This is a genomic window from Sporosarcina sp. Y1004 (assembly GCF_057669665.1).
Window position 1 is genome coordinate 1 of record NZ_JBYHFQ010000003.1, and the last position, 57,671, is coordinate 57,671.

52 protein-coding genes (1 of these 52 running past the window's edge) are annotated in these 57,671 nt (G+C 41.1%); 6 read left to right on the forward strand and 46 right to left on the reverse strand.

From position 1 onward, the window contains the following. Positions 1 to 148: 148 nt before the first annotated feature. From gnd to AC25Y6_RS02940, 12 genes are all read right to left on the reverse strand, one after another. Positions 149 to 1,555, reverse strand: a complete 1,407-nt coding sequence (gene gnd / locus AC25Y6_RS02885) for a decarboxylating NADP(+)-dependent phosphogluconate dehydrogenase (protein WP_488142006.1) — start codon at positions 1,553 to 1,555, stop codon at positions 149 to 151. Positions 1,556 to 1,569: 14 nt separating this feature from the next. After that, positions 1,570 to 3,120 carry a gluconokinase gene (gntK, locus tag AC25Y6_RS02890; protein ID WP_488142007.1) on the reverse strand — a complete coding sequence of 517 codons (1,551 nt, stop codon included), beginning with the start codon at positions 3,118 to 3,120 and terminating at the stop codon, positions 1,570 to 1,572. Beyond that, on the reverse strand, positions 3,117 to 3,845 hold the full coding sequence (locus AC25Y6_RS02895; protein WP_488142008.1) for a GntR family transcriptional regulator: 729 nt from the start codon (positions 3,843 to 3,845) through the stop codon (positions 3,117 to 3,119). Before AC25Y6_RS02895 ends, gntK begins: the two co-directional genes overlap by 4 nt. A gap of 275 nt (positions 3,846 to 4,120) precedes the next feature. Then, the gene (locus AC25Y6_RS02900) at positions 4,121 to 5,473 is read right to left on the reverse strand and encodes a gluconate:H+ symporter (protein ID WP_488142009.1); all 1,353 of its coding nucleotides are present in this window, start codon (positions 5,471 to 5,473) and stop codon (positions 4,121 to 4,123) included. 161 nt (positions 5,474 to 5,634) lie between these two features. Beyond that, complete coding sequence (locus tag AC25Y6_RS02905) at positions 5,635 to 6,636, reverse strand: LacI family DNA-binding transcriptional regulator (RefSeq protein ID WP_488142010.1); 1,002 nt, start codon at positions 6,634 to 6,636, stop codon at positions 5,635 to 5,637. A gap of 32 nt (positions 6,637 to 6,668) precedes the next feature. Then, complete coding sequence (locus tag AC25Y6_RS02910; RefSeq protein ID WP_488142011.1) at positions 6,669 to 7,505, reverse strand: SDR family oxidoreductase; 837 nt, start codon at positions 7,503 to 7,505, stop codon at positions 6,669 to 6,671. Beyond that, complete coding sequence (gene uxuA, locus AC25Y6_RS02915; RefSeq protein WP_488142012.1) at positions 7,502 to 8,578, reverse strand: mannonate dehydratase; 1,077 nt, start codon at positions 8,576 to 8,578, stop codon at positions 7,502 to 7,504. The genes AC25Y6_RS02910 and uxuA overlap by 4 nt, the downstream gene beginning before the upstream one ends. A 13-nt stretch (positions 8,579 to 8,591) precedes the next feature. Continuing rightward, on the reverse strand, positions 8,592 to 9,212 hold the full coding sequence (locus AC25Y6_RS02920; protein WP_482100542.1) for a bifunctional 2-keto-4-hydroxyglutarate aldolase/2-keto-3-deoxy-6-phosphogluconate aldolase: 621 nt from the start codon (positions 9,210 to 9,212) through the stop codon (positions 8,592 to 8,594). 16 nt (positions 9,213 to 9,228) lie between these two features. Beyond that, on the reverse strand, positions 9,229 to 10,248 hold the full coding sequence (locus AC25Y6_RS02925; RefSeq protein WP_488142013.1) for a zinc-binding alcohol dehydrogenase family protein: 1,020 nt from the start codon (positions 10,246 to 10,248) through the stop codon (positions 9,229 to 9,231). Positions 10,249 to 10,258: 10 nt separating this feature from the next. Then, complete coding sequence (locus AC25Y6_RS02930; protein WP_488142014.1) at positions 10,259 to 11,215, reverse strand: sugar kinase; 957 nt, start codon at positions 11,213 to 11,215, stop codon at positions 10,259 to 10,261. Positions 11,216 to 13,009: 1,794 nt separating this feature from the next. After that, the gene (locus tag AC25Y6_RS02935; RefSeq protein WP_488142015.1) at positions 13,010 to 14,449 is read right to left on the reverse strand and encodes an MFS transporter; all 1,440 of its coding nucleotides are present in this window, start codon (positions 14,447 to 14,449) and stop codon (positions 13,010 to 13,012) included. Positions 14,450 to 14,695: 246 nt separating this feature from the next. Continuing rightward, positions 14,696 to 14,800, reverse strand: a complete 105-nt coding sequence (locus AC25Y6_RS02940; RefSeq protein ID WP_482100538.1) for a creatininase family protein — start codon at positions 14,798 to 14,800, stop codon at positions 14,696 to 14,698. A gap of 864 nt (positions 14,801 to 15,664) precedes the next feature. Between AC25Y6_RS02940 and AC25Y6_RS02945 the strand changes: the two genes are divergently transcribed. Then, positions 15,665 to 17,314, forward strand: a complete 1,650-nt coding sequence (locus AC25Y6_RS02945) for a PucR family transcriptional regulator (RefSeq protein ID WP_488142016.1) — start codon at positions 15,665 to 15,667, stop codon at positions 17,312 to 17,314. Between the two features lie 65 nt (positions 17,315 to 17,379). Here the strand turns inward: AC25Y6_RS02945 and AC25Y6_RS02950 are convergent, their stop codons facing one another. The 5 genes from AC25Y6_RS02950 to AC25Y6_RS02970 form a co-directional block, all read right to left on the reverse strand. After that, positions 17,380 to 17,793 (reverse strand): cupin domain-containing protein, encoded by a 414-nt coding sequence (locus AC25Y6_RS02950; RefSeq protein ID WP_488142017.1) that lies wholly within the window; start codon positions 17,791 to 17,793, stop codon positions 17,380 to 17,382. A 207-nt stretch (positions 17,794 to 18,000) separates the two neighbouring features. Further along, a complete protein-coding gene (gene solA, locus AC25Y6_RS02955) occupies positions 18,001 to 19,182 on the reverse strand; it encodes an N-methyl-L-tryptophan oxidase (RefSeq protein WP_488142018.1) in 1,182 nt (393 codons plus the stop codon). A 797-nt stretch (positions 19,183 to 19,979) separates the two neighbouring features. Further along, positions 19,980 to 21,266 carry a cation:dicarboxylate symporter family transporter gene (locus AC25Y6_RS02960; protein WP_488142019.1) on the reverse strand — a complete coding sequence of 429 codons (1,287 nt, stop codon included), beginning with the start codon at positions 21,264 to 21,266 and terminating at the stop codon, positions 19,980 to 19,982. Between the two features lie 374 nt (positions 21,267 to 21,640). Further along, a complete protein-coding gene (locus AC25Y6_RS02965) occupies positions 21,641 to 22,531 on the reverse strand; it encodes a response regulator (protein ID WP_488142020.1) in 891 nt (296 codons plus the stop codon). 11 nt (positions 22,532 to 22,542) lie between these two features. Then, complete coding sequence (locus tag AC25Y6_RS02970) at positions 22,543 to 23,808, reverse strand: sensor histidine kinase (protein WP_488142021.1); 1,266 nt, start codon at positions 23,806 to 23,808, stop codon at positions 22,543 to 22,545. Positions 23,809 to 24,015: 207 nt separating this feature from the next. On the opposite strand from AC25Y6_RS02970, the gene AC25Y6_RS02975 reads away from it, so the two are divergent. Beyond that, a complete protein-coding gene (locus tag AC25Y6_RS02975) occupies positions 24,016 to 24,288 on the forward strand; it encodes an alpha/beta-type small acid-soluble spore protein (protein ID WP_488142022.1) in 273 nt (90 codons plus the stop codon). Positions 24,289 to 24,436: 148 nt separating this feature from the next. On the opposite strand, the gene AC25Y6_RS02980 is transcribed toward AC25Y6_RS02975, so the two are convergent. Both AC25Y6_RS02980 and AC25Y6_RS02985 read right to left on the reverse strand, forming a co-directional pair. Beyond that, positions 24,437 to 24,688: a DUF3886 domain-containing protein gene (locus tag AC25Y6_RS02980; RefSeq protein WP_482100528.1), complete on the reverse strand. Its 252-nt coding sequence runs from the start codon at positions 24,686 to 24,688 to the stop codon at positions 24,437 to 24,439. 19 nt (positions 24,689 to 24,707) lie between these two features. Then, complete coding sequence (locus AC25Y6_RS02985) at positions 24,708 to 25,892, reverse strand: acetyl-CoA C-acetyltransferase (RefSeq protein WP_482100527.1); 1,185 nt, start codon at positions 25,890 to 25,892, stop codon at positions 24,708 to 24,710. Between the two features lie 77 nt (positions 25,893 to 25,969). Between AC25Y6_RS02985 and AC25Y6_RS02990 the strand changes: the two genes are divergently transcribed. Both AC25Y6_RS02990 and AC25Y6_RS02995 read left to right on the forward strand, forming a co-directional pair. After that, a complete protein-coding gene (locus AC25Y6_RS02990; protein WP_488142023.1) occupies positions 25,970 to 26,872 on the forward strand; it encodes a hydroxymethylglutaryl-CoA lyase in 903 nt (300 codons plus the stop codon). Positions 26,873 to 26,887: 15 nt separating this feature from the next. Then, positions 26,888 to 27,814: an alpha/beta hydrolase gene (locus AC25Y6_RS02995; protein ID WP_482103984.1), complete on the forward strand. Its 927-nt coding sequence runs from the start codon at positions 26,888 to 26,890 to the stop codon at positions 27,812 to 27,814. A gap of 162 nt (positions 27,815 to 27,976) precedes the next feature. On the opposite strand, the gene AC25Y6_RS03000 is transcribed toward AC25Y6_RS02995, so the two are convergent. The 6 genes from AC25Y6_RS03000 to yneA all read right to left on the reverse strand — a co-directional run bounded on the left by AC25Y6_RS03000 (position 27,977) and on the right by yneA (position 32,392). Next, a complete protein-coding gene (locus AC25Y6_RS03000) occupies positions 27,977 to 28,231 on the reverse strand; it encodes a YneF family protein (protein WP_482100524.1) in 255 nt (84 codons plus the stop codon). Positions 28,232 to 28,413: 182 nt separating this feature from the next. Further along, positions 28,414 to 28,863: a sporulation inhibitor of replication protein SirA gene (gene sirA, locus AC25Y6_RS03005; protein ID WP_482103983.1), complete on the reverse strand. Its 450-nt coding sequence runs from the start codon at positions 28,861 to 28,863 to the stop codon at positions 28,414 to 28,416. A gap of 179 nt (positions 28,864 to 29,042) precedes the next feature. Next, positions 29,043 to 31,049, reverse strand: coding sequence for a transketolase (gene tkt / locus AC25Y6_RS03010; RefSeq protein ID WP_488142024.1), 2,007 nt, complete (start codon positions 31,047 to 31,049; stop codon positions 29,043 to 29,045). Positions 31,050 to 31,124: 75 nt separating this feature from the next. After that, complete coding sequence (locus AC25Y6_RS03015) at positions 31,125 to 31,358, reverse strand: DUF896 domain-containing protein (RefSeq protein WP_482100521.1); 234 nt, start codon at positions 31,356 to 31,358, stop codon at positions 31,125 to 31,127. Positions 31,359 to 31,422: 64 nt separating this feature from the next. After that, a complete protein-coding gene (locus tag AC25Y6_RS03020; protein WP_488142110.1) occupies positions 31,423 to 32,085 on the reverse strand; it encodes a YneB family resolvase-like protein in 663 nt (220 codons plus the stop codon). Then, complete coding sequence (gene yneA, locus AC25Y6_RS03025) at positions 32,078 to 32,392, reverse strand: cell division suppressor protein YneA (protein WP_482100519.1); 315 nt, start codon at positions 32,390 to 32,392, stop codon at positions 32,078 to 32,080. Before yneA ends, AC25Y6_RS03020 begins: the two co-directional genes overlap by 8 nt. Before the next feature lie 202 nt (positions 32,393 to 32,594). Here yneA and lexA point away from each other — a divergent pair, with 202 nt between their 5' ends. Further along, positions 32,595 to 33,215, forward strand: a complete 621-nt coding sequence (gene lexA, locus AC25Y6_RS03030; protein ID WP_482100518.1) for a transcriptional repressor LexA — start codon at positions 32,595 to 32,597, stop codon at positions 33,213 to 33,215. A gap of 106 nt (positions 33,216 to 33,321) precedes the next feature. Here the strand turns inward: lexA and AC25Y6_RS03035 are convergent, their stop codons facing one another. Next, a complete protein-coding gene (locus AC25Y6_RS03035) occupies positions 33,322 to 34,584 on the reverse strand; it encodes a methionine gamma-lyase family protein (RefSeq protein WP_488142025.1) in 1,263 nt (420 codons plus the stop codon). Between the two features lie 141 nt (positions 34,585 to 34,725). Between AC25Y6_RS03035 and AC25Y6_RS03040 the strand changes: the two genes are divergently transcribed. After that, on the forward strand, positions 34,726 to 35,325 hold the full coding sequence (locus AC25Y6_RS03040) for a trimeric intracellular cation channel family protein (RefSeq protein ID WP_482103981.1): 600 nt from the start codon (positions 34,726 to 34,728) through the stop codon (positions 35,323 to 35,325). Positions 35,326 to 35,365: 40 nt separating this feature from the next. On the opposite strand, the gene hfq is transcribed toward AC25Y6_RS03040, so the two are convergent. The 20 genes from hfq to yfmF all read right to left on the reverse strand — a co-directional run. Beyond that, positions 35,366 to 35,593 carry an RNA chaperone Hfq gene (gene hfq / locus AC25Y6_RS03045; protein ID WP_482100516.1) on the reverse strand — a complete coding sequence of 76 codons (228 nt, stop codon included), beginning with the start codon at positions 35,591 to 35,593 and terminating at the stop codon, positions 35,366 to 35,368. 33 nt (positions 35,594 to 35,626) lie between these two features. Continuing rightward, entirely contained in the window at positions 35,627 to 36,586 is a 960-nt protein-coding gene (miaA, locus tag AC25Y6_RS03050) for a tRNA (adenosine(37)-N6)-dimethylallyltransferase MiaA (RefSeq protein ID WP_482103980.1), read from the reverse strand. After that, positions 36,579 to 37,505, reverse strand: coding sequence for an alpha/beta fold hydrolase (locus tag AC25Y6_RS03055; protein WP_488142026.1), 927 nt, complete (start codon positions 37,503 to 37,505; stop codon positions 36,579 to 36,581). The genes miaA and AC25Y6_RS03055 overlap by 8 nt, the downstream gene beginning before the upstream one ends. 418 nt (positions 37,506 to 37,923) lie before the next feature. Then, positions 37,924 to 39,417 (reverse strand): glycerol kinase GlpK, encoded by a 1,494-nt coding sequence (glpK, locus tag AC25Y6_RS03060; protein WP_488142027.1) that lies wholly within the window; start codon positions 39,415 to 39,417, stop codon positions 37,924 to 37,926. A 25-nt stretch (positions 39,418 to 39,442) separates the two neighbouring features. After that, on the reverse strand, positions 39,443 to 41,257 hold the full coding sequence (gene mutL, locus AC25Y6_RS03065; protein WP_488142111.1) for a DNA mismatch repair endonuclease MutL: 1,815 nt from the start codon (positions 41,255 to 41,257) through the stop codon (positions 39,443 to 39,445). Positions 41,258 to 41,262: 5 nt separating this feature from the next. Continuing rightward, the gene (gene mutS, locus AC25Y6_RS03070; RefSeq protein WP_482103977.1) at positions 41,263 to 43,827 is read right to left on the reverse strand and encodes a DNA mismatch repair protein MutS; all 2,565 of its coding nucleotides are present in this window, start codon (positions 43,825 to 43,827) and stop codon (positions 41,263 to 41,265) included. Positions 43,828 to 43,995: 168 nt separating this feature from the next. After that, the gene (cotE, locus tag AC25Y6_RS03075) at positions 43,996 to 44,550 is read right to left on the reverse strand and encodes an outer spore coat protein CotE (RefSeq protein WP_482100511.1); all 555 of its coding nucleotides are present in this window, start codon (positions 44,548 to 44,550) and stop codon (positions 43,996 to 43,998) included. Between the two features lie 123 nt (positions 44,551 to 44,673). Beyond that, positions 44,674 to 45,105 carry a YlbF/YmcA family competence regulator gene (locus AC25Y6_RS03080; protein WP_482100510.1) on the reverse strand — a complete coding sequence of 144 codons (432 nt, stop codon included), beginning with the start codon at positions 45,103 to 45,105 and terminating at the stop codon, positions 44,674 to 44,676. Beyond that, positions 45,105 to 46,646 (reverse strand): tRNA (N6-isopentenyl adenosine(37)-C2)-methylthiotransferase MiaB, encoded by a 1,542-nt coding sequence (gene miaB, locus AC25Y6_RS03085; protein WP_488142028.1) that lies wholly within the window; start codon positions 46,644 to 46,646, stop codon positions 45,105 to 45,107. Before miaB ends, AC25Y6_RS03080 begins: the two co-directional genes overlap by 1 nt. 193 nt (positions 46,647 to 46,839) lie before the next feature. Next, positions 46,840 to 47,112 carry a stage V sporulation protein S gene (locus AC25Y6_RS03090; protein WP_067211081.1) on the reverse strand — a complete coding sequence of 91 codons (273 nt, stop codon included), beginning with the start codon at positions 47,110 to 47,112 and terminating at the stop codon, positions 46,840 to 46,842. An 86-nt stretch (positions 47,113 to 47,198) separates the two neighbouring features. After that, entirely contained in the window at positions 47,199 to 47,996 is a 798-nt protein-coding gene (locus AC25Y6_RS03095) for a TIGR00282 family metallophosphoesterase (RefSeq protein WP_482100508.1), read from the reverse strand. A 64-nt stretch (positions 47,997 to 48,060) separates the two neighbouring features. After that, positions 48,061 to 49,620 (reverse strand): ribonuclease Y, encoded by a 1,560-nt coding sequence (gene rny, locus AC25Y6_RS03100; RefSeq protein WP_482100507.1) that lies wholly within the window; start codon positions 49,618 to 49,620, stop codon positions 48,061 to 48,063. A gap of 339 nt (positions 49,621 to 49,959) precedes the next feature. Then, positions 49,960 to 51,021: a recombinase RecA gene (gene recA, locus AC25Y6_RS03105; protein ID WP_488142029.1), complete on the reverse strand. Its 1,062-nt coding sequence runs from the start codon at positions 51,019 to 51,021 to the stop codon at positions 49,960 to 49,962. Between the two features lie 175 nt (positions 51,022 to 51,196). After that, complete coding sequence (locus AC25Y6_RS03110) at positions 51,197 to 52,450, reverse strand: competence/damage-inducible protein A (protein WP_488142030.1); 1,254 nt, start codon at positions 52,448 to 52,450, stop codon at positions 51,197 to 51,199. Between the two features lie 14 nt (positions 52,451 to 52,464). Then, on the reverse strand, positions 52,465 to 53,043 hold the full coding sequence (pgsA, locus tag AC25Y6_RS03115) for a CDP-diacylglycerol--glycerol-3-phosphate 3-phosphatidyltransferase (protein WP_488139316.1): 579 nt from the start codon (positions 53,041 to 53,043) through the stop codon (positions 52,465 to 52,467). 49 nt (positions 53,044 to 53,092) lie between these two features. Then, a complete protein-coding gene (locus tag AC25Y6_RS03120; protein WP_482103971.1) occupies positions 53,093 to 53,959 on the reverse strand; it encodes a helix-turn-helix domain-containing protein in 867 nt (288 codons plus the stop codon). Positions 53,960 to 53,975: 16 nt separating this feature from the next. Continuing rightward, on the reverse strand, positions 53,976 to 54,773 hold the full coding sequence (locus tag AC25Y6_RS03125; protein ID WP_482100502.1) for a DUF3388 domain-containing protein: 798 nt from the start codon (positions 54,771 to 54,773) through the stop codon (positions 53,976 to 53,978). A gap of 366 nt (positions 54,774 to 55,139) precedes the next feature. Then, positions 55,140 to 55,874, reverse strand: coding sequence for an elongation factor P 5-aminopentanone reductase (gene ymfI, locus AC25Y6_RS03130; RefSeq protein WP_482103970.1), 735 nt, complete (start codon positions 55,872 to 55,874; stop codon positions 55,140 to 55,142). Then, positions 55,871 to 57,169, reverse strand: coding sequence for an EF-P 5-aminopentanol modification-associated protein YfmH (yfmH, locus tag AC25Y6_RS03135; protein WP_488142031.1), 1,299 nt, complete (start codon positions 57,167 to 57,169; stop codon positions 55,871 to 55,873). Before yfmH ends, ymfI begins: the two co-directional genes overlap by 4 nt. 1 nt (position 57,170) lies before the next feature. Further along, on the reverse strand, positions 57,171 to 57,671 hold the 3' portion of the coding sequence (gene yfmF / locus AC25Y6_RS03140) for an EF-P 5-aminopentanol modification-associated protein YfmF (RefSeq protein WP_488142032.1). 774 nt of this gene lie beyond the right edge of the window; the window shows 501 of its 1,275 coding nt (coding positions 775-1,275); the start codon falls outside the window, past its right edge; its stop codon occupies positions 57,171 to 57,173.

Below are 57,671 nucleotides of genomic sequence, written 5' to 3' on the forward strand. Positions count from 1 at the left end.
GTTAATCCAGGCTCATGGCCAGAGGCATCCCCAAAGCGCCAAGCGATCTATAATCCATACTCTGAATTACAACTCACTCTCAATAATGTGCACCTAGAGCGGCTCAGCAGACTCTACAGGGTTTTTTATTCAACATATAGAGTACCCATCATTTCCACTTCGTATGAAATGCCCCTTTTTCATCAATACGCTCATACGTGTGTGCACCAAAATAATCACGTTGCGCTTGAAGTAAGTTCGCATTTGATTGACCCGTTCGATAGCTGTCATAATACGTAAGCGAAGCACTTAGTGATGGGAACGACATTCCTGACATGACGCTCTCCGCTAAAACTTTCCTCAAACCTGTTTGATATTCTTTCGTTTTTTTCACAAAGTATGGGGCAACCAATAAATTAGCAATTCCCGCCTGTGCATCCTCATAAGCTTCGCTGATTGTGTTTAAAAATTCAGCGCGTATAATACAGCCGCCGCGGAAAATTAGAGCGATGTCTTTTAATGGCAAATTCCAATCATTCAGTTCTGAAGTCTTTTTGTATTGCGTAAACCCTTGCGCATACGCACAAATTTTCCCCATATACAAAGCTTGGCGTACATTTTCAACCCACACTTCTTTATCCAACTCTTCATTTCCTTGTGCTGGGCCTGCTAACGCACTTTCGGCATACACTCGTTCCTCTTTTGAATGGGATAGATAGCGCGCGAATAGCGATTCCGTAATAATTGATACGGGAATCCCATTATCGATTGCTTGTATACTCGTCCACTTTCCTGTCCCATTTTGGCCTGTTTTATCAAGAATCATGTCGACAAGCGGCAATCCTGTTTTGGCATCTTTTTTCCTTAGTATATCTGCAGTGATTTCAATTAAATAACTTTTTAATTCTCCTTGATTCCACGTTTCGAAAATGTCTGCGATTTCATCTAACGGAAGCTGTAGTCGTCTTCTTAAAAACGTATATGCCTCAGCAATGAGTTGCATATCCGCATACTCAATCCCGTTGTGCACCATTTTCACAAAATGGCCTGCCCCTTTTGGACCGATGTAAACGCAGCAAGGGTCCCCTTCCACTTGGGCAGCAATTTTGGTTAGAATCGGTGCCACTTTTTCATATACTTCTTCGATGCCACCAGGCATAAGTGATGGACCTTTTAAAGCCCCTTCTTCCCCGCCGGAAACACCGATTCCTAAATAGTCGATTCCAATGGCCTTTAATTCATCAAATCTGCGTGCTGTGTCCATATAATTTGAATTGCCGCCGTCCATGATGATATCGCCTGAATCTAACAGTGGAATCAGTGAAGAAATGACTGTATCGACCACTTTACCCGCTGTCACCATTAGAAAGATTTTTCGTGGCGATTGTAGAGATTGTACAAAATGCTGAAGCTCATAATAGGGATGAATTTGTTCGTTTTCACTTTTTTGTATAAGTTGATCTGTTAAATCCCTAGTGTAATTATAAACCGCTACATCTTCACCTTTGCTTGCCATGTTTAACGCGATACTGCTGCCCATCACGCCAAGACCCATAACGCCAATTGTATGATTCATCAATTTTCGACTCCTTATTTATCAAGTTTCGGTAAGTTTCTTTGATAATTCGCGATACTTTCATATTCATTTCCTAAAACCCTAGAGACATTAATGAATATCGGTAAAAGCTTCACGTATTCTTCTACAGCAGATTCTACTGGTGTGTGACGATTTGTACTGCCTATCATGTCAGATACAACGTCAAATGAATCGATTTTACCTGTTGCAAATAATCCTAAGATACAAGCGCCCAGACATGAGCTTTCATAACTTTCTGGAACAATCACTTCCATGTCAAATATATCTGCCATCATTTGGCGCCATGTAGCTGATCTTGCGAAGCCTCCTGTAGCTTGAATTTTCGTTACAGGTTCGTCCATAACTTCTAGTAAGGCTAAAAATACGGTGTATAGATTGTATAAAACGCCTTCGAGAGCTGCACGTATCATATGCTCTTTCTTATGCGACATCGTTAGTCCAAAAAATGAGCCTCGCACATCTGGATTCCATAAGGGTGCACGTTCGCCAGCTAGATAAGGATGAAATAACAACCCATCCGATCCTGGTCTGACTCGTTCGGCAATCTTGGTTAACACTTCGTACGGATCAATGCCAAGCCTTTTTGCGGTTTCTACTTCTGATGCTGCAAATTCATCTCTAATCCAACGAAGAATCATTCCGCCATTGTTGACTGGCCCACCAATTACCCAGTGTTTTTCCGTAAGCGCATAACAGAATATCCGACCTTTGTCGTCTGTTTGAGGCCGATCAATAACTGTTCGGATCGCGCCGCTCGTACCGATTGTCACTGCGACTTCTCCCTTACCGATTGCATTCACACCTATATTGGAGAGCACTCCATCACTTGCGCCAATGACGAAAGGGGTTTGTGGATTAATGCCCATTTTTCTTGCTATTTCATAATTACAGTTGTTAAAAATCTCAGTAGTCGGGACTAGTTTAGATAACTGCTCCCGCGTGACACCCGCGATTTCCAATGCTTCTTCGTCCCAATCGAGTGCGAGAAGATTCATCATACCCATAGCAGAAGCTAATGAATGATCCACAACATAGCGATTAAAGAACTTTTTAAAGATGTATTCCTTTATGCCAATGTACTTTTTAGCTTTAACCGCAATTTCTGGACGATCATGTACAATCCAAGCAATTTTACTTAACGGGGACATTGGATGAATCGGTGTGCCCGTCCGTTTGTAAACTTCATGACCATTTAGTTCTTCTTTTATTTTCCGTGTCCACGCTTCACTTCGATTATCCGCCCAAGTGATACATTGCGTCAGTGGTTGATCATTTTGATCCATCGCAATCACGCTATGCATCGCGCTGCTGAATGAAATGAACAATAATTTTTCCGGAGGGATGTGGGAATGTTTCATTATAGTTGAGATTGCCTTCAACACGGCTTGATAGATTTCTTCCGGATCTTGTTCTGCTGTCGAGATATCTGGCGTGTGGAGTGGATAACCGATATTCTCTGTTTGGATGATGTCACCTTTTTCGGTGAATAAAACCGCTTTCGTACTTGTCGTACCTATATCTATACCTAACATATAATTCGTCATTTTCTTTGCTCCCTTCCTTTGGTGAGCAATTGTTGCGACATCCAAAGGTCTTCTACTTCGTTTTGAACATTATCGAAGTTTTGATGCAATGCTTGAATCATGATAGCTCTGTCTTTTGTATGTATGGCTTCTATATAAAGCGCATGATTTGTTAAAATACGTGAAAAATCATCGTCTTTTTCGCTTAATCGCGCCCGCATCGATAAAAGAATTAAGCTTTCCATCACAGGTTTCGTATTATTCCAAATCAGCTGGATATAGGAATGGTTGATTGAACGAATAATCGTTTCATGGAAGAGTACATCTTGATAGGAGAACTCATCCGCATCTTTGTATTTAATGGCAACTTCCATCATTTCGAGTATTTTACTTAAGTCACTTACCAATTCACTTGTGTCTATTTGTGCTATCCGTTCATAAACGAACGTTTCTATGAGCAAACGAACATCATAAAATTCCTTAATGTCTCGCTCTGACAAACCAACTACAACCGCACCCATTCTTTCCAATCGTATAATGTTTTCAGAAGCCAATATCTTTAGGGCTTCGCGGATTGGAGATCGACTTACTTCAAATTCTAATGCCAACTTGTTTTCTGATAAAACGGTCCCCTTTTCAATTATGCCCGAAATAATCCGCATGCGAAGTTCACATGCTAAACGGACGCCTGTAGAAGCGCTCGTATTCCATTTTACAGGGTATAGAGTCTCTTGGGATTCACTCATCATTTCACTTCCTTGCTAGAAATTCCACATACTTGTATACAAGTATGATAGTATACATATAAGGATATGTAAACGTCTTTGCCTTATTTTAAAACAATATACTCTAAGTACTTTTTAGAGCTATTTTTATAAAGCTGTTTCAATAATTGTTGTCATTAACTCCGTACCCGTATACAGAGACAGAAATTCATCCTCATAAAAAACTGCCCGCATAAGTCGAAGTATTTCCAACTCACGGGGCAGTCCTTTATGAACTTAAAATATTTGATTATCAGTTAAACAAATAGGCTTAGAAGTAAAACGAAACCAAGTCCAGTTACTGAGATAACCGTTTCTAGCACTGTCCATGTTGCAAATGTCTCCTTCATCGTTAAACCAAATGACTCTTTAACAATCCAGAAACCAGTATCGTTAACGTGTGAGGCGATGATACTACCCGCACCTGTTGCTAATACCATTAGTTCCAAATTGACATCCGTGCCCGCCATCATTGGAATAACAAGTCCAGCTGTGGTTAGTGCCGCAACTGTTGCTGATCCTTGTGCAATTCTAATAACTGCAGCGATAAGCCAAGCTAATACTAGCGGTGAAATTGCACTACCTTCAAAGAGGACCGCGACATAATCACCAACGCCTCCATTGATCAAGACTTGCTTAAGTGCTCCACCGGCACCAAGAATCAGTAACATCATACCGATTGCCCGAACCGCAGTTTCTGCAGATTCCATAAGATCTTTCATTGGAATTTTCCGTGCGATACCCATTGTGTAGATTGCCAGTAATACTGACAGCAACATAACTGTAGTCGGAGATCCAATCATAGTCACTAGATCAAAAAACACGTTTGCAGTTCCACTTTCATCTTGTACTAATTTAACGATTGTTGAAAATGCCATTAAAATAACTGGGAATAGCGCTGTGAATGCACTGATTCCAAATCCTGGTGTATCTTCTAGTTTAAATTGTTTTGTTTCACCGATTGAAGCGATACTACCGCTTGTACTATCTTTACTAAAAGCATTTGGTACAAACTTCTTCGCGAATTTTGTAAATATCGGACCTGCAATTATGACGATTGGAATTGCAATGATAAAACCATAAAGCAAGACCAATCCTACGTTTGCTCCGAACTCATTGGAAATAACTGTAGGACCTGGATGTGGCGGTAAAAATGCATGTGTTGCTGAAAGTGCTGCCGCCATGGGAAGACCTAAGTATAGAAATGGTACATTTATTTGTTTTGAAATTTGATAAACGATAGGTATTAATAGCACAAGGCCAACTTCAAAGAACAACGCAATTCCTAGGATGAAGGAAGCGGTAACAACAGCCCATTGAATATACTTCAATCCGAATTTATCAATCAATGTCATTGCAATACGTTGAGCACCGCCTGAATCGGCGATAAGTTTACCGAGGATTGCCCCTAACCCGAAGACTAACGCAATACTACCTAACGTTCCCCCCATACCACTTTCAATTGATTTTACAATCTCATTGATTGGCATACCTAATGCTAAAGCAATTAGGAATGAAACAACTACCAATGAAATAAATGTATTTACATTAAATTTCATGATTAAAATGAGTAAAACTATAATCCCTAATGCGACAATTAATAATGGCATAATTTTCTCCCTCTGATAAGTATAGAATTTTTCCAAACAATGTTTGTACTATTCTATAGTTGATCTCTTTTATTGGTTGATATAGCTATCTGTGCTTTTAATTATGATTCCATGAAGTAAACCGATTTATCTACCTAAGTTAATACTTCTTGCAAATTAAATCAACTAGATCCTCTTGCCATTAACGTTGGTTGTAACCGATGGATCTCCGGTTCCCCTTGTTCTTTTTCATTTATTTGCTCCATGAGTAATTTGACAGCCAGATTAGCCATTTCAATCATCGGTTGTGAAATGGTTGTGATTGAAGGCGTGTAAAAACTGGCAAATGGTACGTCATCTATCCCGATAACAGCTACATCTTGTGGAATTTTTAAATGATGCTGTTTTATGAATTTCAATACTTCCATGAGTACGAAATCATTTCCTGCTAATATTGCCTCAGGTGGTGCTTCAAGCTCGAACAATTCTTCGAGTGCTGAAGAAATTGCATCCGAGTCAGCAGTCTTCACATAATCTGTGTTAATATTCAATTGATGATGCGCTAGCGCACTTTTATATCCTTGAATACGTTCAATCCGAGGACTTATATTTCTAATAATTGACGTAGTGACAATGGCGATTTTGTCGTAACCGCTTTCAACGAATTGACTTACAGCCAATTCCGCCGCTTTTTCATTATCGAGCAAAACAGTTTCAATCCCTAAATCAGGGATTGTTCTGTCCATAAAAACAAGTGGAAAACCGGACTTTTTCATCCTCTTATACAAGTCGATATTTCCGCCTGTTGGAAATATAATAATTCCATCCACTTGCTTTGCCAAAAGCATATCGATATATTCTTTTTCCTTATCTGGTTCATCATCCGCATTACAGACGATGATATGAAAACCATTTTCATAGAACTTGTTTTCAATCGCACGGATAATATGAGTTGAGAACGAGTGAAGAATATTAGCGACAATGACCCCCACAGTAAATGTAGATTTCTGTGTTAGACTGCGCGCGACACTGTTCGGGCGATAATCCAATTCTTCGACTGCGACTTCTATTCGTTCTCTTGTAAGCTCACTCATATACTCATAGCGTTTATTTAAAAATTGAGAAACTGTACTTTTAGATACCCCTGCTAATTTTGCTACATCTGCTATTGTAATATTCTTCAATTTATCCAACTCCATTTTCTAACTACACACCATTATACACCGGAGTAGGCCATGAAGCCTCCATCTATTTGAATTGTTGTGCCTGTAACAAAACCGGAACACGATTCATCAACCAGAAACAGTAATGCGCCAAGCAAATCTTCAGGTTTACCGAATCGTTTCATCGGTGTAGCTGCAATAATTTTACTTGAACGTGCAGTATGGCTACCGTCTTCATTGAGTAGCAAGTCACGATTCTGGGTTGTTAGGAAAAAACCAGGTGCAATCGCGTTTACTCTCAATCCAGTTTCCGCAAAGTGGACAGACAGCCACATCGTAAAGTTATTAATGGATGCTTTTGCTGCACTGTACGCTGGCACTTTCGTCAACGGGGTATATGAACTCATTGATGACAGATTGACGATTGAAGGTGTTTCTGATTTCAATAGTTCTTTTCCGAATACTTGTGTTGCTAGGAACGTACCCGTGAAATTTGTAGCAAATACATTCGTAAAGCCTGACTCATCCAAGTCGAAAAAAGATTGTCCTTCCGAATGTTCATCATAGCTCTCCGGATCGGTTACAGCATCGGGATGATTGCCACCCGCTCCGTTAATGAGAATGTCAATACGACCAAAATGTTCCACGATTTTCGATTTTGCCTGTTCCAGAGACGTTCTGTCTAATACATCCGCTTCCACTGCAAGCGCTATGCCACCAGCTTGTTGAATGCTGTCAACGACTTCCTGTCCTGTTTCGACATTGCGATTCAAAATCGCCACTTTAACGCCTTGGCGCGCTAATTCACGCGCCATTTCTGAACATAAAACTCCACTTCCACCTGTAATAACGGCTACCCGTCCATTGAGTAAGTCATGAATTGGAATCATGATTCACCATTCGCTGTTTTCGTTTCATATGCGTCCCATAATCCGAGCAAATACATGATGCCTAAAGCACGGTCATACAACCCGTAACCCGGTCGGCAAACTTCTCCCCAAATATGGCGGCCATGATCCGGTCTGACGTATCCGTCGTAGTTTTGCTTATGCAACTCTTCTACAACACCTTTGACGTCAATTGATCCATCTTGCGTATAATGAGATGTTTCTACGAAATCACCGTTGTCATAAATTTTCACATTACGGATATGCGAGAATGGAGCACGTGATGCGTATTTTTTCGCGACTTGAACCATATCGTTCTCCGGATTTGCGCCCATTGAGCCCGTACACATTGTAAATGCGTTTGACTCGGAGTCAGAAATGGCAATCAGTCTTTCGTAACTTTCTGGACCTGTCATAATGCGTGGCAGACCGAAAATCGACCAAGGTGGATCATCCGGGTGAATCGCCATTTTTATGCCGCAAGCTTCTGCAACGGGTAAGATTTCTTTTAAGAAAATCTCAAGATTTCCCCATAGTTGCTCTTCGTCCACTTGTTTGTAAGCTTCGAAAAGTTCATTAATCTTATCTAATTTCTCCGGTTCCCATCCAGGAAGCGTCAAATCGGAAGCTTCACTTACAGTACGGATCAATTCTTTCGGATCAAGCCCGTCCACTTTTGCTTTTTCATAGAATAACGCAGTAGATCCATCTTCTAATGGATGGAACATTTCCGTACGCGTCCAGTCAAATATAGGCATGAAGTTATAACAGATGACTTTAACGCCAAATTCTGAAAGATTGCGGATCGTCTCTTTATAGTTTTCAATGTATTTATCGCGATCTTCATTGCCAATTTTGATGGCTTCATGGACGTTTACACTTTCAACGACGTCCGCGTGAAAACCGAATGATTTAATATAATCGACTTCTTCTTTTATGTCTTCTTTTTTCCAAACTTCTCCAGCAGGCACTTGGTGCAACGCCCATACGATACCTTTTGTTCCAGGGATCTGTCTGATGTGATCGAGTGTGACCGTGTCATTGTCTCTTCCGTACCAACGAAATGTGATATTCATCATGCCACTCCTTTTATTGTGCAATTTTGTTTATATATTCTTTACTCAGTTCCACTACTGCTTCGTACCCGCCCGATTTGTATGCTTTGTTCAAATCGCTGCCAATCCCCACAGCTACTGCGCCTGCTGCAAGCCAATCATTCATATTATCCAGACCGATGCCACCTGTTGGCATAATCTTCACTTGCGGCAATGGTCCGTTCACCGATTTGATAAATGAAGGGTCAAAGCCGTTTGCTGGGAATAGTTTCAATACATCACAACCAGATTCAAGCGCTTTTACCATTTCACGGATTGTCATACAACCTGGGAAATACGGAATGCCGTAGCGGTTGCAAATGCGTGCAACATCCTCATTAAAGTGAGGACTGACGACAAACTTTGCACCGGCTAAAATGGCATGACGCGCAGTTTCAGGGTCTAACACTGTTCCTGCCCCTAAAAGCATGTCTTCATGCTGCAATTCCTCAAACACTTTTTGAACATTGGGCGTCGTATACGTCAATTCGATTGCCCGAATTCCGCCTTCAGCAGCCGCTTTTGACAACTGGATGGCTTCCTCAGCATCACTCCCGCGAATGACTGCTACGACCTTAGATGCCGCTATTTGTGCATGCGTCTCAAACTTTGACATGATTGTATAGCCTCCCTTAATCGAATACAATAACAGCTTTGCGAACTTTGTCTGGATTATTCTCAACAAAAGTAAATGCTTCTTGCACATCTTTAAGTGCAAAAGTATGTGTGATCAATCCGTCATGACGAAGTTTTCCTGCGTTTAAAAATTCAACAACTTTTGGCATTTGATTCGTTTGCAATCTAGATCCAACAATTGTGATTTCTTTTTTCGTAATTAATAATTGCGGAATTTGAGCTGGTCTTTCATCGAAACCAAGCACAACAACCGTTCCAGCAGGAGAAACAACTTCAATCCCCAGTTGAAATGTCATTGGTAGACAAACTGCATCGATGACGACGTTCGCCCCTTCGCCTTTTGTCCACTCTTTTACGCGTTCTTTCACATCTTCCGATCCTACTTGAACCGTAACATCCGCTCCACTTTCCCGCGCAAATGCCAGACGTTCCTCGCTCAAGTCCGACATCATAACAGATGCACCTTGTAGTTTGGCGAATTTCAGTATACATATACCAATCGGTCCCGCTCCTTGGATCAGAACCGTATCTCCTGGCCCCACTTGACCTCTCCAAGTTGCTTGAGCACCAATTGTGTATGGTTCTGCCATTACAGCTTCGTTCCAATCTAGCGTCGAATCGACTGCGTGGAGTTGCTTTTCAGGAAGAACGAAATACTCTCTCATTCCACCGTCTTCATGGACTCCGAACACCGACAACTGTTCACATACATTCGGACGCCCTTTACGACATGCGTAACATTCGCCGCAGTAGCTAATCGGTTCTACGACTATATGGTCCCCTACTTTGAGTGTTGTTACATCTGTTCCTATTTCCACCACTTCGCCCGTCACTTCATGGCCAACAACACGCGGCAATGTCGCAAGCGGATTCGTTCCGTGGTAAATATGCATATCCGATCCACAAATTCCGACGCGCTTCGTTTTCACCAGTACATCCGTTGCAGAAACGATTTTAGGTTGTTCGACTTCATTGATGACAAGGTCATGCGCTTTTCTGACTTGAACAGCTTTCATCTTGTTCACCTTACCTTTCGATACCTTTTTCTTGTCTGATGAATGGCAATAGCTCTTCCAAGTAAGGAAGTCCTTCATTGTCTCCGGATACTGTCGTAACAAGAGCCCCGACGCCATTTGCAAGTTCCAATCTTTCTTCTGGAGAGAACCCATTCAAATACGCATAAATATAACCTGCATCGTACCCGTCACCTGCACCTACTGTGTCCACAGGATTGACTTTAAATGCAGCCTTTTCATACCAAGTACCCTCTGTAAGAATTCTTGAACCGTTTGCACCGTCTTTTATCACAAATTGACTTATTTTAAAACGCTCTGCACAAGCGACCAGCGCTTCATCAGAAGATTCTCCAATAATCAATTCAATTTCATCAAGCCCAGTCAGTAGAATATCAACATACGGCAATACTTTCAATAATGTCGCTCTCGCCTCTTCAATAGTCCACATTTTCAACCGTAGATTCGGGTCGAATGACACCGGAATCCCAATTTCTTTTGCAGTTTTAAGCACTTGTATTACTATTTCGAAGTTTTTTGGATCTATCGATAAAAACACGCCCGTAAGATGGACCACATCAATACCTTCAAACATGTCTTTCGTAATATCTTCTGGTTTCATCGTCAGTATTGGTGACTGATGGCGGTAATAAAACGTCTTCCCTGAACCGTCTTCTTGGATTTCTTTAAAGTTCAACGAAGTAGGATACCCTTCCACCAGCTCGACATTAGACACATCGACACCTTCACCGCGTACAAAATTATAAATGACTCGTCCAAACTCGTCTTTCCCTAAACGGCTCACCCATTTTGATTTCAGGCCAAGGCGAGCACATCCAATTGCAAAATTCAATTCCGCCCCGCCTACTTTGCGAGAAAAATTTGATACAAATCGTAAAGGGCCTGTGTCGGCCGGATTCATTGTAATAAGACCATCACCAAGTGTCAAAACACTAAATTTTGAAGTCACGTAATTCCTCCTCTTCTACCATTTCTGGTAGTTATCATCCATACAATTAACTCTATAAATCGGTTTAGTAAAACGGTTTAGTAAATTATACAATGAAAAGGCTTTCACATTCAAGTATTAGTATTTAGTATTCGACTAAAAATTAAACATTCTTCTTTTACTATAGCTTGCGCGTCCTTTTAGGATCTGACATTAGGTCAATTTCGGATGAATACGCCCTTAGTGATTACCAAAGTTAACCAGCAGATAAATGGAACACACAAGGTGCTACATGTAGATTCGTTTTCGGATTGCTTTAGATTGAACAACTTCTATACCATTATCGAGTTTTTTTAATTAGTAGGGATGTGTCACTTTCTTATAGAGTAAAGCAGAGAATGCAGTATACGACGTACTAGAGTGCCCGAAATTTCATCTTCGGGCACTTATACTCTTTATAAAGAGTAATCTATACTTTTCTTTCAAAGCATCTGCATTTTTCACTTGGATATTGTAGGAACGCGACAGGCGATTAATCACAACAAGCTAACCGAAAAAGGTATTGCTAGAAGTGACGGAGTCACTTCTAGCAACACTTGCCCCACGGTTAAGGTGTAGTGATTAATTCGCCGAAAGCGGTTCGGAAATAATCATGTGAAAAATGGCGATTCTCAAACTTTTCTCGCCAACATTTAGTATACTAACATCTACTTCTTGCACTCTAAAATACTTTTTAAAGTTTTTTTAAAAAAAGAGGTTTAACTTAAATGTAGCCGGGTATAATTAGATTACAAGGCAGAACTTCCGGAGGATGAACCCGGTAGACGAGTAACCTACAGGTGATTCTAACGATGAACTGCACAGCCTTGGCGGGAAATTTGCTTTACTGGCGATGTTTCACTTTTTCAGAACCGAGTATGTGGGTTCCAAGTTAATGTGTTGACCAAGCAGTAAGCGTTATGTTTTTTGTTTAAAGTGCAATTAGATACTGACTTCAATAAAACAGATCGCTTACCGAACATCTTGCGACTGCATGGCCGAATGGCTAATTGAGTCAGACCCGTCAAACTGCACGGACGAGTTTTGCGTACTAATCGTCAGTAATAACAGTTTGTGTAATTAAAAAACTATCAAATTTTCCGAGTGCACCCCTTTTTATTAGGGAATGGAAAAAGCATGAACCTCTTAGTTTGAGGGTCATGCTTTTTCTTTGTAGGGACAAACAATAATCTACGAAATGATTGGTAAGACGCCGCTTTGTTGGTCCTTCTTTATAAGTAAAAGTGGTAATTCACATAATGTACTAGTGCCGCCGAATAATATTTAATCTTCCAAGTTTGCAACAGTAATAATTTCCATTACCTGCGTAACAAGCAATTAATGATTTTTTAAACTCACACGATAGTTTGTACCTAACACTAATTTATAAAATAATCTTTAGCTATTGGGCTAATAATGGCAAAATCCCCTCCATTTTGTATAGGCTTCTGCATGAGAATCGACCGGCTTGTAACGAGTATTGAATACTTAACCTGTTGCTTTACAAGAATGCCTCCTGCTTTCATACATATCTGAAGTCCTTTTGAATTTAAAGCGCTTTTAAATCTGAGTTCAACAATTCCTAACCGCTTTAATCCTCCCATTTAATTTTGTTAATTCTTTCTTAACTAAGTTATATGCAAACTCAATAACGGTATAGAACAACGGGACCTATCACTTAAGTTTATATGAGCGTTTCGCATTATCATTTGTGCCCCAATTCCATGTAGGATAAAATAGTCGATACCTATTTAATGCCGTTATTTTTTTAATTGATCAGGTTTCGCTTTTAAGAACGAGCAATTTTTCATCTTCACCATTCACAACTGAAAGCTCGGTTATCATTTTCCCCTCATTATCCGGAATTGTTAGCATGATGAAGATTAATGACGGGATAGCAAAAGCTATGTTTACCATGATCCCTGCAGATGCTGCCAATTCCATGTTACCGGTTGCTACGATTGCACCATAAACAGCTGTTGAAATCGCTATACCAAATGAAAAGCCAAGTGAGCTAGACATTTTATAAATACCTGAAGCAACGCCAACTTTATCCCCTGGAGTATTTACCACAGCGGTATCCATAGAAGGAGTTGCGTATAAACCAAGTCCAATACCTGAAAGCATGAAACCAAGGAAAACTGTGATTATATAAGCTGAGTCAGGTAAGAATGTTAACGCTGTTAAACTAATTCCAAGGGGAGTTATGATTGAAGCTGCAATCATTGGTTTTCTAGCCCCTATTTTTTGCATCATTTTCTCACCTACACGAATCATTATGAGCACAGCAACTAAGTTACCAATCGTTAATAAACCTGTTTGAAATGCTGTAAACCCTCTTGCCAATTGCACATACGTATTTGCAACCACAACTGTTCCACCGATCGCGCTTTGTAAAAAATTTGAGGTTACTGCTCCGGTATATGCTTTTGATTTGAATAAGGAAAATTCAATGAATTTACTCTTTTTCTTCATTTCAACTAGAAAGAATATAACGGTTCCAATTATAGTTACACTTATTAAAGCAATCGTAAGCGGACTCGTCCAACCAAACTCATGTCCACGTGTAATTGTTAAATTTAGTGCCAGCATAATGAAAATAAAGATGAGAAGGCCAGCAAAATCAAATTTTGAATGGCTTTTTTGTTCAGCTTTACTTTCTGGTATGTCTTTTAATAGGTACATCGCAATTAATGAGATAACAATGGATAGGACAAAAATATATCTCCACCCCAGATACGTAGCAATGGCACCACCTACTAAAGCACAAGCACTGGCTCCACCCCATGAACCGAATGACCAATAACTAAGCGCACGTTGCCTGTCTTCCCCATCAAAATATGATTTAACTAAAGCAATGGTTGCAGGCATAATACATGCTGCAGAAATACCCTGAATGATACGCCCAACGATTAAAAGTGGAGCATTTTGTGCTAGAACAAGGCATAAAGAGCCAATAATACTTAAAAGCAATCCTAAAAAAGTCAGTTTCTTACGCCCTGTTCTATCTGAAATTCCACCAGCAGCAACAATAAACATACCTGAAAATAAGGAAGTTATACTAATAGCGATATTTAGAGTTCCGAGTGATATACCTAAGTCTGCTTGAATTGCGGGAATTATATTTACCATTGACGAAGCAAACAACCAAAATGTGAGGACGGCCAATACGATTCCAATAATCATTTTATTTGAACCTTTCTTCCCTACCTCCATTGTAAACCTCCTATAATTTCGTCTTAGTCCTTATTTCCATACTTATCCGCGAAGATACCCTAAATTGTTTCTTCAGAAATAAAGCGCTTTCAACGACTTACTATGGAGAAATATTTAAATTCCATGTTTACCCACAATTTTCTTTATCCAGGTTTATCTTTTAAGGTTCACGACCTGCCTAATTCGTCAACGTTCTTACTGAAACGAGTTCACAATGCAAACTAATGATAGTTGAAATGGGTAAGCCTAGGAATCACCAAGTGGTAAATGCGGTCCGTGTTGTTCCGTTGACCCTACAGGTAAAATAAGTATTCTTTCCTTGGTACTAGCTTCGTATTCTATCCACGTCATTTGCTGTTCCTCTCCTATCCATAAGTTACTATTTGATGAAGACACCGCTTGGAGTGCTCACCTTAACTTGGCGGAACCTATCATGTCGGTATACTTCAAACCAATCCCTAGAAAATCCTCTACAGTACTATCCACCGCTTTCATTTCTAATTGCAGAATCCACTGAACTCCCTTCTTAACGGTATTGCAACCGCTCACAATACCTTTCCCAATTTATTTTCTACTTCTTAGAAACCTGGCTATATACGTTAAATACTCTGTATAAAAAAACTTAAGAAAATCCCATCTTTCTAGACTCGGTATAATGGGATTAGCACTTAACCATTCACAGACCAAAAGGATGCACATTTACTAACAGGATTAAATAAAGTTGATCGACCTATTCGGAAGAATCGGGTAATTTCACTTTGATTACAATTTCAGAATTTTCTGATTTATGGACCGCTTATTTATTAAGATACAGCTCGCTACCTCTTTTGACAATTGGAAGGTTGAGCTAATCTTTATTGGTAACAAAATACTTTTATATGCCCGATGCACAACAGAAAAAAGCACTATTTTAAAGCCTCAATACTCCGTCCCAAAAAGGTACCTTTGCAAGATCGCTTACGTAATTCATCAACAATAAATGTATCTAAATCGCATTATTCAACATAATACTGCGCCGGAATCTAATTACGCACTATTGACTCCTGATAGAGGGCCTCATTTATTAATGGTAAGTTAACACGCCGCTTTGTTAGACTCTTCTTCTAAGTGATAGTGGTGATTTACATAATGTACTAGTAACGCAAAATAATATTTAATCTTCTAAGTTTGCAATAGTGGTAATTTTCAGTACAATCATACTAAGGGGGAGAGTAAATGATCACCGTACAAGAATCATTAGGTTTGCCCGAATTACAAAAGATAATCGTCAGGTCCGGGCAAAGTGGGTTGGCTCGAAAAATTAGTTGGGCTCATGTAATTGATCATAATGATGTGGCACATTTTCTTGAAGGCCAAGAGCTTTTATTGTCATGTGGACAAGTGTGGCCAAAAGATAGAGAATTAGAAGAAAAATTTCTTAATTCATTACTAAGGCATCAAATCTCCGGTATTATACTTGCGACTGGCCGCTATTTAACACATTGTCCTCCTGCCCTATTAGAATTCGGAGAACAATACTCTATTCCCATTATGGAAGCACCATTTCAGGTACCTTTCGTACGGGTAACCCGTGCAATCCATCAGGAAATCATGGAACGCCAGTATAAAACTAGTGAATTAGTCCATCAGGTTCCTATAACTCTCTCGGAATTAATGCAAGTTGCAAAGGACAGTAAAGAAGTTTGCAAAATTCTAGCCTCCTTTCTCAAATGTACTGTTGTATTTACCGATGAAACAGATGAGGCATTGATAGTGGCGGGTCTAGAAAATGAACAACTAAACAAATTCACACCTAAAATGAAAGGTTTTACTAAACAATTAAAAAACGAGCATCCATATGGTGATAGAGCTATTAGCGTAACTGAACGAAATATAGAGGCGATTCAATTACAGACCGTCTCCCCTTATGTACTGGCGGTTCCTGTATTTATAGAAGGTAATGAATATGGAACGCTTTGGCTTCTAAACAATGACAATATCTTAGATGAGTATCACACACTTGCACTGGAACATTCAGCCCACATACTCATCAATCTTTACAGGCTTCAGCAAGAAGAAAACGTCAAACGTTGGCAATTGCAATCTGAGTTACTAGGATTACTCATCGAAAATTTGGAAACAGCTAGTCTTGTCATTGATAGGAAAATGCATGAAATAGGTCTAAAACAAACGGGACAATGGGTCGCTGGACTTATCCTTTCAGGCAATGATAAGTTAGCCGAACAAACTCTTTTGGAATTAGGATTAATTCGAGGGGTCTGTAACAATTGGTTCAAGAAACAAGAAGACATTAGTGGTTTCTGTGAAATATACAACAATCAAGTAGTGTTGTTGTTTTCTTCAGGCTTGGAGAATGCCGAATTAGACAAGCGTTTAGCAATTTTAAGTCAACAGATTGTGAAAATCAATGATCAACTTAGCCCTGTTATTCTAATAGGCGATGCGCAAACGGAACTGATATCCTACGAGTTAAGTTACAAGAGTGCACAAACCCTAGCTGCAATCGTTCAATTTAAAACGAATTCAGGCCATATTTTCTTTACCTCACATTTTCGTCGCGAGATTTTGCTCTATGGAAATATGAGCCCCGCCGAAGCACACAATCTTCTCAACAAATTGTTACCAGAGGCGTTGCGTTTTGAAAAAGATGAAGTCCTTTATGAAACGTTAACTTGTTTAGCATTGCATAGCTTTAACCGTGAAACAGTTGCAAAAACACTACACATTCATCGTAATACATTGCGCTATCGAATTAAAAAAATTGAAGAACTCCTTCAAGACAGTTTATCTTCACGCGATTGTCAATTCTGGATCCAAACAGCTCTAAATATCGAGCCACTTTCTAGACAATATAAATCCACCTAATTTCCAGTTAATTAAAACGTGCCTACACGTATTGCGCAGGCACGTTTTCTATTGGATTCTTTTACTTACAAATAACTAGGGGTAGCTACTACATTTTTGAAATATACAGCTTCTCCATCGCTTTCTCCATCGAAAATAACCGTCGTATTCGGAGAAAATACCAATACATCTCCAACTTCTCCCACATACCTATTCCCCTCTATATCACGAACAATCATTGTTCCACTCGTTACAACTTTTATTTCAATGAAATCAAAGTCTGCAGAATAGTCTTCCGAAGGTTGTAGTGCAAAGTAACCCATTGTCAATTCAGCCTTTTCAGTTGTAAGTGGAACATCAACAATTTGCCCTTTCAGATTCGGAGTTCCACGTAGCTCGCTCAATTCATTAAGTTTATATGTCCCCGCTTTTATTAATTGAATACCAGGCTTAGCACACAATAGTTTCACTTCATTTTTCGTTACTGTTTTTCTAGACATTCTATTACCCCCTAATTTTTTTTGAAAAGTAACATGCATGAAAATAATACGGTACTATTCTTTTTTCCCGCCAATGAAACTCTGTTGGTATGAAAATTCAGTTAACAGCTGATATAAAAATATAAAAGGCGGCATAGCTGTTCATTTATCAAAGCCAACGGACGAGTTCTACTTGTATCACTCTTGCTGTAATCGCTTACCGTGTCCCTATTTTACCGCTGTTTCCAACATAGGTTTTAAAGCCGGGCGATCGATTGAAAAAATGGATATATCATGCTCTGTTTCACCAGATACCGCCAACTGACTTAACACTTCTCCCACAACACTAGCAAATTTAAATCCATGTCCCGCAAAACCCGCTGCAATCGAAATATGTGGATGCTCCGGATGCTTATCGATGATAAAGTGTCCATCTGGCGTTCTGGAATACATACAAATTGCGCCTCTCTTAAGCTTTCCTGCTGCCTGTGGCATGAACTTTTCCAAGAATTCACGAATATGTCCTTCGTCATTCTCATCGGAGCCAAATTCACGATTCATCGTATCTGGATCAATTTTATCAATAAATTCATGTCTTCCAGCCTTTACGCCACATCCCCCGAAAGTTGGAAATCCATAATAGATTGCCTTTGATGTTTCAGTTGGAACTTCAACCATAAAGGTAGGAAATGCATTCGTATTATAAAGCGATTCTTCGGCTTCAAACCATGCTACTGGCTGACGCGTAGGCGTAATTGGTAGATTTAGGTTTAGGCTTTTGGCTATTTTCCCACTCCAAGCACCACCGCTAAGAATTAACTTGTCCGCAGTAAATGTTCCCTTATTTGTAATTACTTTGACGGAGTCGTTAAAAACTTCGATATCTTCAACAGGATTGTTTACTGAGAACTCGGCACCGTGATGTTCTGCCAGCTCCCGATAGGCTCTTATACAATTTTCACTGTATAAAAATCCCGAGTTATGTTCATGGAATGCAATATAGTCCTCAGGGACAGTTAGCCCCGGCCAACGTTCATTCATTTCTTTGCCCGTTAGGAGATCGATTTCCAGGTTATATTCTTTCCCACTGGCAATCGCTTCATCAATAAATGCAGATTCACCTTTAGGACCAAAACCGATTGAACCTACTCGTGAAAATATTTTGTGATGGGTAATCTTCTCAAGTTCATCCCATAGCTCCTGAGATCTAAGTGCAAGAGGGACATACTCTCTTCCCTCACCGTATGCATGGCGAATGATTCGTGTATCACCGTGGTGGCTACCCTGTGCATGGGGCGGGTCATGTGAATCTATCAGTAGAGTACTAACGCCTTGTTTCGCTAAAAAATAGCCTGCGGCCATTCCCATTGAACCTGCGCCTACAATAATTACTTCATAATTCTTCACCATAATAATACTCCTCTCAATATAAAATAGGTTTTGACATTCCTCATCGCAACCTCCATTGAAAAAATCCCTTTTACTAGGAGTGGACTAACTTTAAAATAGCCATTCAATCATGTAAAAGACATTTGTTTTTAGGTGTATAAACAGAACATTAGTGACATACCAAGGGCAGTCGAAACCATAATTCTGGCAGCGAAGCTGTCGGGCTTATGTCGAATGCATCCCCAAAATACAGAAGTGTTATTTAGGAAATCTTACTTGCTACCTAACCGCAACTTTATTATTAAGCCAAGAACACCCGTGACTTCAGTCGTGGGAGGTTCATTTCCAACTGCAATTGTTTTTCAATGACTAGTTTTGATAATTTCCTTGTTACTAACCATACCCATTTCCTCCTTTAAAAATATGGCTTTAAAGAACAAATTCCCCTATCAATCTTAGTGAAATTACAACATGGGATTGTGTAAGTTAAACATGATTTGATAGAATTCTGGTTACTGTCATAACTATGATGGAACGCATGCACATCAAATAACTTAATACTCTTCCACAAGTTCTAGGTTTGTGTTAAATCCCAATCGCCAAACCGTCGGAATAGTCAATCATTTGATTAGTCTTAGCATATATCAATTTATTGCAAGTAACAATTGGATACTAATGCTCAAGTTTCCTAGTAAGAACTAGAATTCATTGTGCATGAAGTACAAGTCATGAAGAAATAGGGAACAAAAAAACATGATCCGAGTAGGACCATGCTTTTTTTTGTAATAAACGACTTTCCTATTTTAATTTCTTATACCTTATACGCTCACGCTAGTTTTGCGAATAGTAGCCAGATATTTTATCTCTTTACTAGCATCGAATCGACCTTCCCACTTAGACATAACAACGACTGCCAATGCGTTACCGACTACATTGACAACTGTTCTTGCCATGTCTAGAATCCGATCGATTCCTGCGATGAAGGCAAGTCCTTCAAGTGGAATTCCTACAGTACCGAGTGTCGCAAGTAGAACTACGAAAGAAACGCCAGGTACACCCGCAATTCCTTTAGAGGTAACCATTAATACGATCATTAATGTAATTTGTTGCATAATGCTTAAATCGATTCCATACATTTGCGCAATGAAGATCGCTGCAAGCGCTTGGTAGAGTGTGGATCCATCCAAGTTAAATGAATAACCCGTTGGAATGACGAAGGACACAATGTCTTTCGGACACCCGAATTTCTCCATTTTCTCCATGACTTTCGGCAATACCGTTTCTGAACTAGACGTGGAGTACGCCAACAATAATTCATCTTTCAGTACTTTCATAAGACTGAAAACACTCGTCCCACACATCTTCGCAATTGCGCCTAGAACCACCACTATAAAGAACGCCATTACTGCGTACACTAACACGAGTAATTTCCCAAGTGGAATTAAAGACTCTAACCCGAATTTCGAAACCGTTACCCCGATTAAGGCAAACACACCAAATGGAGCAAATTTCATAATGAGATTCGTAACCCAGAACATTGCATCTGCGGTCCCTTGGAAGAAAGAAAGTATCGGTTCTCCTCTTTTACCAATTGCTGCGACACCTAAACCAAATAACACTGAGAAGAAAATAATGGCAAGCATGTCGCCCTCAGCCATCGATTGGATAATATTACTTGGAACAATGTTTACAATAATGTCCATTATACCATTATTCTCTACTTCTTCAGTTGTCTGTACGTATTGCGAAATATCCCCTTTTTCCATTGTGGACATATCCAAACCTACGCCTGGTTTAAATAGATTTGCCGCTAGTAAACCAACGATAATCGCAACTGTTGTAACAATTTCAAAGTAAAGAAGTGTTTTTCCACCTAGTTTACCTAATTTTTTTAAATCCCCGGTTCCCGCAACTCCAACGATTAACGTAGAAACAATAATCGGAACTACGATCATTTTAATCATCCGGATAAACATATCTCCAATGGGCTGCAAATACGTTTCAACTGCAGGGTTTCCAAAGAAAATCGCCCCGATAGTAATCCCAAGGATCAATCCAAGGAGTATTTGATACGCCAATGTGAATTTAAATTTAAATCTTTTCATAGGATCCACCTCTTTTCCATTGATGAAAATGCTTACTTATAAGTAAGCATATGAGGGAGTTACAGAATCCGACAAAAACCGACATTTAATTTTAATATTTCATTTTACCAATGCCGAAATGGAAAAATCCTCCTACTTGATGTAAAGCCATTGAAACAACTATGATGAAAAAAAACAACTTCCCGCCAATTTGGTAGAAGTTGTTTTATCCATCTAATAGACTATAGACATTTTCCGACGGATTACCAAGGAATAACAAGCGCAGATGGGAGCCATCCACAATTTGCCGAAGAGCCTACCCTGGTGATTCCTCAGCACTAACGTTAGTTATGGACTTTTTCAGTGGCCTATTTTGATGTACGGAGTTTTGTTAGTCAGGATTGATTGTGCTTTTCAGCCGTATCGAGATACATCACTTGAAGGAATTTTTTTATATTTATTTTGACTTTCGTCAATTCATTGCTGTTTTCATCAATCTCTTTCATTCGCCGCCGTATTTCCTCAAATTCAAAGTAACGCGACGCATAGTACTCAAACTTTGGATTCATGTAATCGATTAAGCCAAGTGTTGCAATGTTCGTGACTGCAGTAAGTATCGTTCTGCGGATCCGCTGCTCAATTGACTTACTTTCTTTCTTTATTTCTATATCATCCGTTTTATGTAAACTCGCTACCGTCTCATATAGGTCTTTCAAGGGTGGAAACTGAGTATCCGTCTGTTTACGATCCATTAAATGCTCCATCATTAAGACCATATCCTCACTACCTGGCTCACCGATAATGCCTAAATCATTTAACAACGCTAATACGATTTCTTTTATATTTTTCCTCTTAGGTTGAGCAATCGGCGTACCGATATGAGCTAACGATTCTCGGATGGACAGTAAAGACTTTCTTAGACGAGATGTTTCCGATAATTTTTTCAGGATACTCAGTACTTCAACGCGATTGATAGGCTTATGTATAAAGAACTCTACACCTTTTTCGTATGCTTCACCAACCATTTCTTTATTCACAATTTGCGAAATCATAATGAATTGGCCCTGAAACCCTTGCTTTCTTATTTGTTCCATCGTTTCGATTCCGTCTAATTCAGGCATTAGTAGGTCTATTAAGATGAAATCGGGATTTGTTGAATTTATAAGGGGGAGTGATTTTACTCCACTTTCTGCCTCACCAATTACGCTTCCCAGTTCGCCTTCCGTAATTATTTTCGCCAACATTTTCCGACTGGCTGTATCATCATCTACAATAAAATAACGCAACTCGATTCAACCTACTTTCTAATATTCTTCGTTGGAATTCGGAATCGAAAAACCGTTTCTTTAGCCGAAGATTCAACGCGAATCTGACCTTCAAGTGTTTGAATAATATGTTGCACATGAGGCAATCCTATACCCGTTGCTGCGACACCATGATTATTAAATTTCGTCGTATAGCCCGCCTCAAAAATGATGGGCAAATCCGCTTCTAGAATTTCATTTCCAGTGTCTTTTAGTATGAAACAGGTATCGTCAATGTCCTCAAATATCGTTAATTCGATTTCACCGCGTTGGTCAATTGATTCTACTGCATTTGCGGTGAGGTTATTCAAAAGAGCAAGCAATGGGATTTGTTGATTTGTTTCAAAGTCAACAGTGAGTGATTGATGAAAAACGACTTTTTTCTTTAGCAGCATACTGTATTTTTCATTTGCAGTAACGACCAAGTTTAGCACTTCGGAAAGATAGATGACATCATTTCTTTTTTCCGTAGAAATTCTTGAAATCCCGGAAAGAATCCGCTGAGCATCCTTTTTCACTTCGTGTATTTCTTGCGTAATTAGCAATGCTTGCACACTTAAATCTTGAAGATTTCCCTTCTTCAATTTCCGATATAACTCATGGCTTGCCGCCGTAATTTGTTCGATATGATCTAATGACTTTTGCAGATAAAGACTTTCTGCATAAAGGTCTGCCCCCACTTCAAGCATTTCTGACATCTGTTTCTTTTGTTCCGAAACCGTAATCATGCTATAAAGTCCAACCACAAAAAAGCTTCGAAATAAAGCCATCCCTCCTACCAAAGCCCACTCTTGACCACCTAAGTCAACATGTATCGCTAATAAATAGCGCATTAAATGCTCCGCACTATTTCCAATGAATTCGAATAGGAAAGCCCATGCCCCTAAAAGCAATGGAGTTGCTTTGTATGATTCTATTTTAATAATGCTGAATCCAAGCGCAAATATAAAATAATACAAGAAGGAAGGAAAGTGAATTTGTAAACTTGTCATAAAAGAAACTGACTCATTCGTCAAATCGCCAATTAGTCGAAAACAAACGACTGTCATCCCCGTGATGAACCCCGTTCGAATCATAGGCACAATAGGACGAATGAGAAGTAGTAAAAAGAACGCTATACTGCCTAACCCGAAACGAAAATGCTCCCCGTTGAAAGGGGTTACTTTTATTTCACTGAAAATCGTGGTCAATAAAGCGATTAAAACGTAAGAAACGCTATTAACCCCGATAATTTTTTTAAGTTTAGTTATTGAAGACATTAATTTCTCCTTACCGACATGATTAAGCAACATATGCCCTGTCCAACTGTTTATTAATAATTATTATCGACCTATTCAATGAAAAATGGAAGGAAAGAATAGTTGGCTATTCGCGAAAATGCCTGCAGTATTCGAATTTTGACGTTTTTTTCATTATCTAGTTGTGATTTTCCCATTCTGGGAACACTACAATTAGGAGGAGATAAAATGGCAAGCAAAAATAAAATTTTAGTTCCTAGTGCAAGAGATGCGTTGGATCGACTAAAAGCAGATGTCATGAAAGCACAAGGCTACGACATCGATACGTCTGAGCCTAATAACGTGAAATATGAAATAGCAAATGAACTAGGGATTCCATTGTCGAAAGGCTATAACGGAAAATTAACATCTGAAGAGGCAGGAAAAATTGGCGGCCCAATTGGCGGCAATATGGTAAAAGAAATGGTGAGGATGGCGCAAGAACAAATGTTGAAGAAATGAATCTAACGCTTGTCCCAGGCTACGTGGGACAAGCGTTTTTTTGTTTGACACTTCAGCATTTTGGTTGGACTCTCTACCGCGTTCGTTGGACTACTCGGAAACCAGGCACATAGAAAAGCACCGACCAAATTGCGGCCGGTGCTTGTTATTAGGACTTCAAACCATCCTCTTCGTACTCTTTCAGAAGTTCTCCAAAGCTTTTGTTCTTCTCACGTTCTATCCGTTCGATGCGCAATTGCTCTTGGCGTTCTTCTTCTTTTGTTTCTTCAGTAGCTAACAAAGCCTTTTTTGCCGCTTTTAACTTTTCAAGAATGTCATCATCAAGTGCATCGGAAAATACCGATCCTTCATTGTTTCTCTTTTTTGGCTGTGGTACAGCTTGTTTACGTTTTTTAGCCATTTGTTTCACCTGCCTTCGTTCACCCGCGTTTAACGATTGTTGCGACGCCTTGTCCTCCGCCTATGCACAATGTAGCAAGACCGGTTTGCACATCACGACGTTTCATCTCGTGCAGAAGTGACACGAGGATACGCGCTCCACTCGCTCCGATTGGATGGCCAAGTGCGATTGCGCCGCCATTGACATTCAGTTTGGACTCTTCAAATTCAAGTTCTCTTCCAACTGCAATCGCTTGAGCCGCGAAAGCTTCATTCGCTTCAATTAAATCGATTTGGGATAGTTCCATATCTGCTTTATTGAGTGCTTTTTTAACTGCCTCGACTGGTCCCAGACCCATAACTGACGGATCAACACCTGCATTGCCATTCGCTACAATTGTTGCTAGCGGCGTCAAGCCAAGCTCGTCAGCTTTCTCTTTCGACATGATAACGAATGCTGCTGCACCATCGTTAATGCCTGATGCATTTCCTGCTGTTACACTACCATCTTTTTTGAATGCCGGGCGAAGTTTACCTAGCTTGTCAGCAGTCGTGCCTGCTTTGACGTATTCATCTTGATTGAAAATAATAGGGTCGCCTTTACGTTGTGGAATTTCAATCGCAACGATTTCTTCTGAGAAAGTCCCAGCTTCGATAGCGGCTGCCGCTTTTTGTTGTGATTTTGCTGAAAATTCATCTTGCTCTTCACGTGTAATCGAATAACGTTCACAGATGTTTTCCGCCGTCACACCCATATGGTAATCGTTGAATGCACACCATAGTCCATCTGAAATCATACTATCAATAATTTTCTGGTCACCCATTTTAAAGCCTTCACGACCGTTTTTCATTAAGAATGGCGCTTGGCTCATATTTTCCATGCCGCCTGCAACAATAATGTCTGCATCCCCTGCAATGATTGCCTGGCGAGCAAGATGAACAGCTTTTAACCCAGAACCGCATACTTTGTTAATTGTCAGAGCAGAAACCGCTTCTGGAAGTCCCGCTTTCATAGCAGCTTGCCGAGCTGGATTTTGTCCTAGCCCAGCTTGTAATACATTCCCCATGATTACTTCGTCAACACTGTCCGACGCCACTCCAGCACGTTTTAACGCCTCTTTTATGACCGTTGCCCCAAGATCTGTTGCTGGTACATCTTTCAACGAGCCAAGGAACGACCCGATTGCTGAACGAACTGCACTGACTATTACGACTTCTTTTGACATTTCTTTTTCCCCCAATTCTCTTTTTATGTTGCCTGTATATGCATCCCTTCATTACAATATACTAAAGGAGGGATGCTATGTTTAGTTTACCAAACATTTCTACAATAATCGAGGTTGGACCTCGCGATGGGTTACAAAATGAAAAAAAGTATGTCAATGACAATGACAAACTAGCATTTATTGAAGCTTTACAAGCGGCAGGTATTCAAGAAATGGAGCTGACTTCGTTTGTTTCACCGAAATGGGTGCCGCAAATGGCGGATGCACAAAAAATTGTTGAAAAGTCGAAGAAAGTCGGAAGACAATTCGTTCTTGCGCCAAATGACAAAGGTGCCGAGCTTGCGATTGAAGCAGGTGCTACTAGTATTGCCGTGTTCGTTGGGGTGAGCAATACTTTTAACATGAAAAACATTAACCGTTCTACGGATGAAAGCATCGAAGCACTCCAGCCCGTCTTTGAGAAATTAAAAAAAGATGGCATTTTTATCAGGGCTTGTATTTCAACCGCGTTTTATTGTCCGTATGAAGGGAAGATAGAGTTAGAGGATGTTGTTGCACTTTGCAAACGTTTTGTAGCGATGGGTGCGGATGAATTGAGTGTCGCGGATACTATCGGCAAAGCCAATCCCCGTGAAAGTTACCTATTGTTCAAGACATTGAAAGAGGTATTTCCAGACGTGTTGTTGACAGCTCATTTCCATGACACACGCAAAATGGCGATTGCCAATATTTTTGCTGCGCTGCAAGCAGGTATTGATCGGTTTGATACTTCTGCAGGTGGCCTAGGCGGCTGTCCATTCGCTCCAGGTGCAACAGGCAATGTAGCGACTGAAGATGTAGTGAATATGTTACATTCTCTAGGTATCGAAACGGGTATCGATGTAAAAAGGGTTTGTGAAGCAGTCCGAGTGATTGCGCCGCATGTGTCACGGCCAATTGACACAGGTATGTACAGATTGTTCGAAAACGGGCAATTGTAGAAGGAGTTGAGTGGTTTGAAACGGCGCGTTCTTTATCTCTCCGGTGTGATTTCCAGTGTTTTTACGGCTTTACTGACCATTTTCGGGGTTGTCGCAACGAATAAGCTAATGTTTTTAAAGTTGAAGGATTCCGATGTTATTTTGGAACGTGAAATCATTGCGAAACGATTTGATGAGAGATGGTATGAAACAGTACGTAAAGATAATATGTGGATTGAATCACCGAATGGGTATTTATTGAGAGCGATCTTTTTGAAGCCACTTGAAACAGCAAAAACGGTGATTATTTGCCACGGTGTTACTGAAAATAAAATTAATTCGATGAAGTATGCCCGTCTTTTTGAACGACTGGGTTACAATTCGGTCATATTCGATCATCGACGTCATGGAGATTCAGGGGGAAAAACGACGAGTTTCGGTTATTATGAAAAGATTGATTTACAAGCGATTGTTCATGCCGTACGTGAGCGGATTGGTAAAAGGGCCTTGCTCGGTATCCATGGCGAATCGATGGGAGCCGCTACGACATTATTGTATGCGGGTACGTATGAGGACGAAACAGATTTCCATATTGTCGATTGTCCATTTTCGGATTTCTCCGAACAAATTCTCCATATTTTACGAAAAAGTACACCTATCCGATCGACGATGGCTTTGCGGGTTGCAAATATTTTTCTCAAAATGCGTGACGGCTATACACTAAACCTGGTATCTCCTCGTGAAGTCGTGAAAAACATTACCAAACCCGTACTTTTCATTCACAGTATGGAAGATGATTTCATCCTTCCCTATATGACGCAGGAATTGTACGAGGCAAAACCTGGCGACAAAATGCTGAAATTGTTTCAAAATGGCATGCACGCCAAGTCGTTCAATGATAATCCAGTTCAATACGAAAAAACAGTGCAAGAGTTTCTAAGCCGTTTCGGTTTTTCGGATTAAAAAGAGAAAGTTCATTCGTCTAAGGATTCCGCTGGAACAGCACATGAATTTAGCCTAATCCCGTGGAATACACTTCATTGCTTAAGAAAAGGAGGCGATTCGTTCAAATTTGAACGAATTGCCTCCTTTTAGTTAACATACAGTCTATGGATAAGTACGTTTTTATTTTTTTGTTTCTTTCTTAACTTTTTTGTCTTTCTTGTCACTTACTTTGTTCATTTGAATCATCATTTGATTAATTTTTTTCTGGGAAGGTTTTTGTCCCATTTGCATCATCATCATACGTAACATGTCTTCATTAATTGGCGGGTTGTCTTTCAAATATTTCATCATATATTGACGTGCAATGAAAAATCCAAGGGCCAAACCTGCTAATAGCGCGACGATGATCAAAACAATCCACCATACAGTAGTCATCCGCTATACCTCCTCTATCTCTATTATTCGAGTTTACTCTACCATCAAGGATTATACAACAAAGCCGCAGTGAATAGCAATGGACCTAGCTATTAGATTTTATTTTTCTCGTTTTTCAGGCAAAAAAAAAAGGCCCCTAAGTGAATATTTAGGCAGCCCCATTGGTATGTATGCCTACTCTTTCATAGGTATACATTTTCTTCATATGGACGAAATTCAGTTGTTTTAATTGGTTTAAGCCATCCCCACTCCCCATGCCCGTCCATGACTGCAAAGAAACGGTCGTCTGCACCCGACAAGGCTACAAATAAGTCCAAATCCAACATGCGCGATCCGTCACAAAGAACATTAAGTGAGTAAGTGGACAAGGAAATTAGTATGGAGCCTTTGACGGGGTGTGTCAGTTTATATTCCCCATCTCGCGTTTCAATCGATGAGAAACCTTTACCAAGGTTCGCGATAATTGCTTCATCAATCATTTCCGCTTCAAGTCTGTCACATAAGTAATGAACCTCCGGCATAGACTCAATCTCTTGCTCATCTTCTTTTAAAAGATCATATAATAACCGTTCGCGTCCAATGACGAATGGCTGGTACATCTCCTTTACCTTATAAATTCCGTATGCTCTCAAAAATGCCACCCCCTACTAATAGATTACATCGATTGAGTCAAGAAAAGTGTCACATTGCGGAACGGAACGACACTATTACTGTCGGAAAATATGGATAACTGAATCTTTCGTCAATTGACAAAAAAAAGCTGTACTGTCAGCCTGGTTTTTTCCAGACAAACAGTACAGCTTCATTTAAATTAGTTACTGATTAACATTTTAACTCTAGCTATTACATTCTCTTCAGTAAATCCAAATTCTTTGATGACAGTATCTCCCGGTGCACTTGCGCCAAATGTATCAATAGCGATGATTGCCCCTTCGTCACCAACATATTTATGCCAGCCAAGTGAAACGCCCATCTCAATACCGAGGCGTTTTTTAACATCCTTAGGCAATACGCTTTGTTTGTATGCATCTTCTTGTTTCTCAAACAGATCCCATGAAGGCATAGAAACTACCGCTACGTCTATTCCATCAGACAACAATTGCGCTTGTGCAGAAACTGCAAGACTCACTTCTGAACCAGTTGCAATTAAAATCGCATCTGCTTTGTCTTTGGTTGCTGGTGAAACGATATATGCACCCTTTTTAACGCCTTCCATCGCTAGTTCAGCCGATTTTGGAAGGACAGTCAAGTTTTGACGGGACAACACAAGTGCTGTTGGCGTATTTTTTGACGATACGGCAATGTTCCAAGCAGCTGCTGTTTCATTCGCATCTGCCGGACGGATAACAGAGAGTCCAGGCATTGCACGAAGGGAAGCCAAATGCTCGACCGGTTCATGCGTCGGACCATCTTCACCAACCGCTACGCTATCGTGTGTGAATACATATGTGACTGGTACACCCATCAGTGATGATAATCTAATTGCTGGACGCACGTAGTCACTGAACACGAAGAAAGTACCTCCGAATACTTGTAACCCGCCATGTAAAGCCATTCCGTTAAGCGCTGTACCCATTGCGAATTCACGAACACCAAACCATACATTACGTCCGCCATAATTAGATGGAAGGAAATCGCCTGCACCTTTAATTGTCGTTTTGTTCGAACCTGCTAGGTCTGCACTTCCGCCAAAGAACGAAGGAAGCTGTTTGGCAATTGCATTTATTGCTTCACCAGAAGCAGAACGTGTTGCGTGTGAAGAACCGGCTTCATAGGCGGGCAAAGATTTCTCGAAGCCTTCCGGTAATTTACGGTCAATTGCATCTTTCAATTGCTTCGCGAGATCTGAATGCTTTGCTTCGTAATCTGTAAATAGTTTGTTCCATTCCTGTTCTTTTTGCGCGCCTAATTTCTCTGCCGCCTCTTGGAATGTTTCATAGACACCTTCAGGAACATGGAAGTCTTCTTCAAATGTCCATTTGTAATATTCTTTTGTTAATTTCATTTCATCTTCGCCTAGTGGCATACCATGTGCATCTGATTTTCCGGATCTGTTCGGTGAACCATAACCGATGACTGTTTTAACTTCAATCATCGTCGGGCCTCCAACATTGCCTTTAGCTTCTTCAATTGCTGTTGAAACAAGGCCTATGTTGTTGCCGTCTTCAACACGGATGTAATTCCATCCGTATGATTCAAAGCGTTTACGGATATTTTCAGAGAATGACATGTCTAGTTCACCATCAAGTGAAATATCATTGCTGTCATAAAGGACAATTAATTTATTCAATTGCAGGTGTCCAGCTAGTGAAATCGCTTCTCCCGCCACACCTTCCATGAGATCGCCGTCGCCGCAAAGCGCGTACGTGTAATGATCCACAACGTCAAAGTCAGTTTGATTGTATGTAGCAGCAAGGTGTTTTTCAGCCATTGCCATACCAACCGCCATACCAATCCCTTGTCCAAGCGGACCTGTCGTTGCTTCAACGCCTACCGTATGGCCATATTCAGGATGTCCAGGTGTTTTGGAGTTCCATTGTCTGAAGTTCTTGATTTCATCCATTGGGAGACCGTATCCACCTAGATGAAGGAGGCTATATAGAAGCATCGATCCATGTCCTGCTGAAAGTACGAATCGGTCGCGGTTAAACCACTGTGGGTTTGAAGGGTTATGATGCATATGTTTTGTCCATAGCGTATACGCCATTGGAGCTGCGCCCATCGGTAATCCCGGATGTCCGGAATTCGCTTTTTCGATTGCGTCAATTGAGAGTGTACGAATTGTGTTGATAGCTAGCTGGTCAATCTGTTGAGTCATTGTGTACATCCTTTCCCGTGATGTCTATTTATCTTCATATCCTAGTTTAGACAATCAGCGCAGTGATTGCAAAGTTCAATTTAGGTATTTGCCATTACGTGCGTTTTTCACCTTGTCGGGTGTCACGTCATTTCCTTCTGGATCAAGCACTTTGACATGCTCGATTGTGTCCCGCATCGATGAGCGAAATGTCTCAAGATATTCTTTCCGCAATTGTGTTTGTTCTTTAGCTTCTTCGATAGATAGACCTGTTGTTTTCGATTTCTTTGAGAGTTCATTAATTCGTTTGATTTTATCTGGTGATAGCATATTTTTTCCTCCATTTTGCGTTATAAATACAAACGTATACAAAAAAAACAGAAAGTGCAATAAATCAGACTCCCTGCTCTGTTTCATATTCTTTAAAGCGCCGATGGACAGTCGCTTTACTGATGTTATGACCGAGCCCTTTCAAGACGCCCGTAATTTCTTCATAAGTCAGCCCTTTTTCTCTCAAAGAGACAATTTCACTGATTGGCACTTCGATACGCTCTCGGCCTTCAACGTTTCCTCTGTTTTTCAAATTGCGTTCAGGACGATACCCCTCCCTGACAGCACGTTTCATACCCCGTCTGATTTTGGCGTTGTGCACTTTCCGTTGATATTCTTCAACTACTGCCAAAATTTCAAGTAACATCGTATCCATTTCATTAAGTGCAATTGGCCCACTATCATTGCGTGAATAAACGGCTGTGTCTGTTTTCAACAACAGATGCAAAACAGCCATCCTAGCATTCCCACGTCCGAGCCTCGTCTCATCTTGTATCAGTACTGCATCTACTTCTTCATCGCGGATGTAATCCAGCATACTAAGCAATCCTTCTCGGTCAATGTCGTAACCGCTATGTTTGTCCTCGAATGTAGTGACAAGCTCTAAATTGAGTTCACTAGCCAAATCTTCAAGTTCCTCTTCTTGCCTCGTAAGTGATAGTTCCTGCGATTCTTTTTCTGTGCTCACTCGGCAATAAATGACGCACTTCTTTCGCGGCTCAGTCATCAGTACCACCGGCCAGTTGTACACTGTCGTCTTCATGTGTCTGTATAGTTGGCAAAAGCAAATCTTCTCCCTTCTTGATTGTTGCGGAGGACAGATTATTTAGAGTCATCACTTCTTTAATCCATTTCTCTGACGACATGTTTTTCGAGTGGTGAAATGCAAGGCCCCAGAGCGTGTCCCCTTCAGTAATTGTAATTGTAGTGACTTCAGCTTGCTTCGTTTCATATTTACCAACTCCTATAATTGCAAAACCTAAACATAAAATAACAATAAATATACCATAACCGTTGTTTTTAATGAAAGTCATCATTTTTCCCCCTTGCGAATGTTTGTTCGTATCACTGTTTTCATTATAGGAAATACAAAACTGGATGTCAACACTTATTAGAACTTGTGTTTGCCATTACTATAGTGGGCTGATATAATGAATCTATTGAAATAACTCGAATTTCGGTGAGACTTTCACGATTTTTGATTGTTGTAAGAATTTTAGTTAAGGGGTGATTGTTGTGAAGAAAATCTCAAAAAGACAGGAAGACATTCTGACATTCATTAAATCAGAGGTAAAGAAAAAAGGGTATCCACCTTCCGTAAGGGAAATTGGGGAGGCTGTGGGGCTAGCTTCAAGTTCAACTGTTCACGGTCATCTAGCTCGTTTAGAAAGCAAGGGCTTCATTAGAAGAGACCCGACTAAACCTAGAGCAATCGAAGTCCTGGATCCTGAAGGGTTGGAAACGATGAAACCCGGAGTTCTACATGTCCCTCTTGTCGGTAAAGTTACTGCAGGTCTTCCGATTACAGCCATTGAAAACATTGAAGAGTACTTCCCTCTCCCTGAATCGTACGGCACTTCGGAGGACAACCTCTTTATGCTTGAGATTGTTGGGAATAGTATGATTGAAGCGGGAATCCTTAATGGTGATTATGTTATTGTTAAACAGCAACAGTCAGCTAATAATGGTGAGATTGTCGTAGCAATGACAGAAGACGATGAAGCGACGGTGAAACGGTTCTTCAAGGAAAAAAATTATTTCCGTCTTCAACCTGAAAATGAATCTATGGATCCAATCATTCTTGATAATGTATCGATACTCGGTAAAGTCGTTGGTGTTTATCGTACGATTCATTAAGGATAGACATGTAATTCCATGTTGAAGCTATCTGCAATGCAAGACAATCCAATACTCTCAGAAATGACAAAGAGCTATTCCTTTATTAAAAAGGAATAGCTCTTTGTCATTTCTCTATTAAGTTTTCCTTAACCAGTTTTCCAATGGATGACAACACAGCCACTTTCACATGCTCGTATGTGAGGCCGCCTTGAACGTATGCGGTATAAGGCGGCCTGATTGGACCATCTGCCGTAAGCTCGATGCTTGACCCTTGGATAAATGTACCAGCCGCCATGATCACATCGTCTGTATACCCCGGCATATAAGACGGCTCGGGTGCATAGTGGGAATTGATGGGCGAGTTCTGCTGAATTGATTGGCAGAACGCAATCATTTGACTGGCATTATTGAAAGATACAGACTGAATTAAATCGGTTCTTTTTTGCGTGTAATGCGGTGTTGTCTCGAGTCCAAAGCTTTCGAGGAGAGCAGCAGTGAAGAGCGCCCCTTTCACTGCCTGGCTAACAACATGCGGTGCTAGGAAAAATCCTTGGTACATTTCCCGTAAGGTATCAAGTGATGCCCCAGCTTCCGCTCCAAGACCAGGAGACGTCATTCGAAACGCACATTTCTCTACAAGATCTGCACGCCCGGCGATATAACCACCTGTTCTTGCAATGCCGCCACCTGGATTTTTAATGAGTGACCCTGCCATCAGATCAGCACCGACTTCTGTTGGCTCTTTCTCTTCGACAAATTCGCCATAGCAGTTGTCAACAAAGACAACTAGTTCGGGATTGATGGCTTTTACTTTACGAATCATTTCGCCGATTTCATCCACCATAAAGGACGGGCGATCTGAATACCCCTTTGACCGCTGGATTCCTATCATTTTTGTTTTAGCATGAATATTTTTCGAGACTTCTTCAAAATTGACCGTTCCATCATCATTTAGCTCAATGTGTTTATATGTAATGCCGTAATCCAGAAGTGATCCAGTATCTTTTCCTTTTCCTGATACGATGGATTCCAAGGTATCATAAGGTTTTCCTGTGATATAGAGTAGTTCGTCACCTGGGCGAAGAATTCCGAAAAGACTTATTGAAATTGCATGGGTTCCGGAAATAATCTGGTTGCGAACGAGACAGTCTTCAGTTTTGAATACATCAGCATAGACTTGTTCCAACACGTCACGCCCTGTATCATCGTAACCATACCCAGTTGTACCCAGCAAGTGAAAATCGCTAACCCTATTTTTACGGAATGCGTTCAGCACTTTCCGTTGATTGTAAAAAGCGGTTCTTTCAACACTTTTAAAAAAAGGTGCAAGTTTTTCTTCGATTCGTTCCGCATCTTCGAGTAATAAATCTTCTTGTTCAGTCACCATGATTGGTATTCCTCATCTCATTAAATAGTCACTATATATCTTATCAGTCTGTTCACGGAGGTCAATGTTTACAGAAGCGTTCATTGAAAAATCAGGAATACCTGTTAGAATTTTATGGGTCTATTGATTGGAGGGAGTACATTGGTATGGGACGTTTTTAGCTTGATTGGGACTGCGGCATTTGCTATTTCGGGTGCTATTGTTGCAATGGAAGAAGAATATGATATTTTTGGCGTTTATATCTTGGGGATAGTCACTGCTTTTGGCGGTGGTGCTGTTCGTAATATTTTGATAGGCGTGCCTGTTTCCGTTTTGTGGAATCAGGAGGTTCTCTTTATTGTGGCTTCCATTTTAATTACCGTTATTTTCTTTTTCTCAAGTGATCTCCTTGCTCATTGGAACAAATGGGGAAATTACTTTGATGCAATCGGGTTGGCTACGTTCGCCATTCAAGGTGCGATGTTTGCCATTCAATTAAACATGACGCTCTATGCAACTATAGTGGCAGCTGTTCTTACAGGAGCTGGCGGCGGTGTCATTCGGGACCTATTGGCTGGTCGGAAGCCACTTGTCTTTAAACGAGACTTCTATGCTGTGTGGGCTGCAGGCGCAGGTCTTGCGGTCGGACTCGGTCTGTATGAGTATGACATAGCCCTTTATGCACTGTTTGTATTAACCGCAGGGCTACGTATTATGTCGCTCATCTTCCAATGGAAACTACCAAACAGGAAATTATCCTAAAAAGGCGAAAATGGATTGTACCCTCCATTTTCGCCTTTTTTCATTCGAGCTCTTCTTTTAAAATGACTGGTTTCGATGGGACATATGTGGAAATCGCATGCTTGTAAATGAGTTGTTGTTTCCCGTCTGATTCAAGTAGAACGGTGTAATTATCATACGATTTTATAAGTCCTTTCAACTGAAATCCATTCAGTAAGAATACCGTTACAAATGTATTATTCTTTCGTAACGAGTTTAAAAAAGTTTCTTGCATGTTAACCTGTTTCATACGTCGAGTCCTCCAGTTGTCTTAACTATATTTCTATTGCCTACTTAACCTAATTCGACTTGGATGATTTAAATCCTTCATGATTGTCAAAATTTCCTTAACAATCTCATTTTTGTCTATGCTTGCGTCAAACCAGGCTATATCCAGCTTGTTGCGGAAATACGTCATTTGCCGTTTTGCGTAGTTGCGCGTATTTTTCTTAATCATTTCAACGGCTTCATCCAACGAGAGCATGTCTTCAATATATTGATGGAGTTCCTTATAGCCGATTGCCTGCACCGATTGTGTTCCGCGAATGCCTTCATGCCATAATCTAGTGGCTTCTTCGGTTAGGCCTTTTGCCATCATTATGTCTACACGCTGATTAATACGGTCATACAGCACGTCACGGTCCATTTCAAGGCCGACAATCAAATGTTCATAAAGAGAAGCGTGCCCTACCCCTTCTTCATGATCCCCTTTTGTCTTGCCAGTCACTTCGATAATTTCTAGTGCTCTGACAAGCCTGCGGTGATTATTTGGATGAATTTTTTCCGCGGTAGCCGGATCCAAACCTACAAGTTTTTCATAAAGCACCTGACCACCTTCTTCGGCCAGTTCCTGCTCGAGACGTTTCCTTACTTCTAAATCCGCAGCTTCTTCTGTAAACCGAAAATCGAAAAGAACCGATTGAATGTATAATCCTGTCCCCCCCGCGATAATCGGTGTTTTTCCTCGGTCGGTTATATTTTTTATCCACTTTCGGACTTGTGTTTGATATTCTGCAACAGAAAAAGGTTCGTCTGGCTCTAACACATCGAATAAATGATGGGGAACGCCTTCCATTTCTTCAACTGTGATTTTAGCAGTTCCGATATCCAGCCCTTTGTAGACTTGCATTGAATCACCATTAATAATTTCTCCCCCAATGGCTTTGGCCAAACGAACACTGAGAGCCGTCTTTCCTGACGCTGTAGGGCCTACAATTGCGATTACTTCAGGATACTTATTCATTTTTCTCAATCCAATCTCCGACCGCTTTAAATACATGTTGTCGATTCGTTTCATGAAGCATTTCGTGTCTGCCGCCTTCAAATAACATAAGAGTCACTTCTTCCATACCTGCTTTTTCATAGCGTTTCGCTACTTCCAAAACGCCTTTTCCATTGTTCCCCACGGGATCTTCATTTCCTGAAAAGAGGAAGACTGGAAGTTGTTTCGGGATTTTATTTATTTCATCTGAGGCATTAATTTCTCCAAGTCCTTTGAATAAATCTATGAAAAGTTGAGTTGTTGGGACAACTCCGCATTGAGGATCTACAATGTACTTCGCAACAGCTTCAGAATCTCTAGATAACCAATCAAAAGGAGTTTTTGGTTGGTCAACCGATTTATTGAATCCTCCGAAAACCAGTTTGTTAAGGAAGTGATTTTGTTGGTCAAAACCATTTTTCTTGCCTTGCAAATAAGCAACCCCCAGGCCCGCAAGACGGCTTGCACCTGGGTCTCCACCTGTCCCTGAAAATATGGCCATGTCTATTCCACTGCCATGCAGCTGAACATATCTTCTTGCAACAAACGACCCCATGCTATGACCAAATAGAATGAAACGAGGTGTAGGATATTGTGACCGAAAAGCGGATATAATCTCGTATGTATCCTGCACAACACGGTCAAATCCAAGTACATCTGCAAAATAACCTTTTAACCCATTCATGGTAGCGGTTTTTCCGTGACCTCGATGGTCGTGCCCCGTAACGATGTATCCTCTACCCGTTAAATAATTTGCAAACTCTTCATATCTGCCAATATGCTCCGACATGCCATGAAGTAAATGGATATGCCCGACAGGCGTACCTGTTGGTTGCGCTATACATGTATTCAACCGAAAACCATCTGTCATTTCAATTGTCAATTCCTTAATGATGAACACCTTCTTTCACTTTGGCTTCAGCAAGTGGACAGTTCAGTTCGTTCAAATAGCGTACTCATTCGCGCTGACTCATATGAAAGGAGTTTCGCCATATACACTGTAACTGTCTCTTAAAACATTTCTACAATATACCGCCTATTGAGTGGAAAACGAATCAATCTATACCAATATGAACACCTTTCGTCAAACGTAGTCTCTTCATATTGGATAGTTCATTTTTTCCACGCAACCTATCAACCCAAGGGTCTTTTTCGGCTACAGACTCACATAGTTGTTATAAACAACTTAACCTACCGTGTACAAGCTTTGTGGACCGACTGGATGTTGCCTGCTACAAAATCCTGCATCAACCATAGAGCGACTGATAAACCGCGTATAACCGCATCCAGTGCAATCTCCTGTCCTGGTAATTCCTACATCAAAGTTTAAAGATGCGCGTAGCCTCTACAGCTTTTTTCCAACCCCTATACAGCTGATCCCGTTCTTCAGTTTGCATTGTAGGTGAATATGTTTTCTCTTTTGTCCATAACGTTTCGACATCTTCGAGTGTACCGAAAAAGCCTGTTGCGATTCCCGCTAGATAAGCGGCACCAAGCGCTGTTGTTTCTTGATATTTCGAAAGTTCGACATCCGCTTGCAGCAAATCACTCTGGAATTGCATTAGAAATGCATTTGCCACACCGCCACCATCCACTCTTAATATACCAATATCCATGCCGGCGTCCTTTTCCATCGTGAGCAAGACATCTTTAGACTGATAAGCAAGTGATTCCACAGTTGCTCGGATGAAATGTTCTTTTTCTGTACCGCGCGTCAAACCGAAGACGGCACCCCGCGCATCAGAATCCCAATAGGGGGTTCCAAGTCCGACAAAAGCCGGAACGACATAGACGCCGTCTGAGGATGCTATACGTGTTGCATACGCTTCCGTATCCGATGCCTTTTTAAACATCCGCAGTCCATCCCGAAGCCATTGTATTGCAGAACCGGCGACGAACACACTGCCTTCAAGCGCATATGTTACTTTGCCGTCTAGCCCCCAGGCAATCGTTGTTAAAAGACCATTGTCTGACCGCACCATTTCGTCGCCCGTATTGAGGAGCATGAAACAGCCAGTACCATACGTATTTTTAGCCATCCCTTTATGGAAACAGGCCTGCCCGAAAAGAGCACATTGCTGATCACCCGCTGCGCCTGCAATCGGGATTTCAGCGCCAAAAAAGACTGACTTGGCTGTTTTGGTGTAAATTTCAGAAGAGGAACGGACTGCAGGGAGCATCGATTCAGGTATTTCGAGAAGATTGCATAATTCAGTATCCCATTGCAGTTCAGCAATATTATAGAGCATCGTCCTGGATGCGTTGGAATAATCCGTTACATGGACCGCCCCGTCAGATAACTTCCAGATGAGGAAAGAATCGATTGTTCCGAACAATAATTCTCCTTTTTCAGCCTGGGCACGTGTACCTTCTACATTGTCTAGAATCCATTTCACTTTTGACGCTGAAAAGTAAGGATCTAATTTCAAGCCTGTTTTATATTGGATTGTTTTTTCATGACCCGCTTCTTTTAACGCATCAACAATTCCCTGCGACTGTCTTGACTGCCAAACGATTGCGTTGTACACGGGCTGTCCCGTCTTTTTATCCCAAACAACGGTTGTTTCCCTCTGGTTCGTAATCCCGATGCTGTCAATGTCTTCAGGCTGTTTACCACTTTCCGTTAAAACCGATGCGATTACAGATAGGACGGATCCCCAGATTTCGCTGGCATTGTGCTCAACCCAGCCTGGTTTCGGAAAAATTTGTTTGAATTCCCGTTGCGAGGAATGGACTATTTCTCCTTGCTTGTCAAAAAGTATTGCCCGTGAACTGGTAGTGCCCTGATCGATTGCGAGTACATACTTCTCCATTTCCCTTCCCTCCTTCACATTCAATTTACATAACTCGTTTAAACATTTTTTCAATTTCGTACGTCGTAAAATGAATGAGTACAGGTCTGCCGTGTGGACAAGTGAACGGATTTTCGACGTTCCCTAAATCATTCAGAAGTCTTTCCATATCAGCAATTGTTAAGTGGTGGTTTGCTTTGATGGAACGTTTACAACTCATCATTATGGCCGCATCTTCACGCAGTTTGCCGATATCTATTATTCGTGTATTCAGTACTTGCTCAATTATATCTTCTATGATGATGGACTCTTCTCCTGCCGGGAACCAAGAGGGATATTCTTTTACTGCATAAGAAGACGGTCCAAACTCTTCTAGAAAAATGCCGACGTCTTGCAAAAGGGTGATATTTTCTTCTATTTTTGTTTTATCATCCGCTGCGTAATGAAATATGAGCGGGATTAGTAACATTTGTCTTTCGCCATTATCGGTTTTACTTAATTTGTCGCGGAAAAACTCATATTTTATTCGTTCTTGTGCAGCATGTTGGTCAATCATGAAGAAACCATCTTCATTTTGTGCAACGATATACGTTCCATGGACTTGACCAACGGGAACGAGTGCCGGAAAGTTTTTATCTTGTTCAGGTTGTGCTACATCGTCTTGTACAAGTGATGGTTCATTGACCGTCCAAGGTACTTGGTCCTCAGCTTCCACTTCTTGTGATAAATAAGGCTGATACGCTGGTTTTTCGAGTGGAGTCATCGATGGTTCGGTGACTCGTTTAGGTCGTTCGGTTCTGAATTCATTCCACATATTTACTTGCTCTGATTGAATTTTTTTAGCCGGTTCTTTTTTAATGGCATCCGGGACAATTGTGTTTTTTCGAATGGCCTTCTGAATGGCTTCTTTAATAATTACGAGCAACTCGCCTTCTTTACTCATGCGTATATGTTGTTTGGAAGGATGCACATTGACATCAGTCAAGTAGGGATCCCCTTCAACATTGATAACTGCGATTGGGGATCGTCCGATTGGCAAATAGGTATGAAACGCATCTAGTACCGTATGATTGATGGCTTGGCTTTTTACCCATCTGCCATTAACAACTATAGTCATATAGTTTCTTGAAGCACGTGTCATTTCCGGTAATGTTATAAAACCAGAAACTTTGTAATCCGCATTCTCGCCTTCAAAGGGCACCATTTTACGAGCGACAGCCATACCGTATATATCAGATAGAACCCGATGCTGATCATTGCTTCCCGCTGTTTGCAATAACACTTGCGTGTAATGCGTCAGTTTAAATGAGATTGCGGGGTGACTGAGCGCAAGTCGATTGACAAGGTCAATGGTATGTCCTAATTCCGTCTGAATTGTTTTCATGTATTTAAGGCGTGCAGGCGTATTGAAAAACAACTGGGAAACAGTAATATCTGTCCCTTTTCGAAACGCTGCAAAATCATGTTTGACGAGTCTACCGCCATCAATTTGCACTTCTGTGCCTTCCGTTTCACCGTCAGAAGTCCACATCATTATCTTAGACACCGATGCAATACTCGCAAGTGCTTCCCCGCGGAAACCAAGTGTCCGGATTCGGAACAAATCATGATCCGTCGTAATCTTGCTTGTCGCGTGCCGCTCAAATGCCTGAACAGCATCAAGTCTTGACATTCCATTGCCATTATCGGTCACACGAATGTTCAACAAGCCTGCTTCTTCGAGTGCAATTTCAATCACCGTGCTTTTTGCATCAATCGCATTTTCAACTAGCTCTTTTACGATAGATGCAGGTCGTTCTACGACTTCGCCCGCAGCGATTTTATTGGACAGTGTATCGTCCATCACTTTGATGATATCTATCGGTCTCACCCTTTCTTAGTTCCGAGCTTTTCTTTCAACCCATGCACGTATTGCAACGCTTGAAACGGCGTCATATTCATTAAATCCGCCCCGGCTATATCCGATAGCACATCCTGCTCTTCTGTTGAATGGTCATTTTTCTCTTCATTGTTCAAGTCGAAAAAGTTCAATTGGATCGGCTCTTCGCGAACTGTTTGGTTTTTCACATTTTCAAATGTATCTAGTAATGCTTTTGCTCGACTCAGGATTGTTTCAGGAAGGCCTGCAAGATCCGCAACGTAAATTCCATAACTTTTGTCTGCCGGACCTGCCATCACTTTATGGAGAAAGACAACTTTACCATCTTGTTCCATTGCAGCGACATGGACATTTTCAAGTCGGGATAGTTCGTTATCCAAATTGGTCAGTTCATGGTAATGGGTAGAAAACAGCGTATTTGCTCCAATTTCATCGTGAATATGCTCCATCATGGCCTGCGCCAATGCCATACCATCATATGTAGAAGTGCCACGCCCAATTTCATCGAAAAGGAGGAGGCTCTGCGCCGTTGCATTAGCGATGGCATATTGTGATTCCATCATTTCCATCATGAATGTACTCTGTCCTGAAGCCAGGTCATCCGCGGCCCCGATTCTCGTGAATATTTGATCGGTGATTGGCAGTAATGCTTGATCACAAGGGACGTAACAACCAATCTGTGACATAACGACAATGAGTGCTACTTGTCGCATATACGTACTTTTACCCGACATATTAGGACCAGTGATAAGCAACATATTCGCTTCATCACTCAATTTACAGTTATTAGGTACGTATAGAGAATGGTCCATCATTTTCTCAACGACGGGATGCCGCCCATTTTTAATTTCTAACGATTTCCCATCATGAAATACCGGTTTCACGTAGTTGCGTTTTTCTGAAACCGCTGCGAATGAAAGAAGGACATCCAGTTCGCTCAGGACGCTTGCAAGATGCTGGATATGCCGAATATGCGTTTTCATGGAATCGCGAACCGCACTGAATAATTGATATTCAAGCTCTTGTCCATCTGCTTCCGCGTTTAAAATAAGGTCTTCTTTTTCTTTCAGTTCAGGGGTTATGTACCGTTCTGCATTTGCCAATGTTTGTTTTCTTTCATATCGCTCTAAGTCTGCAAGATGGATATTGGATTTCGTAATCTCGATATAGTAGCCGAAAATTCTGTTATACCCTATTTTTAAAGATTTAATGCCTGTACGCTCGCGTTCTAAGCGTTCTAGTTCTGCAAGCCATGTTTTACCATTCCTTGAAGCATCCCGGTATTGGTCTAGTAATGGATTATATCCATCTTTGATAATGCCGCCCTCTTTAACGGATAATGGCGGATTTTCGGCGATTGCATTTTCGAGTATTTGCAATGCTTCATCACAACCATCAATTCTTTCAGAGAACTGATGAAGCAATGACCGATCGGATTGATGAAGTGATTCTTTGATAGCGGGAACTCGTCTCAAGGAATTCCGAAGTTGCGCTAAATCCCTTCCACTTGCGCTCCCCATTGAGATTCGTCCAGCAAGCCGCTCCAAATCGTAGACCTCTTTTAGGCTATTTTTCAATTCATCCCTTAGGAAAAACTCTTCAATTAGGTCAGTTACCGCATTGAGCCGATTTTCTATTTCTCTTTTTTCGGCTAACGGTTGATGGATCCACATTTTCAATTTACGGGCGCCCATCGCTGTAACTGTCTCGTCAAGCAACCAGTAAAGCGTACCCTCTTTACTTCCGCTCCGAATGGATTGAATGAGTTCCAAATTACGCATTGAATTAGCATCAATCGATAGTTTTGCTTGTTTTTGCAAAAATTCAAATGGACGTATATGATCGAGTGCTGTTTTCTGCGTGCGCTTCACGTAGGAAACAAGCATGCTGCAAGCCCCTGTGACATCGAATGGAACTGCGTCGAATAAATCCTTCGTCTCGAACTGCTCTTCACCGTACTCTACAGACAACATAATATTGCGTTTCGCCATGCTACCACCGAGCGTGAGATGCAGTCTTTCATCGACAACGACCTCTTTCATGCCAAGTGCTTCAATTTCGGCAATTAGCGTCCGCTCATCGCCTTCTACACACTCTACTTTCCCTTCTCCAGTTGCCAAGTCGAGATAAGCCAACGCATACCTGTTGCCGCCTATACTATCAGCAGAACCGATGAAGTGATTGGTATTCGCGTCAATTGTTTTTCCTTCAGTCATTGTACCGGGGGTAATGATTTTAACGACTTCTCTTTTTACAATCCCCTTCGCATGCTTCGGATCTTCTGTCTGTTCACAAATAGCCACTTTATGGCCTTTACTAATAAGTGTCTCGATGTAGCCTGCAGCCGCGTGATAAGGAACGCCGCACATCGGTATTCTGTCACGACTCCCAGCATCCCGGCTCGTTAACGTAATTTCAAGAATTTGAGATGCTTTCTCGGCATCCGAGAAAAACAATTCATAGAAATCGCCTAATCTGAAAAACAAAAATGCATCTTCATGCGCTGCCTTTACTTTTAAATATTGCTGAATCATTGGTGTATGTGTTGTCATTCTCTTACCTCACTAGGTTTACTATTTTTTATTATTATACCAAATTTGGGCTACGAAGAGCCCAAATTCTGCGTGATTTTTGTGGTCTTCAAAAATCTAAGCGATCAGTTTTCCCTTTTTCATCTTAACGTAAAAAAACCAAAAAAAGCCGGTAGAGTTCTCCGGCTCTCAAAATGAGGATGATTCTTTTCCTTTTTTAGCATCATGTCCAGAAGGGCCACCTTGACCACGTGCTGATTTATGTCCCTCATCATGTGAGGATGATTCATCATTGACTTTCCATTCTTCTTCAAAACTTTGCGGGTGAATCGTAATTAATACTTTAGTTTCTCCAACGACTTCTGCCATTAATTCGCGTTCAATCGTGATTTGGAACTTCTCACCGCTCTCCGAAATGACCGCTTCTGTACAATTCGGATGCTGGATGACATCTACAATTACCTCTTCGTGACCTGACGTCGGTTCATCTCTATAATGTAGCCGAATCTTGTCTCTGTAAGGAATTGACTCTGTAAATACAGATGTTTTTGAATGATCCTGATGGGAATACCAAACGTTGACGTCGAACTTACCACTCACTTCGATGTATTTACCAACCTTCTTCGCCTGATGTGTATGGTTGATGACCCAACAGCCGAGTATACTCGTGGGACTATTCGGCGGCTTAAGTGACACCGTCGTTTCGGTCCGCTTCTTCCCCTTGGCAATAACCGTCTTCGTCACAATCTGGCGTAAATTTTTCAGTTTAATTCCTCCTCCATTCGCTTCAATCCATTCTATGCAAGAGAAGCCCAGAGAGTGAAAAAAATCGGCAGAAAATTTATTTCCGCCGATTGGTATGATTGATTATAGTTTTTCATATGTTGTGTTTTTTACATAAGAACCTGTTTCGCCTCGTCGCACATCGCCATCTGTCGCTTCGATGATTTCATCTGTGACTGTATTTGCTATTGTATTCGATACGAGTTGAAGTAAATCATTCACTTCGCCTTGTGATTGTTTGAATTCCTGGACGATAGGAACTTCATCGATATCTGCTTGAATCTTCTCGATTTTACCTTCAATAATACTTAAAGCTTTTTCTTTACCATACTGTTGGAAATTGACGGCCTGTTTTTGCAATGACTTCAGGCTCGCAATGTTTTCACGAATTTTTTGGTTTTCATTAATCTGTGCTTCCGCACGTTTGAAAAACTCAACTTGTTCCGTGTTGGCAATCATGTGTGCAATTTCGCGCGCTTTTGCAATAATTTCATCTTTTGTATATATCTTTTCCATTATGACATCACCTTTTCCTTTTCTACAACGCCGATGAATTCACCGTCGAGTGACCACGTTTTGGCCTCTATTATTTTTACGTTTACAATTTTTCCAATTGCCGATTGGGGTGCTTTGAAATTCACCAGTTTATTTTTCGATGTATATCCTGCTAGCACTTCTGGATTCCGCTTACTTTCCCCTTCAACCAACACTTCCACGATTTTTCCTTTGTAGGGTTTCATCGCTTCCGCGGATAATTCATTAACAAGATTATTCAACCGCTGCAGACGTTCTTTTTTCACTTCCATTGGGATATTGTCAACCATTTTAGCAGCTGGTGTACCTTCCCTTGGTGAATAAATATACGTATAGGCGATATCGAAACCGACTTCTCTATATAAGGACATCGTCTCTTCAAACTGCTCGTCCGTTTCATTCGGGAATCCAACGATAATGTCCGTTGTTAACGTTACATTCGGAATCGCTTTTTTAATCTTCCCGACTAGATTAAGATAGTGTTCGCGTGAATACTTGCGTGCCATAATTTTCAATATATCACTTGAACCGGATTGGACGGGAAGATGGATGTGATCGACTAAATTTCCACCCTTAGAAAGCACTTCGATTAAATGGTCATCGAAATCACGGGGATGGCTTGTTGTGAAACGAATTCTCGGAATATCGATTTTTCGTAAGTCGTCCATCAAATCACCGAAACGGTAACCGATATCATCAAAGTCTTTCCCGTAAGAATTGACGTTCTGTCCGAGCAATGTTATTTCCTTATACCCTTCTGCCGCTAACTGTCGAACTTCTTGAATGATGTCTTGTGGTCGCCTGCTGCGTTCCTTGCCTCGTGTATAAGGAACGATGCAATAGGTACAGAATTTGTCACAACCGTACATGATGTTAACCCATGCCTTGATATTACCATGTCTGACCTTTGGAAGGTTCTCAATGATATCCCCTTCTTTTGACCAAACATCGATTACCATCTCTTTTGACATGTATGCCTCATGTAAAATGTTAGGAAGTCTATGAATATTATGTGTACCGAAAATCATATCAACTTGATCATACGTTTTTAGGATTTTATTCACAACTGATTCTTCTTGGGACATACATCCGCAGACGCCAATCAGGACGTCAGGGTTCTTCTGCCTAAGAGGTTTGTAGTGTCCAAGTTCTCCAAAAACCTTATTTTCAGCGTTTTCTCGTATGGCACATGTATTGAGCAATATAAGATTTGCTTCTTTGACATTTTCTGTAGCCTCATAACCTAGCCCCATTAAAATACCTGCAATTACCTCTGTATCATGTTCGTTCATTTGACAGCCAAACGTTCTGATAAAAAACTTCCGATTGTTTCCCATTCCTCGGAAACGTTCGTCAATTTTGAAATCATCGTGGTAGGCAATTTCTTCTTTGCCACGCTTTTTCGCATCTTTCAACGATGGTGGTGCGTAGACTGTTTGAAAGTATTGGCTATAGTCCTTTTCTGGCGGTTTAACATGAGCCGGTTCCAAAAGCCCGGCATTCAGGCGCTGTTCTTCACTCATCTAAATTGCCCCCTTTCCTACGCAAATGTAGGAATTTAAACATATTGTTTCATTATATCTAATTATAGACCGGCTATACAAGAGTGAGTCTGCTTTGTCGATTGATTGTCACAGTTCCACTAGGCTTTTTATTTTTAAACAACTAAAAGACCACAGGAAAATAGTGGCTTCCTGTGGTCTCAACTTTTCTAATTTACATATTGCGCTGTCGCTTTTCAACAAGCAATTTCAAAGCTGTTCGTCCCTCACCATTAATTTCGATATCTGTGAAGGCCGGTGCACAAATGAGATCACCACCACTAGGAGCGACGAATCCTCGTGCAATTGCAATTGCTTTTATAGCTTGATTTAATGCACCTGCACCTACTGCCTGCATTTCTGCGTACCCCTGGTCCCGTATAACTGCGACGAGTGCTCCAGCAACGGAATTGGGATTCGAGCGAGATGATACTTTCAATGGATTCAACATAATTCCTCCTTATTTTTCGATGTCTATGGAACAGATATCTCCATAAACCATCCTATGACTCGGAGGTTACGTTTAGACGCGAATCATCCTTTGAAAGGTCGGTCATCATTGATAGAAACACGTTCAACTTTTACAGCATGCCCTTTTTCATCATCCAATTCCACAAAAAGTCCATTTAACTGGGAACGTCCCGATTTAGGAACTTCAAAACGGACTGGTAAATTGGTTTTGAAACGATAGAGGACATCCTCTTTTTTCATGCCTAGTATTTCATCATACGGGCCCGTCATACCTGCGTCAGTCAAATAGGCTGTACCTCCTGGTAAAATGCGGTCATCCGCCGTCTGAACATGCGTGTGCGTCCCTACAACTACTGACACTTTCCCATCAAGATGCCAACCCATAGCTATTTTTTCACTCGTTGCTTCAGCATGAAAATCGACGAAAACAAGCGGGGAGATTTCTCTCGCCTCTGCTACAAGTTCATCCGCCTTTTCAAATGGATCCCCGTGTGGAGGTAAAAATACCCGTCCGTGTAGATTAATGATGGACAATGTAACGCCATTACGTGAAATCGTTGTCATCCCTTTACCGGGTGCTTCATCTGAAAAGTTTGCTGGACGAATTAGATAATCAGTATCATCTATAAAATCATATATTTCTTTCTGATCCCATGTGTGATTCCCCATTGTTATGACATCCACACCTGCGCGTAACAACTCGTCAAATATTGATTTTGTAATGCCTCTTCCAGCTGCTGCATTTTCACCATTGGCAATAATGACATCAGGGTTGTACTTTCTTTTTAAGCGCGGTAAATAATCAAATATCATATCCCTACCAAGCGAACCGACAATATCACCTATGAATAATACTTTCATTTAAAATATCTCTCCCAATAAAAAAGAAGTTCCCGGACCGAAATCACGGAAACCCCTTTTTTTACTATTTTGCGTATTCGACCGCACGTGTTTCACGGAGGACCGTTACTTTAATATGACCTGGATAATCGAGTTCTTCTTCAATTCGTTTCCGAATATCTCTCGCTAGACGATGGGCTGAAATATCATCAATCTGATCTGGACGAACAATCACTCGGACTTCGCGTCCAGCCTGGATTGCAAATGATTTCTCCACACCCTCATACGATTCAGAAATCTCTTCAAGCTTCTTCAGTCTGCGAATATAATTTTCAAGTGTTTCACTACGTGCTCCCGGTCTTGCAGCTGATAATGCATCTGCTGCTGCTACGAGTACTGCAATTACCGATGTCGCTTCTGTATCCCCATGATGGGAGGCGATACTGTTTATAACGACAGGGTGTTCCTTGTATTTCGTTGCTAGTTCTACACCAATTTCTACGTGACTGCCTTCAACTTCATGATCAATCGCTTTTCCGATGTCATGGAGTAGTCCAGCCCGTCGTGCGAGTGTAACATCTTCTCCAAGTTCAGCTGCCAATAATCCCGCGAGATAAGCAACTTCTGTCGAGTGCTTCAGAACATTTTGACCATAACTTGTACGGAAACGGAGTCTTCCGATGATTTTGATAAGGTCAGGATGCAAATTATGAATTCCGATATCGAACGTTGTCTGCTCTCCAGTTTCACGGATGAGCTCATCCACTTCACGTCTAGATTTATCAACCATCTCTTCGATGCGTGCCGGATGAATCCGTCCATCTGCCACTAATTTCTCAAGTGCCAGTCGTGCAGTTTCACGACGTACCGGATCAAATCCTGACAGAATGACAGCTTCCGGTGTATCATCGATGATCAGGTCAATTCCTGTCAACGTTTCGAGCGTTCGAATGTTACGTCCTTCACGGCCAATGATGCGGCCTTTCATCTCATCATTCGGCAGATTAACGACCGATACAGTCGTTTCAGCAACATGATCTGCAGCGAATCGTTGTAAAGCAATAGATAGAATTTCACGCGATTTCTTATCTGATTCCTCTTTTGCACGTTGTTCAGACTCTTTCGTCATGACAGCGATGTCTGTAGCAAGTTCTTTTTCGACTTCACTTAAGATGAGCCTTCTTGCTTCATCTCTTGTCAGTGATGATATCTTTTCAAGTTCAGTTTTCTGAACCGTTACTAATTCTTCTGCCTTGCGTTCCATCTGTTCTATAAGCTGTTGTCTTCCTGTAAGCGCTTCTTCTTTACGCTCCAGACCTGAGTCTCTTTTATTGAGAGCTTCATCCTTGCGATCATGATTTTCTTCCCGTTGTAAAAGACGGCTTTCCTGCTTTTGCAGTTCCGCCCTTCGTTCACGGATCTCTGATTCCGCATCAATTCTCAGTTTGTGAGTTTCATCTTTCGCTTCTAGTAGTGCTTCTTTTTTAAGAGACTCTGCCTCACGCTTCGCCTCTTCGACGATTTGTTCTGCCGAGTTCTTGGCACCAGTCACTTTTGAATCATTCACTTTCTTACCAAAGATATAGGTAACAACTGCACCGACGAACAGACCGAGCAAAGCGAAGATGATAAATTCTACTAACATCCAGCTCACCTCCTCCTGCTATTCTTTTCATTTTCAGTCGGCTCATATATCTACGTACAATATACTGCCAAAATCATTTAAAGGGTATGAAATTATACAATTCTAATTGTATCTATGTAAATTTGACATGTCAAGGATACGGAGGTCTTCAGAACGCATTATTCAATGAATTAATTGCAGTTTTTATTCCTGCATTTTACAACTACCACAGGTTTTATAATTGATAATGCCATTGAATTTCTTACTTTCAGTTTCAAAATGGTAATCTCCCATTCCCTTGCCCTCAGCATAAAAAAACCGATTGTCCAAAGTAAAGGACAAATCGGTTATTAAACGCTGTTATTCTTTTTCAAGAAGTAGTTCTAGCTCTTCGTCTTCTTCGTCTATGTCATTTGTAATAACAACATTTTTTGCACCATCGAGTCCATATGATTCACGAATTTTGCGGGAGATTTCCGCACGGATATCCGGATTTTCCTTCAAGAACTGTTTCGAGTTCTCGCGTCCCTGCCCCATTCGTTCACCTTCGTATGAATACCATGATCCACTTTTTTGAAGTACTTCGGATTCTGCACCAAGATCGACAATTTCGCCTTCTCTTGAAATTCCTTCTCCGTACATAATATCAACTTCCGCCAATTTGAAAGGCGGTGCAACTTTATTTTTAACAACGCGAATTCGTGTTTTATTTCCCATAATATCATTGCCTTGTTTGATAGCTTCTCCACGTCGTACGTCTATCCGAACAGAAGAGTAAAACTTCAATGCGCGTCCCCCAGGTGTTACTTCCGGGCTACCGAACATAACACCCACTTTTTCACGGATTTGGTTAATAAATATGGCAATCGTGTTGGATTTATTAATAGCACCTGAAAGTTTACGTAAAGCTTGGGACATAAGACGGGCTTGCAATCCGATGTGCGAATCACCCATCTCCCCTTCAATTTCTGCTTTAGGTACGAGTGCAGCAACGGAGTCAATTACAAAAATATCGACAGCGCCACTTCGTACGAGTGCTTCAGCGATTTCAAGTGCTTGCTCTCCCGTGTCAGGCTGAGAAAGTAGCAACTCATCGATGTTAACACCCAATTTTTGTGCATAAAGCGGATCGAGCGCATGTTCAGCGTCGATAAATGCCGCTGTTCCTCCTGCAGCCTGCACTTCTGCGATGGCATGAAGGGCAACTGTCGTTTTACCCGAACTTTCAGGTCCGTATATTTCAATGATACGCCCGCGTGGATATCCACCTATACCGAGTGCAAGATCCAGTGTAAGGGAGCCTGACGAAGATGTTTCAAGTTCCAGGTTTGTTTTTTCACCCAGTTTCATAATGGATCCTTTACCGAATTGCTTTTCAATTTGTTTTAACGCAATATCTAATGCCGCTTTACGGTCGCTCAAATTAGTTCCTCCCTGAAGGTGATGTTCTGTTTTTCTTACTACCCCTACTATACTCCTTTAATGAGAAATACTCAATATAAAAGCGAACATTTATTCGACTATTTTTCATAAAATGTAGTTTCAAGTGAGAATAGAGGGGTAAATCGGATTTTTAAATGAGAACAGGGGCTAAACTTTAATTTTGACTTTCTTTAGCCGTGAGATATTTAATAAGATAATAGGTTGCAAATCTTGCTGCTCGGAGACGATTTACGTTTCTTGAACCCGACAAAAATAATTTGTGTGTTTCTGTAATTCCATTGGAGGAGGCGATACCAATCCAAACGGTTCCCGCTGGCTTACCATCATGTGGATCCGGACCAGCAGCACCCGTGAGTCCAATACCAATGTCTGACTTGAACTTTCGTTTAACGTTCTCTGCAAGAGATGCCGCACATTCCGAACTCACAACGCCATATTCCTCCAATAGTGACTGCTCAACACCGAGCTGTTCCATTTTGGTTTTTTCATTGTAGACAACAATGCCGCCTTCTAGTGACGAACTGATTCCTGGTTCCATAGCGAGTTCGGACATGAATAGGCCAGTAGTCAAACTCTCCGCTGCCGCCAATGTCCAACCGTTTCGGATTAGAAGTTCAGCAGCTTTGGAAGACAATGTATCTTCATTTACCCCATAGATGAAATCGCCCACTAGAGAACGGATTTCCTCTTCTACAGGAGCAATCATTTGTAGCGCTGCATCGTTCGTTGCCGCTTTTGCAGTAATACGCAATGTCACTGCATCCGCTGTTGCCAACGGTGCAATTGTTGGGTTTGTTTGTTTTTCTAAAATGGACTGGATCCGGTCCTCAAGTTCCGCTTCACCTATACCATAAAATTTCAATACTTTTGATGTAATGACTTCATGCTTCCCTGTTAGACCTAACAAGTATGGTATTGCCTCATGCTCAAACATTGGTTCCATTTCATGTGGTGGACCTGGCAGGAGAACATAGCGTATACCCTCTTTCTCTACCGCCATTCCCGGAGCCATGCCATTCCGGTTAGTCAATACTTTAGCGCCTTTGAAGACCAGTGCCTGTTTTTTATTATTCTCGGTCATTATCCGACCACTACGTTCAAAATACTGTTGGATATGACGAAGCGCATCATCATCGCTGACAAGTGTCGTACCAATATGCTTCACTATTGTTTCTTTTGTCATGTCGTCTTTCGTCGGTCCAAGTCCCCCGGAGAAAATTAAAATATCTACTCGTTTCCTTGCAATTTCAATCACTTCATCTAAACGCTCAGGATTATCACCGACGACCGTCTGATAATGGACGTCAATGCCTATTTCGGCAAGTTTCAATGAAATGAATTTGGCATTCGTATTCGTTATTTGTCCTAACAGCAATTCAGAACCGATTGCAATTATTTCTGCTTTCATATCCATCCACCTCCTTACATTGACTCCAAAAGAATTTTTCTATTTTTATAGAAGTAGTCAAAACCTGACCAAACTGTAAACACCAATGCGATATAAAGCATAATTACACCGAAAGGAAAGCCAATCGATTCGAAAAATATATTGTTCAACAATAGTGAAGTAATCGCTAGAATTTGTGCCACTGTTTTAATTTTACCAAGTTGGTTAGCCGCTACAACTTCCCCGCCGCCTGCGAGGATAAGTCGTAAGCCTGTCACAGCAAATTCACGGCTGATAATAATAATCACAATCCAAGAAGGTGCTATACCAAGCTCAACGAGTATGATAAGAGCCGCTGAAACGAGTAACTTGTCTGCAAGTGGATCTAGAAATTTCCCCATATTTGTAACGAGATTGTTTTTTCTAGCGATATAACCGTCGAGCCAGTCCGTTATAGAGGCAATGATAAAAATGAGTCCTCCGATTAAATGTTCTTTCATCATTTCAGTTCCAGCCACTGCGATATCGCCCATGCCAAAATCGATAAGCATGAAAATCATGAAAACTGGAATAAGTAGGACACGTGATACTGTTATTTTGTTAGGTAAATTCATTAAGAACACTTTCCTTTCAAAGAAAATAGTCATCTGAAGTAGATGACTATCATTCTTTCGTGTATTTGATCATTATGTTTTGCGGAACAGTATCCTGTGGCGTTACACCATATTCAAGTAGTTCGCCATTCACATAGATTTCAGTTGATTTAGGACGTCCTACCCGAATTCGGACGGATTCTGTTGCCGTCACATCGAATTCAATCGTTTCCCCAGTGTTCATGATGCGTGCGGGTGTCATCCACTCTTTACCTGTATTGTCTTTAACACCTATCCAAGAACCTCCGTTTAAACGAATTTCAAGTTTGAACGCTTCAGCATTAGTAAGTTCATAATTCAACGTTTCCCCACTTGCGCTTTCAAAAGCTAGAGCCTGTTGTGGTTTTTCAGGTTCCGGTTCTTCTTCCACTGGATCTTCGTCTGTCGTATCATTTTCAACCTTAGATGGATCCGGTTTGCTATTCTCCATCGTTACCGGCTGATCGGTCTCTATGATATCAACACCAGGCGAAGTATCTGATGTACCTTTGGAAAGGGTCCAGACAACAACCAAGATGAAGATGATAAACAAAGCAACGATAATTTTCGGCATAATTTCATTTAACCGGGTATTGCTTTTCAAGCCCCTTCTACGAGTTAACGTCGTTGAAGGTAACTGTCCTGCCTCATCTTCAGCCGATACGGCAGGAGAACTGTCCTTATACATAGTAAGCATTTCATCCGGGTCGAGACCCACTGCTTCTGCATATTGTTTTATAAATGCCCTTACATAAAAAGAGCCGGGCATCATGCTGTAATCTTCATTTTCGATACCGGAAAGGTACCGTTTCTGTATTTTCGTGATTGACTGTAAATCTTCCAACGTAAAACCTTTATCCGTTCTCGCCTGCTTGAGACGGTCACCTAATCCAGTCACCAAAAACACCTGCCTATCAAAAATTGAATAAACCCGAACCGTCCGTCGACCCATTGCCCGACATCATATGGTTCTTCTCCATCATTTCATATGTAATTTCTTGCTCTGGATCTGTTCTCAATTCGATAATGTAATCGAAGTCCTCAATGCTATATTCAGAATGCTTAACAAACATATCCGGATGCTCTACAACTTTAATAGAAGGCATTCGCATCATCTCTCTGACGAGTTGCATATGACGCTCATCATCTGCACGGCGTGTAACAATTCCATCCAGAATGAAGATATTATCCTTCGAAAACTCATCGCCTGCCAAGTTTTTCCGAAGTGTTTGCTTTATCATTGTTGAAGATAGAAAAATCCATTTTTTGTTCGCACAGACACTAGCTGCGACAACCGATTCAGTCTTTCCTACGCGTGGCATTCCACGTATCCCGATTAACTTATGACCTTCCTGCTTAAATATCTCCGCCATAAAGTCAACAAGAATCCCAAGATCGCTTCGTAGGAAACGGAAAGTTGTTCTTTCATCCGCATCACGCTGAATATAACGCCCGTGTCGGACCGCTAGAATATCGCGCAATTTCGGTTCACGGATTTTTATCACCTGAATGGTCTCCATCGTCTCGGCAATTTGTGCGAATCGTGCGATCTGATCATCGTCTTCGGTCCGCAGCAGCATACCACGGTGTCCGCCGTCAACTCCATTGATTGTAACAATGTTCACGCGTAGCATTCCGAGTAGTGATGATATATCCCCCAGAAGACCAGGACGGTTTACCTGAATTTCATATTCGAGATACCATTCACCCATCCGACACACTCCCCTTTGTCCATTTTTCAAACAATCTACTACTATATGACGCACAGAAAGCAATATAGTTCTATGATAGCGGATTCTAGGCATTATGAAAAGGAAAAAGAGTAAAAGAAAAAGGGGATTGTCGAACTCCCCTTAGATCAATCACGCCTCGGCGTGATTGCGTCCAGATTTTGAATTGAGCTTGCTCAATTAACTCCCTTCAAAATCTCTGACATCCGCCGGAGGCTTTAACAAGGAGAAATGGAACTCAATTTCTCCCCATTCAGCAAGGGTTTGATCCCCCGCTGAATTGCTGACTTCGTTCGCATTCATTTCGCCACTTATAGAAGTGGATGACTTATGCTGAATGAAGTTAAATCAAATATACCAACCGCCATTTACTTTCAAAATCTCACCCGTTATATAATCCGCCTTGCCGCTCAATAGAAAATTAACTGCGTCAGCGACATTTTCTGGTGTCCCGCAACTCATTAGCGGGATCGTATCGATAATCATTTGTCGTTCGTCCAATGGAATGTCAGCATTCATCCGCGTTTCAATCCATCCGGGGGCAACTGCATTCACTCTTACTCCTGAATAGGCCGCTTCTTTTGCATATGCTTTAACAAATGCATGTTGCGCACCTTTTACAGCCGAATACATCACTTCTCCCGCCGCCCCCGTATTGCCCCAAATCGAGCCAATCACAACGACATAGGATCGATCAAATGCTCGCAGTTGAGGCGATAACAGACTGATTAGCCTTGCCGGGTTTTGGACATGAACTTTCCATAAGGCATCCATGTCTCCAACAGTTGTTTCCGTTAACAATTTAAGCATGGATTGACCGTTCGATACGACAACTGCACCTGCACGAGGAACTTGTTTGGCCAGAAGGTCTGCTCCGTCGATTGCACTAAAATCTGCTTGCACTATTTGAAAGTCCGCTTCCGGATAAGCCGAAATCAGTTCCGACTGAAGAAGAAGCGCTTGTGCTGTATTTTCATTGTAGTGAAGGTATAACGACCATCCTGTAGATGCCAGATTCCGACTGATTGCTCCGCCAATCCCACCGGATGCACCAAGGATGACACAGTATTTCCTGTCTGTCATTGTGCTTTATCGGCTGGGATAATTGAATAAACAGTATGACCGCTTTCATCTGAAAACGTATGGAATGCTTCTTTCAATTTTTCAAGCGTTAATTTTTCAAGTATCGGAACAACGTCAAATAGATTCATGTTATTGAACGTGTACCGTGTAAATTGATTGGCGATAAATTCAGGTGAATTTAAAGAACGCATAAATTGGCCTATTTTTTTCTTTCTCATCCGATTAAGTTCCACATCAGTAATTGGCCACGCCTCTGCCGCATCACGTACCGTTTTTCGAATGGCTGCTTCAAGTTCTTCTGGCTGATCGGTATCCGAACCAACCATTGCAAATCCAAATCCTTTTTCCATTGTAAAATCATAAGAGAAGGATTCATCGATAAGACCGTCTTTGTATGATTCCGTAAAGAATTCAGAAGATCTGCCAAATAGGATATCTAGAACAAGGCCTGCTGAGAGTTCTTGAATCAGCATCTCTTCCCCTTCGATGTCCGTATTGTTGCATTTCATCCCCATATTGAATTTCGGTTTAGACACATCCATTGCGAGTGTACGATTCGCTATGGCTGCCGTTTCCTTTTCAGTTGGGAAGCGGCGTTCAATTTCGGCTGGCTCATCGAATGTTTTTGAGTCTTGGTTCTTTTTGATGAATGCCATCATCTCTGCAGGATCAACAGCTCCGACAATAAACAGAACCATATTTGACGGATGATAAAAAGTTTCATAGCATTCATACAAATGTTCAGCAGTGATATCTTGAATCGTCGCGACCGTACCTGCGATGTCTATTTTTACGGGATGTTCATAGAAAAGATTCTCAATTGTACCGAAATAAAGGCGCCAATCGGGTTGATCGTCGTACATGGTAATTTCCTGTGCGATAATCCCCTTTTCCTTATCGACCGTCTGTTCAGTAAAATACGGTTCTTGAACAAAATCGAGGAGAACTTCCGTGTTGTCGTATAACTTATCTGTAGCAGAAAAAAGATACGCAGTCCTCGTGAAAGAAGTGAACGCATTGGCAGAAGCTCCATTGACACTGAACTTTTGAAATACATCTCCATCTTCTTTTTCAAACATTTTGTGTTCGAGGAAATGAGCGATACCATCCGGAACAGATACTTCTTCCGTTTTACCACGCGGAACGAAAGTCCGGTCAATGGAACCGTATTTCGTCGTGAATGTCACGAATGTTTTTGAGAATCCCCGTTTCGGTAGAATATAGACATCCAGTCCGTTGTCGAGCGTTTCGTTATATAATGTTTCCTGCAAATTATCGAATTGAATTTTTTTCATATTAATTAGCCTCCTTGCCGGATAACAGATAGACGATTTCTAACGTAATTTCAGAAGCCATCTTTTTAATATCCTCTTTTGTTACGGATTCCCAACCAGATATAATTGTTTGCGCTGTGAAATGTTCATCAAGTTCTTTGTATTGATCAAACACTTCAATCTGCCCTCTTGCTGAATCGAATGCACTCTTAATACCGTTAGCGAGCAACGCCTTCGTCTGTTCGATTTCAAGGTCTGTAATATCTCCGGCCTGTAGTACCTTAAGTTGTTCCTTGATGAGGTTTACGGCTTTCTCTTCAAGTTCAGCATCGATTCCTGCAGTCACATAGAGAAGACCATATTGCGAAGAATACGAACTGGAAGCATAATATGCCATGCTTTCTTTTTCACGAACATTTACGAATAACTTACTATGAGAAAAACCACCGAAAACACCATTTGTCATTTGCATTTTCGCATAGTCAGGATGATGGAAAGTCACAGGTGTACTGAATCCAAGGTG

Bases quoted from the DNA above. Each gene is read 5' to 3' on its own strand.
- AC25Y6_RS03095 (WP_482100508.1), bottom strand. From the start codon at position 47,996: ATGAAAGTATTATTCATAGGTGATATTGTCGGTTCGCTTGGTAGGGAT.
- AC25Y6_RS02985 (WP_482100527.1), bottom strand. From the start codon at position 25,892: ATGTCAAAAGAAGTCGTAATAGTCAGTGCAGTTCGTTCAGCAATCGGG.
- yfmH (WP_488142031.1), bottom strand. From the start codon at position 57,169: ATGAAAAAAATTCAATTCGATAATTTGCAGGAAACATTATATAACGAA.
- AC25Y6_RS02920 (WP_482100542.1), bottom strand. From the start codon at position 9,212: ATGTCAAAGTTTGAGACGCATGCACAAATAGCGGCATCTAAGGTCGTA.
- AC25Y6_RS02945 (WP_488142016.1), top strand. From the start codon at position 15,665: ATGATCACCGTACAAGAATCATTAGGTTTGCCCGAATTACAAAAGATA.
- AC25Y6_RS02990 (WP_488142023.1), top strand. From the start codon at position 25,970: ATGTTTAGTTTACCAAACATTTCTACAATAATCGAGGTTGGACCTCGC.
- AC25Y6_RS02980 (WP_482100528.1), bottom strand. From the start codon at position 24,688: ATGGCTAAAAAACGTAAACAAGCTGTACCACAGCCAAAAAAGAGAAAC.
- glpK (WP_488142027.1), bottom strand. From the start codon at position 39,417: ATGGAGAAGTATGTACTCGCAATCGATCAGGGCACTACCAGTTCACGG.
- AC25Y6_RS03020 (WP_488142110.1), bottom strand. From the start codon at position 32,085: ATGACTGAGCCGCGAAAGAAGTGCGTCATTTATTGCCGAGTGAGCACA.
- AC25Y6_RS02925 (WP_488142013.1), bottom strand. From the start codon at position 10,248: ATGAAAGCTGTTCAAGTCAGAAAAGCGCATGACCTTGTCATCAATGAA.
- AC25Y6_RS03000 (WP_482100524.1), bottom strand. From the start codon at position 28,231: ATGACTACTGTATGGTGGATTGTTTTGATCATCGTCGCGCTATTAGCA.
- mutS (WP_482103977.1), bottom strand. From the start codon at position 43,827: ATGACAACACATACACCAATGATTCAGCAATATTTAAAAGTAAAGGCA.
- hfq (WP_482100516.1), bottom strand. From the start codon at position 35,593: ATGAAACAGGTTAACATGCAAGAAACTTTTTTAAACTCGTTACGAAAG.
- AC25Y6_RS02960 (WP_488142019.1), bottom strand. From the start codon at position 21,266: ATGAAAAGATTTAAATTTAAATTCACATTGGCGTATCAAATACTCCTT.
- AC25Y6_RS02970 (WP_488142021.1), bottom strand. From the start codon at position 23,808: ATGTCTTCAATAACTAAACTTAAAAAAATTATCGGGGTTAATAGCGTT.
- gnd (WP_488142006.1), bottom strand. From the start codon at position 1,555: ATGAATCATACAATTGGCGTTATGGGTCTTGGCGTGATGGGCAGCAGT.
- AC25Y6_RS02950 (WP_488142017.1), bottom strand. From the start codon at position 17,793: ATGTCTAGAAAAACAGTAACGAAAAATGAAGTGAAACTATTGTGTGCT.
- ymfI (WP_482103970.1), bottom strand. From the start codon at position 55,874: ATGACAGACAGGAAATACTGTGTCATCCTTGGTGCATCCGGTGGGATT.
- rny (WP_482100507.1), bottom strand. From the start codon at position 49,620: ATGTTAGTAGAATTTATCATCTTCGCTTTGCTCGGTCTGTTCGTCGGT.
- AC25Y6_RS02895 (WP_488142008.1), bottom strand. From the start codon at position 3,845: ATGAGTGAATCCCAAGAGACTCTATACCCTGTAAAATGGAATACGAGC.
- AC25Y6_RS03080 (WP_482100510.1), bottom strand. From the start codon at position 45,105: ATGGAAAAGATATATACAAAAGATGAAATTATTGCAAAAGCGCGCGAA.
- uxuA (WP_488142012.1), bottom strand. From the start codon at position 8,578: ATGAATATCACATTTCGTTGGTACGGAAGAGACAATGACACGGTCACA.
- solA (WP_488142018.1), bottom strand. From the start codon at position 19,182: ATGGTGAAGAATTATGAAGTAATTATTGTAGGCGCAGGTTCAATGGGA.
- AC25Y6_RS03125 (WP_482100502.1), bottom strand. From the start codon at position 54,773: ATGGGTGAATGGTATCTCGAATATGAAATTCAGGTAAACCGTCCTGGT.
- AC25Y6_RS02975 (WP_488142022.1), top strand. From the start codon at position 24,016: ATGGCAAGCAAAAATAAAATTTTAGTTCCTAGTGCAAGAGATGCGTTG.
- pgsA (WP_488139316.1), bottom strand. From the start codon at position 53,043: ATGAATTTACCTAACAAAATAACAGTATCACGTGTCCTACTTATTCCA.
- AC25Y6_RS03015 (WP_482100521.1), bottom strand. From the start codon at position 31,358: ATGCTATCACCAGATAAAATCAAACGAATTAATGAACTCTCAAAGAAA.
- AC25Y6_RS02940 (WP_482100538.1), bottom strand. From the start codon at position 14,800: ATGACGTGGATAGAATACGAAGCTAGTACCAAGGAAAGAATACTTATT.
- yneA (WP_482100519.1), bottom strand. From the start codon at position 32,392: ATGACTTTCATTAAAAACAACGGTTATGGTATATTTATTGTTATTTTA.
- tkt (WP_488142024.1), bottom strand. From the start codon at position 31,049: ATGACTCAACAGATTGACCAGCTAGCTATCAACACAATTCGTACACTC.
- AC25Y6_RS02900 (WP_488142009.1), bottom strand. From the start codon at position 5,473: ATGCCATTATTAATTGTCGCATTAGGGATTATAGTTTTACTCATTTTA.
- AC25Y6_RS02935 (WP_488142015.1), bottom strand. From the start codon at position 14,449: ATGGAGGTAGGGAAGAAAGGTTCAAATAAAATGATTATTGGAATCGTA.
- miaB (WP_488142028.1), bottom strand. From the start codon at position 46,646: ATGAGTGAAGAACAGCGCCTGAATGCCGGGCTTTTGGAACCGGCTCAT.
- AC25Y6_RS03110 (WP_488142030.1), bottom strand. From the start codon at position 52,450: ATGAAAGCAGAAATAATTGCAATCGGTTCTGAATTGCTGTTAGGACAA.
- AC25Y6_RS03035 (WP_488142025.1), bottom strand. From the start codon at position 34,584: ATGGTGACTGAACAAGAAGATTTATTACTCGAAGATGCGGAACGAATC.
- AC25Y6_RS02910 (WP_488142011.1), bottom strand. From the start codon at position 7,505: ATGATTCCAATTCATGACTTACTCAATGGACGGGTAGCCGTTATTACA.
- miaA (WP_482103980.1), bottom strand. From the start codon at position 36,586: ATGAATAAGTATCCTGAAGTAATCGCAATTGTAGGCCCTACAGCGTCA.
- gntK (WP_488142007.1), bottom strand. From the start codon at position 3,120: ATGACGAATTATATGTTAGGTATAGATATAGGTACGACAAGTACGAAA.